This window comes from Enterobacter mori LMG 25706, assembly GCF_000211415.1.
GTDB lineage: Bacteria > Pseudomonadota > Gammaproteobacteria > Enterobacterales > Enterobacteriaceae > Enterobacter > Enterobacter mori.
Genome location: NZ_GL890780.1, coordinates 470664 through 527675, shown reverse-complemented (window position 1 = coordinate 527675; position 57012 = coordinate 470664). Strand labels below are relative to the sequence as shown.

Annotated in this window: 51 protein-coding genes and 1 riboswitch; of the genes, 29 read left to right on the top strand and 22 right to left on the bottom strand. The window is 56.2% G+C overall.

The window, feature by feature from the left end:
* Positions 1-217 precede the first annotated feature (217 nt).
* From ENTMO_RS0120695 to hldE, 3 genes are read left to right on the top strand one after another with little or no spacing between them, the layout of a single operon-like run.
* The gene (locus tag ENTMO_RS0120695; RefSeq protein ID WP_010435683.1) at positions 218-1519 is read left to right on the top strand and encodes a CYTH domain-containing protein; all 1302 of its coding nucleotides are present in this window, start codon (positions 218-220) and stop codon (positions 1517-1519) included.
* A gap of 21 nt (positions 1520-1540) precedes the next feature.
* Entirely contained in the window at positions 1541-4396 is a 2856-nt protein-coding gene (glnE, locus tag ENTMO_RS0120690) for a bifunctional [glutamate--ammonia ligase]-adenylyl-L-tyrosine phosphorylase/[glutamate--ammonia-ligase] adenylyltransferase (RefSeq protein ID WP_010435679.1), read from the top strand.
* Between the two features lie 40 nt (positions 4397-4436).
* Positions 4437-5867, top strand: coding sequence for a bifunctional D-glycero-beta-D-manno-heptose-7-phosphate kinase/D-glycero-beta-D-manno-heptose 1-phosphate adenylyltransferase HldE (hldE, locus tag ENTMO_RS0120685; RefSeq protein ID WP_010435676.1), 1431 nt, complete (start codon positions 4437-4439; stop codon positions 5865-5867).
* Positions 5868-5944: 77 nt separating this feature from the next.
* On the opposite strand, the gene ubiK is transcribed toward hldE, so the two are convergent.
* The gene (ubiK, locus tag ENTMO_RS0120680; protein ID WP_010435673.1) at positions 5945-6241 is read right to left on the bottom strand and encodes a ubiquinone biosynthesis accessory factor UbiK; all 297 of its coding nucleotides are present in this window, start codon (positions 6239-6241) and stop codon (positions 5945-5947) included.
* Between the two features lie 121 nt (positions 6242-6362).
* Positions 6363-6513: riboswitch (FMN riboswitch) on the top strand.
* Positions 6514-6619: 106 nt separating this feature from the next.
* On the opposite strand from ubiK, the gene ribB reads away from it, so the two are divergent.
* Positions 6620-7273, top strand: a complete 654-nt coding sequence (ribB, locus tag ENTMO_RS0120675) for a 3,4-dihydroxy-2-butanone-4-phosphate synthase (protein WP_010435670.1) — start codon at positions 6620-6622, stop codon at positions 7271-7273.
* A 57-nt stretch (positions 7274-7330) separates the two neighbouring features.
* Here ribB and ENTMO_RS0120670 read toward each other — a convergent pair whose 3' ends face one another.
* The 5 genes from ENTMO_RS0120670 to zupT form a co-directional block, all read right to left on the bottom strand.
* Positions 7331-8392, bottom strand: coding sequence for a fimbrial protein (locus ENTMO_RS0120670; protein WP_010435667.1), 1062 nt, complete (start codon positions 8390-8392; stop codon positions 7331-7333).
* Positions 8393-8394: 2 nt separating this feature from the next.
* Positions 8395-9129, bottom strand: a complete 735-nt coding sequence (locus tag ENTMO_RS0120665; protein ID WP_010435666.1) for a fimbrial biogenesis chaperone — start codon at positions 9127-9129, stop codon at positions 8395-8397.
* 14 nt (positions 9130-9143) lie between these two features.
* The gene (locus ENTMO_RS0120660) at positions 9144-11666 is read right to left on the bottom strand and encodes a fimbria/pilus outer membrane usher protein (protein WP_010435662.1); all 2523 of its coding nucleotides are present in this window, start codon (positions 11664-11666) and stop codon (positions 9144-9146) included.
* 78 nt (positions 11667-11744) lie between these two features.
* Positions 11745-12320, bottom strand: coding sequence for a fimbrial-like protein (locus tag ENTMO_RS0120655; RefSeq protein WP_010435659.1), 576 nt, complete (start codon positions 12318-12320; stop codon positions 11745-11747).
* Positions 12321-12744: 424 nt separating this feature from the next.
* Positions 12745-13518 (bottom strand): zinc transporter ZupT, encoded by a 774-nt coding sequence (gene zupT / locus ENTMO_RS0120650; RefSeq protein WP_010435656.1) that lies wholly within the window; start codon positions 13516-13518, stop codon positions 12745-12747.
* 131 nt (positions 13519-13649) lie between these two features.
* Between zupT and ygiD the strand changes: the two genes are divergently transcribed.
* On the top strand, positions 13650-14438 hold the full coding sequence (gene ygiD, locus ENTMO_RS0120645; protein ID WP_010435652.1) for a 4,5-DOPA-extradiol-dioxygenase: 789 nt from the start codon (positions 13650-13652) through the stop codon (positions 14436-14438).
* An 82-nt stretch (positions 14439-14520) separates the two neighbouring features.
* Here ygiD and ENTMO_RS0120640 read toward each other — a convergent pair whose 3' ends face one another.
* The 3 genes from ENTMO_RS0120640 to tolC form a co-directional block, all read right to left on the bottom strand.
* Positions 14521-15681: a glutathionylspermidine synthase family protein gene (locus ENTMO_RS0120640; RefSeq protein ID WP_010435650.1), complete on the bottom strand. Its 1161-nt coding sequence runs from the start codon at positions 15679-15681 to the stop codon at positions 14521-14523.
* Positions 15682-15683: 2 nt separating this feature from the next.
* On the bottom strand, positions 15684-16349 hold the full coding sequence (locus ENTMO_RS0120635) for a DUF1190 family protein (protein WP_010435649.1): 666 nt from the start codon (positions 16347-16349) through the stop codon (positions 15684-15686).
* A 190-nt stretch (positions 16350-16539) separates the two neighbouring features.
* Positions 16540-18006 carry an outer membrane channel protein TolC gene (tolC, locus tag ENTMO_RS0120630; RefSeq protein ID WP_010435647.1) on the bottom strand — a complete coding sequence of 489 codons (1467 nt, stop codon included), beginning with the start codon at positions 18004-18006 and terminating at the stop codon, positions 16540-16542.
* A gap of 203 nt (positions 18007-18209) precedes the next feature.
* On the opposite strand from tolC, the gene nudF reads away from it, so the two are divergent.
* From nudF to parE, 5 genes are read left to right on the top strand one after another with little or no spacing between them, the layout of a single operon-like run.
* Entirely contained in the window at positions 18210-18842 is a 633-nt protein-coding gene (gene nudF / locus ENTMO_RS0120625; protein WP_010435645.1) for an ADP-ribose diphosphatase, read from the top strand.
* Entirely contained in the window at positions 18839-19261 is a 423-nt protein-coding gene (locus ENTMO_RS0120620; RefSeq protein ID WP_003862516.1) for a DUF1249 family protein, read from the top strand. Before nudF ends, ENTMO_RS0120620 begins: the two co-directional genes overlap by 4 nt.
* A gap of 27 nt (positions 19262-19288) precedes the next feature.
* Positions 19289-20116, top strand: a complete 828-nt coding sequence (gene cpdA / locus ENTMO_RS0120615) for a 3',5'-cyclic-AMP phosphodiesterase (protein ID WP_010435639.1) — start codon at positions 19289-19291, stop codon at positions 20114-20116.
* Positions 20116-20697 carry an esterase YqiA gene (yqiA, locus tag ENTMO_RS0120610; RefSeq protein WP_010435638.1) on the top strand — a complete coding sequence of 194 codons (582 nt, stop codon included), beginning with the start codon at positions 20116-20118 and terminating at the stop codon, positions 20695-20697. Before cpdA ends, yqiA begins: the two co-directional genes overlap by 1 nt.
* Before the next feature lie 28 nt (positions 20698-20725).
* On the top strand, positions 20726-22618 hold the full coding sequence (gene parE, locus ENTMO_RS0120605) for a DNA topoisomerase IV subunit B (protein WP_010435636.1): 1893 nt from the start codon (positions 20726-20728) through the stop codon (positions 22616-22618).
* 83 nt (positions 22619-22701) lie between these two features.
* On the opposite strand, the gene ENTMO_RS0120600 is transcribed toward parE, so the two are convergent.
* A complete protein-coding gene (locus tag ENTMO_RS0120600) occupies positions 22702-24831 on the bottom strand; it encodes a TonB-dependent siderophore receptor (protein ID WP_010435634.1) in 2130 nt (709 codons plus the stop codon).
* Between the two features lie 383 nt (positions 24832-25214).
* On the opposite strand from ENTMO_RS0120600, the gene ENTMO_RS0120595 reads away from it, so the two are divergent.
* Genes ENTMO_RS0120595 through ENTMO_RS0120575 form a run of 5 tightly spaced genes read left to right on the top strand, consistent with a single transcriptional unit; the run spans position 25215 to position 29877 of the window.
* Positions 25215-26027, top strand: coding sequence for an ABC transporter ATP-binding protein (locus ENTMO_RS0120595; RefSeq protein WP_010435633.1), 813 nt, complete (start codon positions 25215-25217; stop codon positions 26025-26027).
* On the top strand, positions 26024-27007 hold the full coding sequence (locus ENTMO_RS0120590) for a FecCD family ABC transporter permease (protein WP_010435632.1): 984 nt from the start codon (positions 26024-26026) through the stop codon (positions 27005-27007). The genes ENTMO_RS0120595 and ENTMO_RS0120590 overlap by 4 nt, the downstream gene beginning before the upstream one ends.
* Complete coding sequence (locus ENTMO_RS0120585) at positions 27004-28044, top strand: FecCD family ABC transporter permease (RefSeq protein ID WP_010435630.1); 1041 nt, start codon at positions 27004-27006, stop codon at positions 28042-28044. Before ENTMO_RS0120590 ends, ENTMO_RS0120585 begins: the two co-directional genes overlap by 4 nt.
* A 10-nt stretch (positions 28045-28054) precedes the next feature.
* Positions 28055-29005 carry an iron-siderophore ABC transporter substrate-binding protein gene (locus ENTMO_RS0120580; RefSeq protein WP_010435627.1) on the top strand — a complete coding sequence of 317 codons (951 nt, stop codon included), beginning with the start codon at positions 28055-28057 and terminating at the stop codon, positions 29003-29005.
* Entirely contained in the window at positions 29002-29877 is an 876-nt protein-coding gene (locus ENTMO_RS0120575; RefSeq protein WP_010435624.1) for a MurR/RpiR family transcriptional regulator, read from the top strand. Before ENTMO_RS0120580 ends, ENTMO_RS0120575 begins: the two co-directional genes overlap by 4 nt.
* 29 nt (positions 29878-29906) lie before the next feature.
* Here the strand turns inward: ENTMO_RS0120575 and ENTMO_RS0120570 are convergent, their stop codons facing one another.
* Entirely contained in the window at positions 29907-30746 is an 840-nt protein-coding gene (locus ENTMO_RS0120570; RefSeq protein WP_010435622.1) for an AraC family transcriptional regulator, read from the bottom strand.
* 166 nt (positions 30747-30912) lie between these two features.
* On the opposite strand from ENTMO_RS0120570, the gene ENTMO_RS0120565 reads away from it, so the two are divergent.
* From ENTMO_RS0120565 to ENTMO_RS0120555, 3 genes are read left to right on the top strand one after another with little or no spacing between them, the layout of a single operon-like run.
* Positions 30913-32727: a DUF2264 domain-containing protein gene (locus tag ENTMO_RS0120565; RefSeq protein ID WP_010435619.1), complete on the top strand. Its 1815-nt coding sequence runs from the start codon at positions 30913-30915 to the stop codon at positions 32725-32727.
* A gap of 32 nt (positions 32728-32759) precedes the next feature.
* Positions 32760-34025 carry an oligosaccharide MFS transporter gene (locus tag ENTMO_RS0120560; RefSeq protein ID WP_010435618.1) on the top strand — a complete coding sequence of 422 codons (1266 nt, stop codon included), beginning with the start codon at positions 32760-32762 and terminating at the stop codon, positions 34023-34025.
* Between the two features lie 27 nt (positions 34026-34052).
* A complete protein-coding gene (locus tag ENTMO_RS0120555; RefSeq protein ID WP_010435616.1) occupies positions 34053-35240 on the top strand; it encodes a glycoside hydrolase family 88 protein in 1188 nt (395 codons plus the stop codon).
* A 32-nt stretch (positions 35241-35272) separates the two neighbouring features.
* Here ENTMO_RS0120555 and lysM read toward each other — a convergent pair whose 3' ends face one another.
* The 5 genes from lysM to qseB form a co-directional block, all read right to left on the bottom strand.
* Entirely contained in the window at positions 35273-35713 is a 441-nt protein-coding gene (gene lysM / locus ENTMO_RS0120550; protein ID WP_010435614.1) for a peptidoglycan-binding protein LysM, read from the bottom strand.
* 153 nt (positions 35714-35866) lie between these two features.
* Entirely contained in the window at positions 35867-36181 is a 315-nt protein-coding gene (locus tag ENTMO_RS0120545) for a putative quinol monooxygenase (protein ID WP_010435613.1), read from the bottom strand.
* A 30-nt stretch (positions 36182-36211) separates the two neighbouring features.
* On the bottom strand, positions 36212-36793 hold the full coding sequence (locus tag ENTMO_RS0120540; RefSeq protein ID WP_010435612.1) for an NAD(P)H-dependent oxidoreductase: 582 nt from the start codon (positions 36791-36793) through the stop codon (positions 36212-36214).
* Positions 36794-36897: 104 nt separating this feature from the next.
* The gene (gene qseC / locus ENTMO_RS0120535; protein ID WP_010435611.1) at positions 36898-38235 is read right to left on the bottom strand and encodes a quorum sensing histidine kinase QseC; all 1338 of its coding nucleotides are present in this window, start codon (positions 38233-38235) and stop codon (positions 36898-36900) included.
* Positions 38232-38891 (bottom strand): quorum sensing response regulator transcription factor QseB, encoded by a 660-nt coding sequence (gene qseB, locus ENTMO_RS0120530; protein ID WP_010435610.1) that lies wholly within the window; start codon positions 38889-38891, stop codon positions 38232-38234. The genes qseC and qseB overlap by 4 nt, the downstream gene beginning before the upstream one ends.
* A gap of 139 nt (positions 38892-39030) precedes the next feature.
* Here qseB and ENTMO_RS0120525 point away from each other — a divergent pair, with 139 nt between their 5' ends.
* From ENTMO_RS0120525 to ENTMO_RS0120505, 5 genes are all read left to right on the top strand, one after another.
* A complete protein-coding gene (locus ENTMO_RS0120525; RefSeq protein WP_029485199.1) occupies positions 39031-39432 on the top strand; it encodes a YgiW/YdeI family stress tolerance OB fold protein in 402 nt (133 codons plus the stop codon).
* A 118-nt stretch (positions 39433-39550) separates the two neighbouring features.
* On the top strand, positions 39551-41809 hold the full coding sequence (gene parC, locus ENTMO_RS0120520) for a DNA topoisomerase IV subunit A (protein WP_010435608.1): 2259 nt from the start codon (positions 39551-39553) through the stop codon (positions 41807-41809).
* Positions 41810-41973: 164 nt separating this feature from the next.
* Positions 41974-42711 carry a 1-acylglycerol-3-phosphate O-acyltransferase gene (gene plsC / locus ENTMO_RS0120515; RefSeq protein WP_010435607.1) on the top strand — a complete coding sequence of 246 codons (738 nt, stop codon included), beginning with the start codon at positions 41974-41976 and terminating at the stop codon, positions 42709-42711.
* Positions 42712-42770: 59 nt separating this feature from the next.
* Complete coding sequence (gene ftsP / locus ENTMO_RS0120510) at positions 42771-44183, top strand: cell division protein FtsP (protein ID WP_010435605.1); 1413 nt, start codon at positions 42771-42773, stop codon at positions 44181-44183.
* A 131-nt stretch (positions 44184-44314) separates the two neighbouring features.
* Positions 44315-46489 (top strand): YgiQ family radical SAM protein, encoded by a 2175-nt coding sequence (locus ENTMO_RS0120505; protein ID WP_010435603.1) that lies wholly within the window; start codon positions 44315-44317, stop codon positions 46487-46489.
* A 97-nt stretch (positions 46490-46586) separates the two neighbouring features.
* Here the strand turns inward: ENTMO_RS0120505 and dkgA are convergent, their stop codons facing one another.
* A complete protein-coding gene (gene dkgA, locus ENTMO_RS0120500) occupies positions 46587-47414 on the bottom strand; it encodes a 2,5-didehydrogluconate reductase DkgA (RefSeq protein ID WP_010435600.1) in 828 nt (275 codons plus the stop codon).
* A 105-nt stretch (positions 47415-47519) separates the two neighbouring features.
* Positions 47520-48683 carry an alcohol dehydrogenase gene (yqhD, locus tag ENTMO_RS0120495; RefSeq protein WP_010435598.1) on the bottom strand — a complete coding sequence of 388 codons (1164 nt, stop codon included), beginning with the start codon at positions 48681-48683 and terminating at the stop codon, positions 47520-47522.
* 195 nt (positions 48684-48878) lie between these two features.
* On the opposite strand from yqhD, the gene ENTMO_RS0120490 reads away from it, so the two are divergent.
* Complete coding sequence (locus ENTMO_RS0120490; RefSeq protein WP_010435596.1) at positions 48879-49778, top strand: AraC family transcriptional regulator; 900 nt, start codon at positions 48879-48881, stop codon at positions 49776-49778.
* 45 nt (positions 49779-49823) lie between these two features.
* Here ENTMO_RS0120490 and yghB read toward each other — a convergent pair whose 3' ends face one another.
* Positions 49824-50483: a DedA family general envelope maintenance protein YghB gene (yghB, locus tag ENTMO_RS0120485; protein WP_010435594.1), complete on the bottom strand. Its 660-nt coding sequence runs from the start codon at positions 50481-50483 to the stop codon at positions 49824-49826.
* 142 nt (positions 50484-50625) lie between these two features.
* Positions 50626-51813: a cystathionine beta-lyase gene (gene metC, locus ENTMO_RS0120480; protein WP_010435593.1), complete on the bottom strand. Its 1188-nt coding sequence runs from the start codon at positions 51811-51813 to the stop codon at positions 50626-50628.
* Positions 51814-52065: 252 nt separating this feature from the next.
* On the opposite strand from metC, the gene exbB reads away from it, so the two are divergent.
* The 3 genes from exbB (at position 52066) to ENTMO_RS0120460 (ending at position 54952) form a co-directional block, all read left to right on the top strand.
* On the top strand, positions 52066-52797 hold the full coding sequence (gene exbB / locus ENTMO_RS0120470) for a tol-pal system-associated acyl-CoA thioesterase (protein ID WP_010435591.1): 732 nt from the start codon (positions 52066-52068) through the stop codon (positions 52795-52797).
* A 4-nt stretch (positions 52798-52801) separates the two neighbouring features.
* Positions 52802-53227: a TonB system transport protein ExbD gene (gene exbD / locus ENTMO_RS0120465; RefSeq protein ID WP_010435590.1), complete on the top strand. Its 426-nt coding sequence runs from the start codon at positions 52802-52804 to the stop codon at positions 53225-53227.
* A 273-nt stretch (positions 53228-53500) separates the two neighbouring features.
* Positions 53501-54952: a methyl-accepting chemotaxis protein gene (locus tag ENTMO_RS0120460; RefSeq protein WP_010435589.1), complete on the top strand. Its 1452-nt coding sequence runs from the start codon at positions 53501-53503 to the stop codon at positions 54950-54952.
* Here the strand turns inward: ENTMO_RS0120460 and ENTMO_RS0120455 are convergent.
* The gene (locus ENTMO_RS0120455) at positions 54949-55416 is read right to left on the bottom strand and encodes a hypothetical protein (protein WP_041951451.1); all 468 of its coding nucleotides are present in this window, start codon (positions 55414-55416) and stop codon (positions 54949-54951) included. The genes ENTMO_RS0120460 and ENTMO_RS0120455 overlap by 4 nt on opposite strands.
* The gene (locus ENTMO_RS0120450; protein ID WP_010435585.1) at positions 55397-55801 is read right to left on the bottom strand and encodes a hypothetical protein; all 405 of its coding nucleotides are present in this window, start codon (positions 55799-55801) and stop codon (positions 55397-55399) included. The genes ENTMO_RS0120455 and ENTMO_RS0120450 overlap by 20 nt, the downstream gene beginning before the upstream one ends.
* Positions 55802-55905: 104 nt before the next feature.
* Here ENTMO_RS0120450 and ENTMO_RS0120445 point away from each other — a divergent pair, with 104 nt between their 5' ends.
* Together ENTMO_RS0120445 and ENTMO_RS0120440 are read left to right on the top strand one after the other, a co-directional pair.
* A complete protein-coding gene (locus tag ENTMO_RS0120445) occupies positions 55906-56409 on the top strand; it encodes an ESA_00282 family adhesion-associated protein (RefSeq protein WP_010435584.1) in 504 nt (167 codons plus the stop codon).
* An 81-nt stretch (positions 56410-56490) separates the two neighbouring features.
* Positions 56491-56979 (top strand): TIGR00645 family protein, encoded by a 489-nt coding sequence (locus ENTMO_RS0120440; RefSeq protein WP_010435582.1) that lies wholly within the window; start codon positions 56491-56493, stop codon positions 56977-56979.
* The last annotated feature ends 33 nt before the right edge of the window (positions 56980-57012 follow it).

The following is a 57012-nucleotide window of genomic DNA, read 5'->3' as shown; positions in this document are numbered from 1 at the left end:
ATAGTGGAACGATAGTAGTGGTATCAGTGTCTCTACGCAAAGGATTCGTCATCAATCGGAATCATCTGTGTCGTGATTTCCACCTCTTCAAACTTTTACGCCCGTCAAATTGCTCATTGCGTGGTAATTTGGCGCAAAATACTATGTACTGACAAACAAATGGCGAGGAAGTTCGCCTTCATCGACGCGTCTGTGACGCAGGCAAAAGTACAAGGCTATGGCACAAGAAATCGAATTAAAGTTTATCGTCGAAAAAGACAGCGTTGACGCACTCCGTCAGCATCTGCACACGCTTTCCGGCGAACACCATGAACCGGTACAACTGCTTAATATCTATTACGAAACGCCGGATAACTGGCTGCGTCGTCACGATATGGGCCTGCGCATCCGTGGCGCGAGCGGGCGCTACGAGATGACGATGAAAATTGCCGGTCGCGTGGTGGGCGGTTTGCACCAGCGCCCGGAATATAATATCGACATCAGTAAGCCAGAACTTGAGCTTGAACGTTTTCCGGCTGAGGTCTGGCCGGAAGGCAAACTCCCGGCAACCTTATCCGCAGAAGTACAGCCGCTGTTCAGCACCGATTTCTGGCGCGAGAAATGGCTGGTGACGGAAGGCAAAAGCCGCATTGAAATCGCCCTCGATCTGGGCGAGGTGAAGGCGGGGGCGTTCCAGGAACCGATTTGCGAACTGGAGCTTGAACTGCTGGAAGGTGACGCCAATGACGTGCTGAAGCTGGCGCGCAAGCTGGTGAACCAGTCTGGACTGCGTCAGGGAAGCCTGAGCAAAGCTGCGCGCGGCTACCACCTGGCGGCGGGGAATGCGCCGCGCGTGCTGAAAGAGACGACCATTTTGCACGTTGCGCCGAAAGCCAGCGTAGAACAGGGTCTGGAAGCCGCGCTGGAGCTGGCGCTTTCCCAGTGGCAGTACCACGAAGAGCTGTGGGTGCGTAATGTGAAAAACGCGAAATCCCACGTGCTGGCGGCTATTGCCCTGGTGCGTCATACCCTTGCGTTGTTCGGCGGTATCGTTCCTCGCAAAGCAAGTGCTCACTTACGCGATCTGCTGACGCAAACCGAAGCGCTGATGCTCTCGGACGTATCCGCGCAAACGGCGATCTACAGCCCGCAAACCGCCACGGCAAAACTGGCGCTGACCGAGTTTCTGGTGACGCGAGGCTGGCGTACTTTCCTGGATGCAAAAGCGCAAACCAAAATCGCGGAAAACTTCAAACGTTTCGCGGATATTCATCTTTCCCGCCATGCCGCTGAACTGAAGACCACGTTTGCCTATCCGCTGGGCGATCAGTATGGCGATCAGCTTCCCCGCCTTTCGCGTAATATCGACAGCATGGTGCTGCTGTCCGGTGCCTATGACGGCGTGAAGGCGCAGGCCTGGCTGGAAAACTGGCAGGGGCTGAAACACGCCATTGAAACCCGCCAGCATATTGAGATTGAGCATTTCCGTAACGAGGCCATTTCGCAGGAGCCGTTCTGGCTGCACAGCGGAAAACGTTAACTCTGGCAAGGAACCCCAATAATGCCGCTTTCTTCGCAATTACAGCAGCAGTGGCAGACCGTTTGCGAACGTCTGCCCGAGTCATTACCGGCCTCATCGTTAAGCGAGCAGGCAAAGAGCGTGCTCGCCTTCAGTGATTTTGTGCAGGAAAGTATCGCCGCCAACCCGGACTGGCTGGCAGAGCTTGAGAACGCACCGCCACAGGCGGACGAGTGGCGGCATTATGCTGGCTGGCTGCAAACCACACTCGAAGACGTAGCGGATGAAGCGACGCTGATGCGCGTGCTGCGCCAGTTCCGACGTCGGGTCATGGTGCGTATCGCCTGGGCGCAGTCGCTGGAGCTGGTAAGCGAAGAGAGCACCTTGCAGCAGCTAAGCGAGCTGGCGCAAACGCTGATTGTCGCCGCGCGCGACTGGCTCTACGCCGCCTGCTGTAAAGAGTGGGGTACGCCATGTAGCGAGGAAGGGGTTCCTCAGCCGCTGTTGATTTTGGGAATGGGCAAGCTCGGCGGCTGCGAGCTGAACTTCTCCTCCGACATCGACCTGATTTTTGCCTGGCCCGAGAATGGCTCCACGCGCGGCGGCCGTCGCGAACTGGACAACGCCCAGTTCTTTACCCGTCTCGGCCAGCGTCTGATTAAGGCGCTGGACCAGCCCACGCAGGACGGTTTTGTCTACCGCGTGGACATGCGTCTGCGTCCGTTTGGCGACAGCGGCCCGCTGGTGCTGAGCTTTGCCGCGCTGGAAGATTACTACCAGGAGCAGGGGCGCGACTGGGAGCGCTATGCGATGGTCAAAGCGCGGATCATGGGCGACAGCGACGACGCTTACGCCAACGAGCTGCGCGCCATGCTGCGCCCGTTCGTGTTCCGTCGCTATATCGACTTCAGCGTGATCCAGTCCCTGCGTAATATGAAAGGGATGATCGCCCGTGAGGTGCGCCGTCGCGGTCTGAAGGACAACATCAAGCTCGGCGCGGGTGGCATTCGCGAAATTGAATTTATCGTGCAGGTCTTCCAGCTTATTCGCGGCGGGCGCGAGCCATCGCTCCAGTCCCGCTCGCTGTTGCCGACGCTGAGCGCCATCGAGCAGCTGCACCTGCTGCCGGAAGGCGACGCGAAAACCCTGCGCGAGGCCTATCTGTTCCTGCGCCGTCTGGAAAATCTGCTGCAAAGCATCAACGACGAACAGACCCAGACTCTGCCGGGCGACGACCTGAACCGGGCGCGTCTGGCCTGGGGCATGCGCGTGGAAGACTGGTCGACGCTGACCGAACGGCTGGACGCCCATATGGCAGGCGTGCGCCGCATCTTTAACGACCTGATTGGTGATGACGAAAGTGAGTCGCAGGACGATGCGCTTTCCGAGCACTGGCGGGAGCTGTGGCAGGACGCGCTTCAGGAAGATGACACGACCCCCGTGCTGGCGCACCTGAGTGACGATGCCCGTCATCGCGTGGTGGCGCTAATCGCGGATTTCCGTCTTGAGCTGAACAAACGCGCCATTGGCCCGCGCGGTCGTCAGGTGCTGGATCACCTGATGCCGCACCTGCTGAGCGAGGTCTGCTCGCGGGCGGACGCGCCGGTGCCGCTGTCGCGCATGATGCCGCTGCTGAGCGGGATTATCACGCGTACCACCTATCTGGAGCTCCTGAGCGAGTTTCCGGGGGCGCTCAAGCATCTGATTTCCCTCTGTGCCGCGTCGCCGATGGTGGCGAACAAGCTGGCACGTTACCCGCTGCTGCTGGATGAACTGCTCGACCCGAACACGCTGTATCAGCCCACGGCGACGGATGCCTATCGCGACGAGCTGCGACAGTATCTGCTGCGCGTGCCGGAAGAAGATGAAGAGCAACAGCTTGAGGCGCTGCGCCAGTTTAAGCAGGCGCAGATGCTGCGCGTGGCGGCGGCGGATATCGCCGGAACGCTGCCGGTGATGAAAGTGAGCGATCACTTAACCTGGCTTGCGGAAGCGATAATCGACGCGGTGGTGCATCAGGCGTGGATGCAGATGGTGGCGCGCTACGGCCAGCCGAAACACCTGGCCGACCGTGAGGGTCGCGGCTTCGCGGTGGTGGGCTACGGTAAGCTTGGCGGCTGGGAGCTGGGATACAGTTCTGATCTCGATCTGATTTTCCTGCATGATTGCCCGGTTGACGTGATGACCGACGGCGAGCGTGAAATTGACGGGCGCCAGTTCTACCTGCGTCTGGCGCAGCGCATCATGCACCTGTTCAGCACCCGCACCTCGTCGGGCATTTTGTATGAAGTGGATGCCCGTCTGCGCCCGTCCGGCGCGGCGGGCATGCTGGTCACTTCGACGGAGTCCTTCGCCGATTACCAGAAGAATGAAGCCTGGACGTGGGAGCATCAGGCGCTGGTGCGCGCACGCGTGGTGTATGGCGATCCGCAGCTAAAAACGCAGTTTGACGTCATCCGCAAGGAGGTCATGACCACCCCGCGTGACGGCAGTACGTTGCAGACCGAAGTGCGCGAAATGCGCGAGAAAATGCGTGCGCACTTAGGCAATAAGCATCGCGATCGCTTTGATATTAAAGCCGATGAGGGCGGGATTACCGATATTGAGTTTATTACCCAGTATCTGGTGCTGCTGCACGCGCACGACAAGCCGAAGCTGACGCGCTGGTCGGATAACGTGCGCATTCTGGAACTATTGGCGCAAAACGACATTATGGACGAGCAGGAGGCGCAGGCCTTAACCCGCGCCTACACCACGCTGCGCGACGAGCTGCATCACCTGGCCTTGCAGGAGCAGCCGGGGCACGTGGCGCTGGACTGTTTCATCGCTGAACGCGCTCAGGTAACGGCCAGCTGGCAGAAGTGGCTGGTGGAACCGTGCGTAACAAATCAAGTGTGATATTATCGCGCGCAAATTGTGAATCTTTCTGGAGTCAGGAATGAAAGTAACACTGCCAGAGTTTGAACGTGCTGGGGTAATGGTTGTTGGGGATGTGATGCTGGATCGCTACTGGTACGGCCCGACCAGCCGCATCTCTCCGGAAGCACCGGTACCGGTGGTTAAGGTCGACACCATTGAAGAGCGTCCCGGCGGCGCGGCAAACGTGGCGATGAACATTGCCTCTTTGGGCGCGCATTCGCGTCTGGTGGGCCTGACCGGCATCGACGATGCGGCGCGCGCGCTGAGCAAGTCGCTGGCGGACGTGAACGTGAAGTGCGATTTCGTTTCTGTTCCGACCCACCCGACCATCACCAAGCTGCGCGTGCTGTCACGCAACCAGCAACTGATCCGCCTCGACTTTGAAGAAGGTTTTGAGGGCGTCGATCCTGAGCCGCTGCACGAGCGTATCAACCAGGCGCTGGACAATATTGGCGCGCTGGTGCTGTCCGACTATGCGAAAGGTGCGCTGGCAAGCGTACAGACGATGATTAAGCTGGCGCGTAAAGCCAACGTGCCGGTGCTGATCGACCCGAAAGGAACCGATTTTGAGCGTTATCGCGGCGCGACGCTGCTGACGCCAAACCTCTCCGAGTTTGAGGCGGTGGCGGGCAAGTGCAAAACCGAGGAAGAGCTGGTTGAGCGCGGCATGAAGATCATTGCAGATTTCGAGCTGTCCGCGCTGCTGGTGACCCGCTCCGAGCAGGGAATGACGCTGCTGCAGCCGGGCAAAGCGCCGCTGCATATGCCAACCCAGGCACAAGAAGTGTACGACGTAACCGGTGCCGGTGATACGGTGATTGGTGTCCTGGCGGCGACGCTGGCGGCGGGTAATTCCCTCGAAGAAGCGTGCTACTTTGCGAACGCGGCGGCGGGCGTGGTGGTCGGTAAGCTCGGGACGTCTACCGTTTCGCCTATCGAGCTGGAAAACGCCGTGCGCGGTCGTGCCGATACCGGTTTTGGCGTCATGAGTGAAGATGAGCTGAAGGTGGCCGTTGCCGCGGCGCGTAAGCGTGGTGAAAAAGTGGTGATGACCAACGGCGTGTTCGACATCCTGCACGCGGGCCACGTTTCGTATCTGGCGAATGCACGCAAGCTGGGCGATCGCCTGATTGTGGCGGTCAACAGCGATGCGTCGACGAAACGCCTGAAGGGTGAAACGCGTCCGGTGAACCCGCTGGAGCAGCGTATGATCGTGCTCGGCGCGCTGGAAGCCGTGGACTGGGTGGTGTCGTTTGAAGAGGACACGCCGCAGCGCCTGATTGCAGGTATTCTGCCAGATCTGCTGGTGAAAGGCGGGGATTACAAACCTGAGCAAATCGCGGGGAGCGAAGAGGTCTGGGCCAACGGCGGTGAAGTGATGGTGCTCAACTTTGAGGACGGGTGTTCAACCACCAACATCATTAAGAAGATCCAGAAAGACAGTCAGTAAAAAACGGGCCATTTGGCCCGTTTTTTTTTCACCCTCTCCCTGTGGGAGAGGGCTGGGGTGAGGGCATCAGGCCGCACTTACTCCTGGTCATCCACCGGCGGAATCGCCGGTGCCGGCTTCACTTCTTCCGGGATATTGCGGTTTTCCAGCTCGGTCAAACGCTGTTCCAGCAGCGCCAGCTTTTCGCGGGTGCGCAGCAGAACCTGCGTCTGCACGTCGAATTCTTCGCGGCTCACTAAATCAAGGCGAACTAACTGCGCCTGCAGCGTCTGGCGGATTTTCTTCTCAACATCATCACCAAATTCACGAATGCCTTTTGGCATGGACTCGTGAACCTGACGCGCAATTTGCTCAATTTTCTTCGGGTCAATCATAGTGGCTTCCCTTGATAAAACGGTGTTGATGAACATTGTAGCGCGTCATGCTCCAGGATAAAGCAGATTTGTTTGAAGCTTATGCATTGCCCAGGTTAATCAATAGCGTTATAGTTATCTCGCTTATTCTCAGGGCGGGGCGAAATTCCCCACCGGCGGTAAATCAGCTTAACGCTGAAAGCCCGCGAGCGCTTTGGGTAAATACTCAAAGGTCAGCAGATCCGGTGTAATTCCGGGGCCGACGGTTAGAGTCCGGATGGGAGAGAGTAACGATCCAGTCGGGCATGGGCCCGCTCACGTTATCTTTTTGCCGCTTATACGGCGCTCCTAAGACTGCCCTGATTCTGGTAACCATAATGTTAATGAGGTTTTTTTACCATGAATCAGACGCTACTTTCCTCTTTTGGCACTTCAACTCAACGTGTTGAACATGCACTGGATGCACTGCGCGAAGGCCGCGGTGTGATGGTGCTTGACGATGAAAACCGTGAAAACGAAGGCGACATGATTTTCGCCGCCGAAAACATGACCGTTGAACAGATGGCGCTGACCATCCGTCATGGCAGCGGCATCGTATGCCTGTGTATTACCGAAGATCGTCGTAAGCAGCTCGAGCTGCCGATGATGGTCGAAAACAACACCAGCGCCTTTGGTACCGGTTTTACCGTGACCATTGAAGCGGCGCATGGCGTGACCACCGGTGTGTCTGCGGCTGACCGTCTGACCACCGTACGTGCAGCGATTGCAGACGGTGCGAAGCCATCCGATCTGCATCGTCCAGGCCACGTCTTCCCACTGCGTGCGCAGGCGGGCGGCGTTTTGACCCGCGGCGGTCACACCGAAGCGACTATCGACCTGGTGACCCTGGCAGGCTTCAAACCTGCGGGTGTGCTGTGTGAACTGACCAACGATGATGGCACCATGGCGCGCGCGCCGGAGTGCATCACCTTTGCGCGTCTGCACAATATGCCGGTGGTGACGATTGAAGATCTGGTCGAGTATCGTCAGGCGCACGAGCGCAAAGCCAGCTGAGATTGCTGATGTGAAAAAGCCGGGGAAACCCGGCTTTTTTGTTTCTGGCTGGTGTGGCTACTGGTAGTTAACTTTTACAATAATGTCTTTGCTGAATGGCCCGACAGCAACGGCTTCCCCGGGTTTGCGAGTGAGTTCAGCCGTGTAGTCATGCGTGAGGGTGCTCTCCGTATCATCTGGGTGATAGGTTGCAAAAGGAAGATACTGATTGTAGGTCACATCGCCGTTGGTTTTATCAATGAGGCGCATGAGTAAACCATTTCCCATGTCCAGATGCGTATCATCATAGAGTGTATCGGTAGTATAAAAGCTGGTCGTTACGTCAAATTGTTCTGAGCAGCCTGCAGTCGCATCCCGGATTGTCGATATGCTAAACGGTGAAGTGAGCGCTCTGGTGCTAACCGCGCTCTCCGTAAACTGCCCAAAGTCCACGATCTGGTTTTCAGGGTAGATTCGAATATCTACACCGCAGTCCAGGAAATGAATATTTGAAAGCCCGGTAATATCGTAATGCAGGTTTTTTGCACTGGGCATGACATTTATCCCTCCGACACCATCAAAGGTAAGTACGGTAACCGAAGGAAAAGTGAAGTCAAACTGCTCTTTTGGTACCGCTTTTAACTTCACATAGAGTCGAAAACGCACGGTAAAAGTGACACATTTCTGAATGGTGGTGCCATTGCAGGCCGCTTCGCTATATTTGTGCCACTGGTCATCGCTCCGGTCAAGACAGGCGCCGGTATCAATTTTGATATCAGGAATATCATGGTCAACACCGTTATAGGTCACACCAAACGCCAGGTAAGGGTTGTTGGTCATCAGGCTATCGGTGTTATGAAAGCTGTCCAGGATATAGGCATAAATGTTTTCACTCCAGGGATCCTGGTCGACTGGTTTAGTGTGATCGCGCGTAGCGCTATCGCAATACACAGTCACGAGCAAATCGCCGCTTTCCCAGATTTTCTGCCCAGGCGGCGCATTGGCCGGTACGGTGAAAGCCGGAAGTGTTGTCGTGACCAGGCTTGCACCGCCAGAACTATCTTTATAGCAATTTAGTGCCCATGCAGAGGACGAAAACATACAACAAATCACGATCATGGCGAGGTAGATATTTTTCATTATTATCCCTTTTTCACCGGCTTGCTTTGGCAGGTGGTTTGCACTGTGTTGCAGCTCACCTTAAACATTTCCAGGCCACCATAATCGCCGATATAGCCAATTTGGAAATCAGCGGGCAGATTAGCCAACGGTTGGCTGGCCTGACCGAACGGCTCTATCATGACGCTCTCCGCACCCGGCAATAAGGTTTTCCCATTCAGGCCGATATAGCCGACGGTAATGTAATACGGGCTGCTGTTTTTGAACTGCAGGGTGCCGGAGACGCGGGATATGACCACCTTATCCAGTGGCACAAACTGCCCCTCTTTCAGCTCAATGGCTTTTGGTCGCCAGAACAACTTAAGGCGGCTTTGCATGGCGATTTGCATCACGTTCTTCTGCTCGGCTTTGGGAGGTATTTCCCGCATGTTGTAATAAAACAGCGACTCACGATCGGCCGGAAGCTGGCTGAGCTTTTGCTGTGCCATCAGGCGCACCTGCGCCTGTTCGTCAGGCTCAATACGCAACAGGGGCGGAATAGGGGAGATAAACTCGCGTGTTTTCTTTCCCGCTTTATCCTCTATCCACGACTGAGCCAGATAGGGGGCGGTTTTACTCTGGTTCGTCAACCTGACCGATACGCTTTTCGCGGAGGCGTTGAAAATGATGCGCGTTCTGTCTGGGGATACGGTGGCGTATGCAGAACTGCACGCGCCCAGAAGACAGAAAAGTCCTTTTGAAATTAACGGTATGTTCATTGTTTCATCCTGAATTAATGCACTGTTTTACAAGGTAATAAGATGGCCTCGCCGCTGAGGTTACTTTGATTTGGTGGCGTGATTTCGCATGTTTTTTCAGACCAGTTCAGGCGTAAGAGACTGTCTTCCTGAATTCCACTGAGATACACGAACCCCTCTTCCGCGACCAGCCCGACTTCTTTGCCCGAGGCGCTGTCGATGACGCTGACACCCAAAGGCGGAAACTGTCCGTTTTCCTGACGAATGATGCCGACAATTTGGTAGCCGCTGGTGGCGTTGAGCTTGCTATAGCCTATGGCGCCTTCTGTCAGCGTGGTTCGTATGACGGAGTTTTCTATATCCACACCATCAGGCAATGTATTGCTGTTTACACGCACCGTTGAAGTGGTGTAGTTGGTGAGCGAGGGCACAACGGCAATACCAAATGCGTTAGTGCGCGTGCGCGTACTGTTGACCTCAATCCCTGAAACACCATCAGCATCAATCATCATCCGGGCATTATCTGCCGGGCTGTAATCATGCAGGGCGACGCCATGTCGCGTAGCCGTGATCGAACCATTCCAGCCAGCGCTGATTGAACGATAGTGATTAGGTTGAACGCTCCCTGACAGATTGAGACGTCCGTAAGGAGAATAGTGCTGATATCCGCCACGCAATGACGGTTCGCCTTCGCGTAAATCCTCTTCTGTCGTAGAGGCAGAGAGATTCCACGTATTATTGCGATCGGATGAATCATAATAGGAAGCCATATGAGACGCACTGTCGCCACCTGAGCGCTGATAGCTGTACATAATGCTACGGCTCTGCTCCAGCGGGAGGGTGAAGGAAAAATAGATCTGATTTTCGTCACTGTCATCCCAGCGCACGCGGCTCAGCGCCAGCGAAGCGGATAGCCCTCTGAAATCGCCAATATCAAAATTGCGGCTCAGTGAAAAGGAGTAGTTCGTATTACTGCTGTTATCCCAGTAAGTATTACGAGTGACGTTGAGATAAGTATTTAATGCCAGAGAGTCAAGGTACTGGTTGAAGGAGATGACATAACTCTCTTTTTCGTTTGTCGTTGAGGTATCACCGTCGCGGGAGGCAAGATACTCGCTCATTGAGACATATTCTTTATCCGAGAATCGATAACCGGCAAAGGTAATCTGGCTACCGGTTGCTTCGAAGCGCTTAGCGTAGTTTACGCGGTAGCTGAAACCTCGCTGTTTATCATTGTTTTCCTGATGCAACGTAGCCTCGGCGCCAGTCACATCAAAGGATAACGAACCGAGCTCATCCAGGTTGAAGCCGATACCGGTAGTCATGGCCTGATAGTCATCTGCCGTCAGCATGGTGCCACCATACAGCGACACATTGCTCAGCCAACCCCAGGAGAGTTCACCTGTCCAGAAAAGGGGGTTATTGATGTCGTTATGTCCCGTTGCGGTGGGTTTACCGACGGAGGTTTTATAACGCACCTGGCCTTTTCGGGTCAGGAAGGGGATGGAGGAAGAACCGACCTGGAAGGTAGTTTTGCGCCCATCTTCCTCTTCAACTGTCACGTCCAACTGCCCCTGGTAGGTTTCCCCCAGGTCGGAAATCGTGAAAGGACCCGGCGCGACGGTTGTTTGATAAAGGACGCGGCCAGACTGGGTGACGGTCACTTTGGCATTGGTCTGCGCAATACCGGTAATTTGCGGTGCATAGCCTTGTAAATCGGGTGGCAGCATGCTTTCGTCACTTTCCAACGACGCACCGGTAAAGTGGAAGGTATCAAATATATCTGAGCTTAAATCATATTGCCCGAGCGTCATTTTTGATGACAGCGAAGGAATAGGACGGTACAGATAAGTCCGTGCCAGACTGCTGTCGCTGCCGGTCGACTCACCCTTACGGAAGTTTTGATTGTATTGATAATCTGAACGCAGACGCCATGCGCCGAGGTTAAACCCAAGCGTGCCGTAAGCGCTAACATTTTGGCTGTCGTCGCCCCCGTGCGGATCGTACTGGCTGGCATAGAGATTATAATCGAGTAACACGCCCGCAATGCCGTCATCCCAGAATTCAGGCGGCGTCCAGTTTTGCGCCTGATACGTCATCCATGCCTGAGGAACGGTGACGGACAGCACCATCGTGCCCTTATTGAGTGAAAAAACCAGTTCTGGAACACCCGAAAGATCAAGGCAACGTCCGCCCTGAGAAAAATGGCGTGTTGAAATAAAGTCGGCGCTCAATCCGAAAGCGGATAATTGCTCTGCGTTGAGACAAATTTGCGAGCCGCTGTCGTTATCCGTTGCGATCCATTCCATTGTCGCGGGTTGCGGTAACGTGTTTTTATTGACCTGAATGCGAACGAGATAGTTACCCGGCACGATGTGGCCTTTTTTCTCAAACTGGGAAATATCAATATTGCTTCGATCTTCAACGTCAATCATATCCGTGTTGAATTCAACTGCGGATACCGGCAATACGAATAATGCTGAGTAAAACGTGGCGCTCAGCGAATGCTTTATGAAAGCAGTGAGGCGAGGAGGTTGATGCGGTGAGTGTTTTAGCATAAATCCGTTTCGCTTTTAAAAGGAATACACAAAAGCCGATGAGTCCTTCATCGGCTACGTTTTCAGAGGCTATCTAGATTACTTGTAGGCAAGAATATAGTTCGCCTGAGCCTGCACGTTACCTGGTGTAGCGGTGCTGCCAGATACCGGTTCCATGCGGGCTTTAAAGTTCAGCTCCTGATAGGCGTTAGTGGTCGGGAAGGACACTTCAATCGGCGTGCCCAGCGTGACTTTATTGCTGCCGCTATCCAGTAAGCGAATGCCTACACCTGTTGCACCGCCGATGTTTCCATCCAGCGTGTTTTTCATCAGGCTGGTGTCGGTTGCATCGGTGCTTGCGGAAGTAAAGGTCACTTTTACTTTGTCGATGGTGGTGGTGGTTTGCCCAGTTGTCGTTGAGAGAATGCAGTCCTGCAGGTGGATATTGACGTCAACCGGCAGCGAGTTTTTACCGCTATTCAGCACGCTATCCGCGACTTCGCCTAATTCAATGGTCTGATTTTCATCTCCCGGGGTGATAGAGCAAGGCGCACTGATCACTTCGCCAGTGAACGTGATCTTCCCTGAGCCCTGGTTATCTGCTGCTACAGCAGTAAATGACAGGCCAGAAAGCAGTGCAGTTGTCGCAACGGCCAGGATAGTCTTGTTAAACATGAAGATATAATCCTTTATCTAAGATTGGAAATCGCAATACGGTTCATGAATTAATATTGCAACACGTTTATTGCATTAAAACGGGTGAAATATATCAGTCACAATATGAGTGATCTCGTGAGTATTTCTTAATTAGGGGGTTAGATTTTATTAATATATTTTTTGGGGTTATAGGTGAAATAGGTGCTGTGAATAAAAAGCCAGGGCGCTTGGTTTAAAGAGTGACTAACATCAACCTTTTGACGTTCATGTAATACACTAAACGCTAATTATTTTACGGGAAATAGTTATAAATAATATTTCTTGAGTGAATTCTATAGCAGCGAGAAAGTATGGTGCCGGACTTAATATCATTGATAATGATGGTTGGCACTTGCTGACATTTCAAAAAATTGCGCTCCCGCAAAAAAGGGAGCGCAACCGCTCAGCCTATACCTGCCGATTGTAACAAGACCAGGCTAAACCCCATCACCGACATGCCGCACAACACGCCATAACTCGGGTTGTTGTTCGGGTCTATCTCTTTTGCCAGTGGCATCAGTTCATCTACTGAAAGTGCGACCATAATCCCAGCCACCGCGGCCATAATGGCTGCCATCACCACAGGTGAAACCAGGCTGCCAAGAATCAGCCATGCCAGTACGCCACCCAGAATCTCGGCGATACCTGAAATACCGGCCCAGAAAACAGCAGTACGCTTTGAGCCGGTGGCTGCATACACCGGTCCCGCAACGGCAAGTCCTTCAGGAATATTGTGTAAGGCGACCGCCAGCGCGATGCCAAAGCCCATTTCCAGATTGCTGCTGGCCGTCACATAGGTGGCGACGCCCTCCGGGAAGTTATGCAGGCTGATGCCCAGCGTCAACAGGATCGCCGTGCGCTTGATATTACGCGGCGAGGGGGTGACATTTTCCTGCATTAAATCTTGCGGATGCGCATGAGGGAGCATGCGATCGAGAGCGAAATACCCGAGCAGACCAAAGACAAACATGCCGTAGCCCAGAAGTGGGGACATGCCCTCTGTGCCAAGGGCGGCGGGCAGCATCTCCATCAGGGAGATAAGCAGCATAATGCCGGCAGCAAAACCGAGTGAAAAAGCCAGCACACGGTTAGAGGGTTTCTGGCCGAGTACGCCCAGGATCGCGCCAATGAAGGTAGCTGCACCCGCCAGGACGGTCAACATCAGAGGTACTGACATTCATCTCTCCTTTATCTGTCCCTTATATTCAAATTTCCTGAAGATGTTCTTCATGCTTATCAGCGTTCATCTTTACCGGATTGCGCGTAATGTAGCCCAATCAAATTGACACCGTCTGTAAGGATATCATCATGTCTTCTTCTCGTATGCCAGCACTGTTTTTAGGCCACGGTAGCCCAATGAACGTCCTGGAGGATAACGTCTATACCCGAGCCTGGCGTCAGCTGGGTGAGACGTTGCCGCGCCCGAAAGCCATTGTGGTGGTATCTGCGCACTGGTTTACGCGAGGTACCGGCGTTACGGCGATGGAAGCACCGAAAACCATTCATGATTTCGGCGGTTTCCCGCAGGCGCTGTATGACACGCATTACCCCGCCCCTGGCTCACCAGCGCTGGCTCAGCAGCTGGTGGAGCTGCTGGCGCCTGTTCCGGTTGCACTGGATAAAGAAGCCTGGGGTTTTGACCACGGCTCCTGGGGCGTGCTGATTAAGATGTACCCGGATGCCGATATCCCAATGGTGCAGTTGAGCATCGACAGCACCAAACCCGCCGCCTGGCATCTGGAAATGGGCCGCAAGCTGGCAACCCTGCGTGATGAAGGCATCATGTTGGTGGCGAGTGGTAACGTGGTGCATAACCTGCGTACGGCGCGCTGGCACGGTGAGAACACGCCGTACCCATGGGCGACCTCGTTTAACGACTACGTCAAAACAAACCTGACGTGGCAAGGCCCGAGTGAGGCGCATCCGCTGGTGAACTATCTGGATCACGAAGGCGGTTCGCTCTCTAACCCGGCCCCGGAGCACTTCCTGCCGCTGCTGTATGTGCTTGGCGCGTGGGATGGTCAGGAACCGGTGACGATCCCGGTCGACGGTATTGAGATGGGGAGTTTGAGTATGCTGTCGGTGCAGATTGGGTAAAAACATGCCGGGTGGCGGCTTCGCCTTACCCGGCCTACGTGTCGCGCGTAGGCCCGGTAAGCGTAGTGCCACCGGGCAAGTCTTACTCAATAAAAATATGCGGATAAAAGCGTGACAGATCCTGAGTGATCAGCGCGCGATCTTCGCGAATGCCAATCCCGGCAGGCTGATCGTTGATGAGCCAACTGCCAATCAGGGTATAGCTGTCGCCAAACCTCGGCAGTTGATAGAACTCCTGGACGATCATCCCTTCTTCGCCGTAAGGTCCTTCAACCGCTTCCAGCGTTTTGCCGTTTTCGATGATGGAGACGTTTGCGCCTTCGCGGGAGAAGATCGGCTTCACGACGTATTTTTCCATTTGCGGGTGATCGTCTTCCGCAAAGTACGCCGCCAGCAGGTTAGGGTGGTTCGGGAACATCTCCCACAGCATCGGCAGCAGGGCTTTATTCGAAATAATGCTCTTCCACGCTGGCTCCAGCCAGCGCACGCCAGCGTCTTCCAGCTTGGTGGAGAACATCTCGCGCAGCATGTATTCCCAAGGATAGAGTTTGAACAGGTTACTGATCACCTGATCCTGCATATCCGTAAACTGACCTTTTTCACCCAGACCAATATCCTCGATATAGAGGAACTCGGTGGCGACGTCCGCTTCGGCGGCGCAGTCCTGTAAGTATTGAACCGTACCGCGGTCTTCTTCCGTGTCGCGGCAGCAGGCGAGGTGCAGCAGATTGAAGCCGTGCTGTTCGCGCAGTTCGGCGAAACGCTCAATCAGCTTTTCCTGCAGGCTGTTGAACTGGTCGCTCCCTTCCGGCAGGTTTCCAGCATTGATTTGATCTTCCAGCCAAATCCACTGGAAGAACGCCGCTTCATACAGGGAGGTTGGCGTATCGGCGTTATTTTCCAGGAGCTTAGGTTCACCCACGCCATCCCAGGCGAGATCGAGGCGAGAGTAAAGTGAAGGTTGGTTCGTTTTCCAGGACTGGCGTACAAAGCTCCAGGTGTGCTTCGGAATGCGGAATTTGGTCATCAGCTCATCGCTGTCGATAACCTTTTCCACGACCTTCAGGCACATCTGGTGCAGCTCAGCGGTGACCTCTTCCAGCTTTTCAACCTGGGCCAGCGTGAGCTTGTAGTAAGCATCCTCACACCAGTACGGCTCGCCGTACATGGTGTGGAAGTTAAAACCATAATCAGTGGCTTTTTCGCGCCAGTCCGGGCGCTCGACAATACTGACTCGTTCCATAATCAGCCGCCCATTGAGCGAGTCGAAGACCCGGTCGCGCTGCGCTGCATGGTGGTTTGTTTCGCCACAGATTCACCAAAGCCACCGCGGGTGATGGTGCTGGTGGTTGCTGGCTTAGGCGCCATCGCCGTTTTAGGCACGGTCGTGGTACGGCCAGGCGTTGCTGCACCGTAGTTTTTACCGGTGGCGTCGGTGTATTTACCGTATGCCGGGCTGTTTGGGTTTTTAGAGCTAAACAGCGGCTGCTGCTGGTAGCCCGCGCCGCCGCTCATCATGCGGCCCATCATGTAGCCCGCCATCAGCGGCATCCAGAAGCTGCCGCTGGACTGCGCCTGCGCCTGGTTTTCCGGTGCCATACCTGCCTGAGCAGGCGCCTGCTGGCACTGGCCTTCGCCGAATTCCGCCACGCAGTCTTCGCGCGAAGCATATTTCGGTGCGGTACGTTCCGCTTCTTTCAGCGCGCTGTTATAAGCCGTCGTACATTCCGCGGCTTTACCGGTTGCGGCCGAGCAGTCGTCTGCGTTTTGATACATCGAGACCGTTTCGTCGCTTTGCTCACAGCCTGCCAGCATAAAGACGGCGGTGACCGCCAGTGCAACAGGGGTGAGGTGACGTGCGTTCCAGCTTTTGCGGAACGACGCGTGATTCATCGTTTTTGTCCGTTTCATGTTTGTCTTCCAGGACCCAGTGGTAATAACGCTCAGGATAGAGGATGAGTGGTTGAAAATGAAGCGAAGAGGGGCGGAATGAGGGGGATCTTTACGTTGGCTTACGTTCGAGTGTGATTCAGATGCTCCCTCTCCCTGTGGGAGAGGGCCGGGGTGAGGGCATCAGGCCGCAGTGGGCCTGATGACACTCTTAGTTACGGAACGGATTGCTGCCGGTGTTGGTACGTGCTGCCGTTGGCTGTGCAGCAGGGGTATTGCTATCACCGTTGAAGTTATCCACCGCGGCAACCTGCTGCGGGTTCTCCGGTGCAACGCTTTCCGGTGAGGTCGACACTGGTTTGCCCAGCGTGCTGTTCAGCATCTGCAGATCCTGTTCGTTCAGCGTACCCAGCGCCTGCTTGATGTTCAGCTGGTTAATCAGGTACTGGTAACGTGCGCTGGAGAGCTGCTGTTTCGCGTTGTACAGCGTGGTGGTCGCGTCGAGTACGTCAACGATGGTACGCGTACCGACCGAGTAGCCCGCTTCCATTGCATCCAGGGAGCTTTGTGCAGACACAACGGCTTGTTTGTATGCGTTGATGCTGCTGATAGAGGCGTTCACGTTGTTGAAGGAAGAACGCACGGTCTGCACCACGTTACGGTGCGCGCTTTCCAGCTGCTCGCTTGCGCCAACAAAGTTGTACTGCGCCTGTTTCACCTGGGAGTTCACCATGCCGCCCTGGTACAGCGGCAGGGAGAAGCTCAGACCCACTTTGTTCTGACCCTGGTTGCTGTCGTCGTACTGGGCTGAGTTGGTTTTAGAACCGCTGTAGGTCGTATCAGAGACACCGGTAGAGGCGCTCAGGCTCAGGGTTGGCAGATGGCCATCCTGCGCCTGGCGAATCTGCTCGCGGGCCAGATCCTGGCTCAGACGCGCCTGCAATAACGCCAGGTTACGGTTTTCCGCTTCTTTCAGCAGGGCATTAACGGCCTGCGGCTTATCGGTTTTGAAGCTGTCCACGTTCAGGGAGGCCAGCTCAGGGTAGTAGTTACCGGTCACCTGACGAAGTGATTCCAGCGCGTTATCAAGGTTGTTACGCGCGGTGACTTCGTTGGCCAGTACGCTGTCGTACTGTGAACGGGCGTTCTGCACGTCGGTGATCGCCACCAGGCCCACGTTGAATCGCTGGGTGGTTTGATCCAACTGACGGTAAATCGCCTGTTTCTGCGCTTCGGTGTAGGAGAGCGAGTCAATCGCGCTCAGCACGTTGAAGTAAGCGGTGGCGGTATTGAGGATCAGCGTCTGCTGATCGGTCTGATACGTCACATCCTGAATACCCGCGCTCTTTTCCTGCAGGGTCAGGGCGCGCCATTTGGACATGTCAAACAGCGTCTGGGTTAACTGCAGTGATGCGCTGGTGGCATTGGAGTTAACGCCGTTAGCGTCGCGGAAACCGTTGCTGTAGGTATAATCTGCACCTAAACCTAACTGTGGCAGCAGCGGGCTACGCGCTTCGTTAATCTTTTCAAACGCAGCATCACGATCGGCCGCTGATTTACGTAAATCAGGGTTGCCCAGACGTGCCTGCTGGTAGACCTGTAACAGGTTTTCCGCCTGGCTCATTGCACTGAAGCCCGTCAGGCTCAGGCCGATAAGGATGGGGAGCAATTTCTTCATTTGCATTCCTTGTTGTGAAGCAGTATTAGCGCTGATCTAATTAAAAATAATTGCCGATTCTAACAGAATCATCCACACCAAAAGGTTGGCGTTACGTGCCATCTGGCGGTAATTTGCACCAATCTATCATATAGCCTTACAAACGGCAGCCAAACAGCCTTGAAATTCATCATTTCATCACCATTGCTACCAGGACATGACTTATGCAAAAAACAGAGAAGTTGCCCGTCACATTCGCCAAAAACGATGTAGAAATTATTGCACGAGAAACGCTTTATAGCGGTTTTTTTTCAATGGATCTTTACCGTTTCAGGCATCGCCTGTTTAACGGCGAGATGAGCGGCGAAATCAAACGCGAAATTTTTGAGCGCGGGCATGCTGCAGTCTTGCTACCCTTTGACCCAGTGCGCGATGAAGTGGTGCTGGTTGAGCAGATCCGCATCGCCGCTTATGACGTCAGCGAAAGCCCATGGCTGCTGGAGATGGTGGCCGGGATGATTGAAGAGGGCGAATCGGTCGAGGACGTTGCACGGCGCGAAGCGCTGGAAGAGGCAGGTCTGGTTGTTGGAAGAACAAAACCCGTGCTCAGCTATCTGGCAAGCCCGGGTGGCACAAGTGAACGGTTATCCATTATGGTGGGCGAAGTGGACGCCACGACCGCGGAAGGGATCCACGGTCTGGCAGATGAAAACGAAGATATTCGGGTTCATGTGGTGAGCCGGGAACAGGCTTACCAGTGGGTAGAAGAGGGTTCAATCGACAACGCAGCGTCTGTCATCGCCCTGCAATGGCTGCAACTGCATTATCAGACATTACGAAACGAGTGGAAAAAATGAAGCGCTATACACCTGACTTCCCAGAAATGATGCGCCTGTGCGAAACCAATTTCGCACAGCTGCGCCGCCTGCTGCCGCGAAACGACGCACCCGGCGAAACGGTAAGCTATCAGGTGAGCAACGCGCAGTATCGGTTAACGATAACAGAATCAACGCGCTACACTACGCTGGTAGAGATTGAGCAAACGGCCCCCAGCATTAGCTACTGGAGCTTGCCGTCGATGACGGTGCGTCTCTATCACGACGCGATGGTCGCTGAAGTGTGTTCGAGCCAGCAGATCTTTCGCTTCAAAGCGCGGTATGATTACCCGAATAAAAAGTTGCATCAACGCGACGAAAAGCATCAAATTAACCAGTTTTTAGCCGACTGGCTAAGATATTGTTTAGCACATGGAGCAATGGCGATTCCGGTTTGTTAGCGTCATAAACCTACCTAAGGACACCGTTTGGAAAGCCTGTTGAGCCTGACTGTTGCTGGTGGGGCGCCAGTCAGGATATTACAAATCACCGATACCCACCTGTTTGCCGAAAAGCATGAAACTCTGCTGGGCGTGAATACCTGGGAGAGCTATCAGGCTGTACTCAACGCGATTCACGCCGAAGATCGCGCCTGCGATCTGATTGTCGCAACGGGCGATCTGGCGCAGGATCAGTCCTCCGCGGCCTACCAGCATTTTGCTGAAGGCATCGCGAGCTTCAGTGTGCCTTGCGTATGGCTGCCCGGCAACCATGATTTCCAGCCTGCCATGTACAGCTCGCTCCTGGAGTCGGGCATCTCCCCGGCGAAGTGTGTTTTTGCAGGGGACCACTGGCAAATTTTACTGCTCGACAGCCAGGTCTTTGGCGTCCCGCACGGTGAGTTAAGTGAGTTTCAGCTTGACTGGCTCGAAACCAAACTGGCTGCCGAACCGGCACGCAATACGCTGCTGTTGCTTCATCATCATCCGCTGCCAGCGGGCTGCAGCTGGCTCGATCAACACAGCCTGCGTAACTCAGCTGCGCTGGACAGCGTGCTGGTGAACTTCCCTCGCGTGAAAAATCTGCTGTGCGGACATATTCATCAGGAACAGGATCTCGACTGGAATGGCCGCAGAATGCTCGCCACGCCGTCCACTTGCGTGCAATTTAAGCCGCATTGCGCCAACTTCACCCTGGACACCATCGCCCCAGGCTGGCGCTGGCTGGAACTGCATGCCGATGGCAACCTGACGACAGAAGTGTGCCGTTTGTCAGGCGCAAAATTCCGCCCCGATACCGCTTCAGAAGGCTATTGATGTCTACGCTTCTCTATCTTCACGGGTTCAACAGCTCGCCGCGCTCCGCGAAAGCGACGCAGTTTCGCCACTGGCTGAGCGAGAATCATCCGCACGTTGAGATGATTGTCCCGCAACTGCCGCCATACCCGGCGGAAGCGGCGGAGATGCTGGAATCGATCGTCCTCGAACACGGTGGCGAATCCTTTGGCGTGGTCGGTTCATCGCTGGGAGGATATTACGCCACCTGGCTGTCGCAATGCTTTATGCTGCCCGCAGTGGTGGTTAACCCAGCGGTACGGCCATTTGAGCTACTGAGGGACTTTCTTGGCGAAAACGAGAACCCCTACACCGGCCAACAATATGTGCTAGAGTCACGCCATATTTACGATCTCAAAGTTATGCAGGTCGACCCGCTTGAAGCGCCGGATCTCATCTGGCTGCTGCAGCAGACGGGTGATGAAGTGCTGGATTACCGCCAGGCAGTGGCGTATTACGCATCCTGCCGCCAGACTATAGAAGAGGGCGGAAACCATGCTTTCACGGGCTTTGAGGATCATTTCACCCAGATTGTCGATTTTCTTGGACTGCACAGCCACTGACAATCAATGCGAATTGCTAGCTTAAATCATGACGCAAACCTATAACGCTGATGCCATTGAGGTACTCACCGGGCTTGAGCCGGTTCGCCGCCGCCCGGGGATGTACACCGATACGACGCGCCCAAACCGCCTGGGCCAGGAAGTTATTGATAACAGTGTGGACGAAGCGCTGGCAGGCCATGCCAAACGCGTTGACGTTATCCTGCACGCCGATCAGTCGCTGGAAGTTATCGACGACGGGCGCGGCATGCCGGTGGATATCCACCCGGAAGAGGGCGTGCCTGCCGTTGAGCTGATCCTCTGTCGTCTGCATGCTGGAGGTAAGTTCTCCAACAAAAACTACCAGTTCTCCGGTGGTTTGCACGGCGTGGGCATTTCCGTCGTGAACGCCCTGTCCAAACGCGTGGAAGTGAACGTTCGTCGCGACGGCCAGGTCTATAACATCGCCTTTGAAAACGGCGATAAGGTGCAGGATCTGCAGGTTGTCGGCACGTGCGGCAAACGCAACACCGGCACCAGCGTCCACTTCTGGCCTGACGAAAGCTTCTTCGACAGCCCGCGTTTTTCTGTTTCTCGCCTGACGCACCTGCTGAAAGCCAAAGCGGTGCTGTGTCCGGGCGTGGAAATTACTTTTACAGACCACGTTAACAATACCGCACAAACCTGGTGCTACGCCGATGGTCTGAACGACTACCTGTGCGAAGCGGTAAACGGCCTGCCAACGCTGCCGGAAAAACCGTTTGTCGGTAACTTTAGCGGCGATACAGAAGCCGTGGACTGGGCGCTGCTGTGGCTGCCGGAAGGCGGCGAGCTGCTGACCGAAAGCTACGTTAACCTGATCCCGACCATGCTGGGCGGTACGCACGTCAACGGCCTGCGTCAGGGGCTGCTGGACGCGATGCGCGAATTCTGCGAATACCGCAACATCCTGCCGCGCGGCGTGAAGCTGTCTGCGGAAGATATCTGGGATCGCTGCGCCTACGTGCTCTCCGTGAAGATGCAGGATCCGCAGTTTGCCGGTCAGACCAAGGAGCGCCTGTCGTCACGTCAGTGCGCGGCGTTCGTTTCCGGCGTGGTGAAAGATGCATTTACCCTGTGGCTGAACCAGAACGTTCAGGCAGCAGAAATGCTGGCTGAAATGGCGATCTCCAGCGCCCAGCGTCGTCTGCGTGCCGCGAAGAAAGTGGTGCGTAAAAAGCTGACCAGCGGCCCCGCGCTGCCGGGCAAGCTGGCGGATTGTACCGCGCAGGATCTCAACCGTACCGAGCTGTTCCTCGTGGAAGGGGACTCGGCGGGCGGATCGGCCAAGCAGGCGCGCGATCGTGAATATCAGGCGATCATGCCGCTCAAGGGTAAGATCCTGAATACCTGGGAGGTCTCTTCTGATGAAGTGCTGGCCTCGCAGGAAGTTCACGATATCTCGGTGGCGATCGGCATCGATCCGGACAGTGACGATTTGAGCCAGCTGCGCTACGGCAAAATCTGTATCCTCGCGGATGCGGACTCCGATGGTCTGCACATCGCCACGCTGCTGTGCGCGCTGTTCGTGAAGCACTTCAAAACGCTGGTGAAAAACGGCCACGTTCACGTGGCGCTGCCGCCGCTCTACCGTATCGATCTCGGTAAAGAGGTTTACTACGCGCTGACGGAAGAGGAAAAAGCGGGCGTGCTGGAACAGCTGAAGCGCAAGAAGGGCAAACCGAACGTGCAGCGCTTTAAAGGGCTGGGCGAGATGAACCCGATGCAGCTTCGCGAAACGACGTTGGATCCGAACACGCGCCGTCTGGTACAGCTAACGATCAGCGACGAAGACGAACAGCAAACCAACGCCATGATGGATATGCTCCTTGCCAAGAAACGTTCGGAAGACCGACGTAACTGGCTGCAGGAGAAAGGCGATATGGCTGATATTGAGGCCTGATGCCCTCACCCTAACCCTCTCCCACAGGGAGAGGGAATGGATCGTAGGCCCGATAAGCGTTAGCGCCATCGGGCTTTTTTACGTCAAAACTCCATCTTCACCGTAAACTGCACTTCGCGCGGATCGCCAATCTGGTTGCCCAGGTTGTTGGTCGCAATGGACGACGTGTAGTAGGTCTTATCAAACAGGTTTTTCACGTTCACCTGCAGCGTCACCGGATACTGTAGCTTCATCTTATACGCCGCAAACGCATCCGCCACGAAATAGCCCGGCAGATAGTAATCCGCACCGTTGGTTGCGGAACGACGGCTTACGCCGTGCCCGCCGCCGCCCAGCGTCAGCGTATTCCCGGCAAACGCATTGTGAATATCGTAGGTCAGGAACAGGGAGCCGGTATGGCGCGGCACGTTCGGCAGCGGTTTGCCCGCATAGTCCGGGTCTTCCAGCACCTTCGCGTCGGTATAGCCGTAGCTGGCAATAATGTTGGTGTTCTCAGTCAGCGACCCCGCAAGATCCACTTCTACGCCCTGAGAGCGCACGCGGCCTGCGGTTTTGGCGATGGTTTCATCACCCACGCTTTCAGTGTACAGCACGTTGCGCTTGTGGATATCAAACAGCGCAATGTTGGCGGTAATGCCGTCGAAAAGGTCAAACTTAGCACCAATTTCATACGCATTCGACGTTTCCGGCGGTAGGTCGCCGATGTAGCTCGCAATGGACGACTGCGGCATAAACGTCTGGGAATAGTTGGCAAATAGCGAGACTGCCGGGGTGAGTTTGTACACCAGCCCCAGCTTAGGCGTCCATTGGTCGTCGCGGCTGTCGGTATTCACGTTAAACGGACGGCCTTTCCCCGCGTACTGGGTGTAATACTGGTAGCGCAGTCCGGCGACAGCGATCCATTTATCGGTCAGGTACAGCGCGTCCTGCGCGTAGGCGGAGTAGCTCTCCTGCTTGATGGTCTGGTCGCTGTCGGACGCCGAGACGGTGGTGCACTTGTCGAGATTCCCATACGTCGGATTGTAGATATTGAAACCTTTGACGTTCTTACAGCGCATCATATCCGTGCGCAGCAGATCGTAATTCTCATACGACACGCCGGTCAGGATCTCATTGTAAAAGCCCGCGATGTCCACGTTCCCCTGCAGATCCGCCCGCGTCGTATGCATCCGCTGGGTGGAGCCCTGAGTGGCATCCACGCGGCGGGTCAGGTTGCCGGTTTTTGAATCGTAGGCCATCACGCGCGCCTGGTTATCGCTGTACTTATCCTGGCTGTAGCTGTAGTCGAACTTCGCAGTCCACTGGCTGTTAAGACGATATTCCGCGTTGAGCTGCGCGAGATCGGACTGCCCGTCGGTAACGTTAAACGATTCGTCAAAGCGGGTTTTGCGATCGACGTCGACAGCTTTTTTGGTGTTGAGATCGAAGATCGTTCCGCGATCGAACGGCGTTTTATAGTCGCGATGCGAATAGAGCACGGTCACGGTGGCGTCATCGCCAAACCAGGTGAGCGACGGGGCGATAAAGGTGCTGCGTTCGCTGCCGAAATTGCGCCAGTAGTCTTCGTCCTGATATTCCCCCGTCAGGCGATACGCCAGGCGCGTGCCGTCAATCGGGCCGGTGACGTCAAACTGTCCGGTACCGCCGCCAAAGCTAGTCGAGGTGGCAGAAATCGAGCCGCCGAAGGTTTTCTCCGGGCGTTTGGTGACGACGTTAATCAGGCCACCGGGGTCGAGAATACCGTACAGGGTTGAGGCCGGGCCTTTCAGCACCTCCACGCGTTCGGTTGAGGCGTTAAAGCTGCGCGGCAGCACGGTGCGCAGGCCGTTGGTCATGATCGAGCCGTCGCGGTTCGCGCCAAAACCACGGCGCACAAAGGCATCCTGCGTGCCGCCCAGGGTGTTGGTCTGCACCACGTTGCTGACGTTATACAGCGCCTCGTCGAGCGTGGTCGCGTTTTGGTCTTCCAGCACGTTATTGCTGACGGTATTGACCACCTGCGGGATGTCCAGCATCGGCATGTTGGTCAGCGTGGCGGTGGAGGTGTTCAGGGGCTGATAGCCGCTGGTGGCGTCGAGAGTCGCATTCGGATCGGCGGTAACGGTCAGGGTCTCGCCGTCGTTTGCCGCTGCGTGTACCAAAGGTGCCATAAACAACAGAGAAAAGAGCGCGCGCCCTTTTACCCCAGAGAATGAAGGTGTGAACTTAGCCATTACATCTGTTTTCCCAGAATATCCGGCGAAACCATCTTCGCGGAAAAATGTGTGAGTCATTGCCCTTACGGTCTGTTCGTTAGCCTGAATGGCATCGAACTTGTAATTGAGAATCATTCAATCATGCGGGATTGTAGTAGTAAATGGAAAAAGTAAAAAAATGACTACAGTGATTTCCGTATCGTTAAAATCAAAGTGATTAGCATTTAACCTATTAAAATTAATCGGTTTTTACTGATTTTACTTTGCGTGACCTGTTGCGATCACCCCTGGTTTATCCAGGGCTTTTATTCACTTGACTACTACATGGCGCAGCGGCAAACTTCTCAAAAGAGAATGAGTTTTATTTTTATTTATTGGTTTTTCATTACGTTGGCATTCACGTGGCGCATAACACGACAAAACCGGGACTGGTTCTGGAGAATCTCTCTGCGGGTTATCACAAAAAAATCATCGTTGATGATATCTCCCTCGCGATCCCGCAACGGAAGATGACCGTTCTGGTGGGGGCGAACGGCTGTGGCAAATCCACGCTGTTGAGCACCCTCGCGCGTCTGCTACAGCCGCTTGGCGGCAGCGTCGTGCTGGATGGCAAAGCCATTCATGAACAGCCGACCAAAGCGGTCGCCCGTCAGCTTGGCATTTTGCCGCAGTCTCCGCTGTTGCCGGAGGGGTTAACCGTTTTTGAACTGGTTTCGCGCGGGCGCTTTCCCTGGCAGAACTTTATGCGTCAGTGGAGTGATGAAGACGAGCTGGCGGTGGAGGAGGCATTACGCCTGACCGGAACGGCAGAGTTTGCTCATCTGCCGGTTGAAAGCCTGTCCGGCGGTCAGCGTCAACGCTGCTGGATCGCCATGGCGCTGGCGCAGCAAACGCCGTATATCCTGCTGGATGAGCCCACGACGTATCTCGACCTTCGCTATCAGGTGGAGATCCTGGAGCTGCTGCACACCCTGACCCGCCAGCACGGGCGCACCGTGGTGGTGGTGCTGCACGATCTCAACTTTGCCGTGAACTACGGCGATTCGCTGGTCTTTTTACGCCAGGGCAAAGTCGAGGGGGTATTACATGAAGGCGACACCTGCACGCCGTCGCTGATCAAAACGGTGTTTGACGTTGACGTACATATGTCCGTTAACCCAATGACCGGAAAGCCGTTTTTTATGCCGTTTCGAAAGGTCGCAGAACAACCATGATGCGCGCCTCTCTGGCATTCCTTGTATTCACATTGCTGCTGGCGATGGGCGCGATTGCACATTTGGGCATCGGCGCGCGCTTTATCGCTCCCCGGACGGTAGTGGATGCATTCTTCCATTTCGATCCGCGCAATTTCGACCATAACGTGATTATCAGGCTCCGGCTGCTGCGTCTCTGCGCCGCAATGGTGACTGGCGCCGCGCTCGGCGTGGCGGGCGTGCTGCTGCAGTCGGTGATCCGTAACCCGCTCGGCGAGCCGCATATTCTGGGGCTGAATGCAGGGGCGGCGCTGGCGGTGGTGATCGTCAGCGCGCTTGGGCTGTCGCTGCCGTTTGGTCGCCCGCTCGTTGCCGCCGTCGGTGCCGCGGCGCTGTTTCTGCTGGTGCTGATGTTCTCCTCGTCTGGTCGCACCGGGCTGACGCCGATGAAAGTCATGCTGTGCGGCGTGGCGATGTCGGCATTTGCTTCATCGGTGACTGCCGCGATATTAATCCTTGATGAACAGACGCTGCTCGCCATGCGCACCTGGCTGGCTGGAGATTTAGCGGGGCTCAGCGCCGGGACGATAGGGAGCGCGGCAGGGGTTGCTGCCGCTGGCTTTGCGCTGGCGCTGTGGCTCTCGCCCTCGCTCAACATGCTGGCGCTGGGCGACAGAATGGCGCAGGGGCTTGGCGTCTCATTGCTGAAAACGCGCCTGTTCGCGCTGCTGGCGATTGCACTGCTCTGCGGCGCGGCGGTCTCCATCGCCGGGCCGATTGGTTTTATCGGCCTTGTGGTACCACAGCTGATCCGCCGCCTGGTGACGGTGGACATCCGCGCAATGGTGCCGCTTTCGGCCCTGTGTGGGGCGCTGGTTCTCCTGCTGGCGGATGTTGCCGCCCGCACGCTGTTTACGCCGTATGAGCTGGCAACCGGCGTTATGACCGCGCTGGTCGGTGCGCCCGTCTTTATCTTCCTGGCGTCGAGGATGTTCAAATGAGCCGGGCGGGACTGCGTGCGGTACGCGTCGGCCCCCTTTCGGCGCTGGTTCGTCCAAAAGCGCTGGCATGCCTGGCATTTTTATCGCTGGCTGCCTTCTTGCTGCTCAGTTTTGGTCTGACCCACGGCTCGCTGCCCATTCCAGCCTCCGCCGTCGGGCGCGCGCTGTTTTATCCGCAGACGCTGGAAGCAGAGATGCATTACATCGTGATGGATATCCGTCTGCCGCGCCTGCTGATGGCGTTGCTGTGCGGCGCGATGCTCGGTATGGCGGGGGCGGCGATGCAGTCCATCACCCGCAATGGCCTTGCCGACCCCGGGCTTATCGGCGTGAAAGAGGGCTGTAGCGCGGCGGTGCTGTTGCTGATTTTTCAGTTCCCGGCGCTTAGCCTGTACTGGCGACCGCTGGTCGGCATGGCCGGTGGGCTGCTGACCGCGCTGCTGGTGGTGGCGCTGGCACGCGATATTTCCCGTCCGCGATTCATCCTGAAGGGTATCGGCGTGTCATGGGCGTTTGCCGCCGCAATGGGTGTTTTTATGACTACCGCGGACGTGCGCGACGTGCAGACCGCGATGCTGTGGCTGGCGGGAAGCCTGCATGCGGCAAACTGGATGCTGGTCAGTATTGCTGCCGCCTGGGCGCTTCCCGCGTTCGCGCTGCTGCTCTTTACCGCACGCGCCGCCGACGTGGCGTTGCTGGGTAACCACACCGCGACCGGGCTTGGCGTGCGCACTTCACGACTTGCCTTGCTGCGCGTGCTTGCACCGGTCGTGCTCACCGCGGCCTGCGTCTCCTGTGTGGGGGGGATGGGTTTCGTGGGGCTGATTGCACCGCATATGGCGCGCCTGCTGCTGCGCGGTGGGCAAACAGCATTGCTGACGGGAAGCGCCGTGCTGGGCGCGCTGCTGGTGCTGCTGGCGGATAACGTCGGGCGTCTGGCATTTTTGCCGCTACAGCTGCCGGCGGGGATTGTGATTTCACTGATTGGCGGGCCGTTTTTCCTGCTACTGCTCTGGCAGCGTCGGGACCGATTTTAGAGGGGGTGTGATGCGCGTACTTTTGACAATGCTGTTGCTGGTAGGGTTTGTGGCGAGTGCGGCGGAACCGACGCAGACGTTTACAGATGATCTGAACCGCAACGTGGTAGTGCCGGTCCATCCGAAGCGGATCGTCTCGTTGCACGATTTGGATATCACCATCCCGCTGATTGAGCTTGGGGTACCCCCGGTTGCCAGCCATGGCCGCACCCGACCGGACGGCAGCCATTTTCTGCGTTCCAGCGGCATGTTAACCGGCGTCGATTTTGATAATTCCGACATCAAATTCATCGGCACTGCGGATATCGACATTGAAGCCATCGCCGCCGCGAAGCCGGACCTGATCATCACCGAGCCGACCCGTAACACGCCGGTAGAACAGCTGGAAAAAATTGCCCCGACGGTGAGCATCGATCACCTCGACGGCGGTGCGCCCGAAATCTACCGCAAGCTGGCGCAGCTCACCGGTACGCAGGCGCGGCTGAAGGTTCTGGAACGTCGCTATCAGGAGCAAATCAAGGCCCTGAAAGCGACTATCGACACCCGCACGTTAACCGTGTCGGTGATTCAGGCCAATCAGGGAAAAATCAACGCCATGCACAGCTACCACTCGCTTGGACGCGTGCTGCGCGACGCAGGATTCACGTTTCCACCGCTGATTGAGAGCATCCCGGACGGTGGGCGTATCGACGTCAGCGCCGAGCGCCTGCCGGAGCTGGATGCCGATTTCATCTTCGCCACCTGGCGCGGCGATACCGGCGGCAAGCCGCAGGACGAGCTGGCGGCGATGGACGCGGTGATGCCAGGCTGGTGCCAGTTCCTCAACGCCTGCCGCACCGGGCATTACGTGCTCATCTCACGCGAGGAGGCCATCTCGAACTCGTTCGCCTCGTTAGGCCTGATGGTCGCGCAGGTGCAGTCGCAGATTGCGGGACGTCCGCTGCCGGAGGCATCACAGTGATCCGCAAAGTCGATGTGTACGGTGACCGCTTCCGTTCGCGGGCGAACCAGCTCACGCCACGGCTGCTGCTGGTGGCGCGCTATATCAATGAAAATCGTGAAGCGGTCATGGAGCAGACGGCGATGGAGATCGCGACACTGCTTAACACCTCAGATGCCACTGTCGTTCGCGCTATCCAGGCGCTCGGTTTTGCCGGATTGCGCGATCTGAAGCAGACGCTCGAGCAGTGGTTCGGCCCGGTGGTGACTTCCAGCGAGAAAATGTCTTCCACGGTGAATACGCTGACCAGCGATGTGAATACGAGCATAGATTTCGTGCTGGAGGGGCATCGACACACCTGCGAGGTGCTGTCTGAACCCCACAACCGCTATGCGATGGCGCAGGCCGTGTCGCTGCTGGCACAGGCGAGGCAGGTCGCTATTTTTGGCATTGGCGCATCCGGTATTCTGGCCGATTACACTGCCAGGTTGTTCAGCCGTATGGGACTTCCTGCGATCCCGCTCAACCGCACCGGGATAGGGCTTGCCGAACAGCTTATTGCGCTTCAGCGCGGCGACGTGCTGATGATGATGGCGCAGAAATCCGCGCACCGGGAAGGGCAGACCACGCTGCGCGAGGCGAAACGTCTGGGCATTCCCACCATTTTGCTGACTAACGCGACTGACTCGCGATTCAGTAAAGAGGCCAGCGTGGTGATCCACGTTCCGCGCGGCGGCGAGAAGGGCAAAATTCCGCTCCACGGCACGGTGCTGCTGTGCCTTGAAATGATTATTTTGTCCGTCGCCTCCACCGAGCCGCAGCGCACCATTAAGTCGATGAAGCGCATCAACGAGTTACATCGTGGATTAAAGCCGGGGAAGAAGAGTGGTTGATTTTCCTCCTCTCCCTGTGGGAGAGGGCGTCAAACCGCACGATGGTTCTTCCTGTACTGCAGCGGCGTCTCGCCAATCCCTTTTTTAAACGCGCTGATGAACCACGTCACGTCGGAGAACCCCGTCTGCGCCGCGATGTCTCGCACGCTCGAATCCGTGTGAAGTAAACACTCGCAGGCCTTACGCAGCCGTAACGTGTTGAGATAGTCGTGGATCTTCTCGCCCGTCTCCGCATGGAATTTTCGCGACACGTAGCTGCGCGATTTGCCCAGCTCTGCGGCCAGCGCGTCCAGGCGGAACTTCTCCTGATAGTGCTCATCCAGCCAGAACATCACCTGGCTGGCGATCCCCTGGCTGCTGCCCGGCGTGCCGTCGCGATCGTCGGGCAGCATGGCAAACAGGCCGATCAGCAGCCCGGCAATGGCCTCGCTGTTCATGGGCGACTGATAACAGCCCAACAGATGATCGACATGGTGATGGCAATGTGCCAGGTCAGCGACCCACGCCTCACCGCCGCGGCGTGAAAGCCGCTCCAGCCGCTGCCGGGTTTGCGGGAAATCACGCAGGTTTTTCAGCACGGCGTGATGATCGAGATGAATGATGGTGCGCCGGTAAATGGCCTCCGCCTGCGCGTCCACCATCACCTTGTGCAGGGTAAAGGGTGGGAAGAAAAACAGCCGGCCGGGGCGCATGGTGTAATGCCGGTTGTCGACAATCGCGACGCCAAACCCTTCTTCCACATAGAGAATTTCCAGACACTGATGCCAGTGGTGGTAACGCACGGTATTGGCGAACAGGCGGCTGAACGACACCACGGTGTCGTTTAGGGTAATCAGCTCCAGATGATCGGACGTTGGCGTGTCGCGCATAGTGCAATAGAACTCAACTTTTTCCCGTCAGATGCTATTTATAAACCACCTTTTTAAATTTTCTTAACTGTAGGTTTATTCATCGTTCTCACCTGTGACGCGGCTAACATTTCTGCCCCTTGCGGATTCACTATGCTTTGCCGCAGTTGATGACGAGGGCAAACCTATGTGGGCGGCAAACAAAGAAAAATCAAATCCGTTGTCTTCACGCCGGGACGTGGTGGCGTATTTAAACGGGATGCTGGGCGCGCTGGATAAGCAGTTTCCGCCGGGCAGTTCACGTTTTTCACTGGGCGAGACCTGCGCGCACTACGCGACGGATATCGCGCAGATGGAAGGGCTTTCCCGCGCGCTGTGGGGGCTGTTTCCGCTGATGGCGGGCGGCGAGGGCGAGTCGTGGAGTGAGAAATATCTGGACGCCATCAAACTGGGCACCGATCCGCAAAGTGCGGGCTACTGGGGTGAAACCGGCCCCTACGATCAGCGTCTGGTGGAGATGGCGGCCTACGGTCTGGGGCTGTCCCTGCTGGGTGACAAACTCCTCGAGCGTTTCACCGAGCGCGAAGTGATGAACCTCCACGCCTGGCTCAGCCAGATTACCGACGCGCAGATGCCGGACAGCAACTGGAACTACTTCGCCATCATGGTCCAGCTTGGATTCAAGCGCGCGGGGCTGCCGTATGATCAGCGCGCCATCGACCATCGCTTTGCGCTGATGGACGCGTACTATCTGGGCGACGGCTGGTATTCCGACGGTCCGGGGCGTCCGAAAGATTATTACATTTCAATGGCCTTCCACTTCTACGGGCTGATCTACGCCGCCCTGAGCGGCGACGAGGCGAGGGCGGACGTGCTGCGCGAGCGCTCGCGTCTGTTCGCGCAAGACTTTATCTACTGGTCCGCTGCCGACGGTGCCTCGGTGCCGTTTGGCCGCAGCCTGACTTACCGTTTTGCCATGGTCGCGTTCTGGAGCGCGGTGGCTTTTTCCGGGCTGGAGGTGTTCACGCCGGGCATCGTGAAGGGCATTATTCTGCGCCATCTGCGCTGGTGGCAGCAGCAGCCGATTACCGATCGCGACGGCATTTTGACCCTCGGCTTTGCCTATCCGAACCTCGCGATGTGCGAGGACTATAACTCGCCCGGTTCGCCGTACTGGGCGCTGAAAACCTGGCTCATTCTGGCGCTGCCGGAGACGCACCCGTTCTGGCTGGCCGATGAGGAGCCGCTGCCCGCGCTGGCGGAAAAGCACGTGATTCCGCATGCCCGGCAGATCCTTATCCATGCGGAAAAGTCGCAGCACGTCACCATGCTCACCGCCGGACAGCTTGAGCTGAATAACTACGTCAATACCGACGCCAAATACACTAAATTTGCCTACTCCAGCCGCTTTGGTTTCACCATTGAGCGCGGGCGCTTTGGCCTGAAGCATGCGGCCTGTGATTCCATGCTGCTGCTGGCGGACGGAGACGATTACTACCGCGGTCGCCGCGAATGCGAAGCGGTGCGGGTGGATGAAAATTACCTCTACTCGCGCTGGTCGCCGTGGCACGACGTGCATATCGACACCTGGCAAGTGCCGTTCGGGGAATGGCATCTGCGCCTGCACCGCATCAACAGCGCACGCGCGCTGCAAACGGCCGAGGGTGGGTTTGCGGTGATGAAAACCGAACACCAGATCCGCGAGCGCGGCTGTTATCTGGCAGCCGAGAACGGCAGCAGCGTGATTGTCGATCTGTCGCCCGCCATCACGCGCCTGCCGGACAGCATCGTTACGCCGCCGAACAGCAGCATCATGTTCCCGGAGTGCGCCACCATTCCGCTGTTAAAAACCGATATCCCTCAAGGCGAAAGCTGGCTCTGCTGCGCCGTCTTTGCCAGCGAAAAGCAAAATAGTGCGGCCAGGCCGCACCTGAATATCACTCAAAACCAGGTCGAGATCCGCGAACCTGGAGGCGAACGTCAACTGTCGTTCACATTATAAAAATTCTGATCCTACACCTCGGCGAGGATGGTATGAAAAATACATCGATAACCAACAGAACCGAATATAACAAAATCAGCAGTTTTATTTTTCTCTATTTCTTTACCTGGTCCGCCAGTATTGGTCTGCTGGCTATCTGGCTCGGTCAAAAAGCGAATCTCAGCGGGGCGGTGATCGGAACCGTATTCGCGGTGAACGGTATTTTCTCCGTTATTCTCAAACCCATCTACGGCTATATTCTCGATAAAATCGGCATGAGCAAATACCTGCTCTATTTTGTGGTCGCCATGTCGGCCCTGATGGCGCCGTTCTTTATTTACGTCTATCAGCCGCTGTTAATCTCCAACGCCATGTTGGGGATAATTATCGGCGCGCTCTATTTGAGCTTTGCCTGGTATGCGGGCGTGGCGGCGTGTGAATCCTATTCTGACCGCTTCAGCCGCCTGAACGGCATGGAGTTCGGGCAGATCCGCATGTGGGGCTCGCTCGGCTGGGCGGTGGCGTCGTCCTTCTCCGGCCTGCTGTTTAACCTCTCGCCTGCGTATAACTTTATTATGGGCAGCGTGACCTCTGTGGTGATGCTGATTGTCCTGCTCAGCCTGAAAGTGAACACTAACTCCGTTCACGCCGGTGAGGTGCTGACCAAAGAGAAAATCGCCCCTTCGGACGTGTACGCTCTGCTGCGCAGCCGTAAATTCTGGGCGTTCTGCCTGTACGTGGCGGGCGTGGCGTGGATGATGTTTATCGCCGAACAGCAGTTCTCGCGCTATTTCGTCACCTTCTTTGACGATATTCACCAGGGCAACGCGGTGTTTGGCTATTTAGGCACCGTGCAGTCCGGCATGGAGTTCGTCATGTATATGGTGATCCCGCTGTTCGTCAACTTTATTGGCGCCAAGCGCGGGCTGTTAATTGTCGGTCTGGTGGTGGGAGCGCGTCTGATTATTTCCGGCATGTGCGATTCACACCTGTTAATTTCCGTGCTTAAACCCCTGTACGGCCTGGAAATCTGTCTGCTGCTGGTCTCGGTGTTTAAATATATCGCTGAGCATTTCGATAAGCGCGTGAACGCCACCATGTATTTACTGGGCTATCAGGCAATGCTGTACGTCGGTAACGTGGTCATCTCTTCGCCTGCGGGATATATGTACGATCGCATCGGCTTTGAACAGACCTATATCATCATGGGCGCCACGGCGCTGACCTTTACCCTTATTTCTGCCTTCACGTTATCCGCCTGTCAGAGCAAATGGCGCGGGCCCCGCACGCTGAACGTAGCAGAAACCTCTACCCGATAATTACGCCGTCAAAGAAGGAACCGAAATATGTTAAGTCGTATCAAAGAGGAGCGCCTGCCCGCGATTGCCGCGCCCGTTGACCCACGCGCATTTAGCGATGAACTCAGCTCGGCACGCGGCCATGTCCTCGACCTGATTAGCCGTCATTTAACCGAATTCGGCGAGCAGTTCCCGGCAGAAACCTGTAAGGACGGTTTTTACCCGCTGACCGATAACGTGGAGTGGACCACCAGCTTCTGGACCGGCCAGCTCTGGCTGGCGTGGGAGATGAGCGGCGAGGCAAAATTCCGCGCGATGGCGGAAAAGCACGTGCGCTCGTTCGGCCTGCGCATCGCCGGACGCAATGACACCAACACCCACGACCTGGGCTTCCTGTACACGCTCTCCTGCGTGGCGGCCTGGCGGCTGACCGGGAATCGCGAGGCGCGCGGGTTCTCCCTGCTGGCGGCGGAAGCCTTGCTGGAGCGCTTCCATGAGAAGGCGAAGATCATTCAGGCGTGGGGCGATCTGGCCGATCCGGAACAGGCCGGACGCATGATCATCGACTGCAACATGAACCTGCCGCTGCTCTACTGGGCGACGGAACAAACCGGCGATCCGCGCTTTGCCGAGGCTGCAAAAGCGCACGTGATGCAGGCGGCGACGTATCTCATCCGTGAGGATGCCTCGACGTTCCACACCTACTATATGGATGTGAACACCGGTGCGCCGCGCTACGGCAATACCCAGCAGGGCTACGCCGACGATTCGTGCTGGTCACGCGGGCAGGCGTGGGGCATTTACGGCTTCCTGCTGAGCTATATCTATACCGGTGACGGGACGATGATCGCCCTGTCGAAGCGGCTGGCGAACTATTTCCTCAACCGACTGCCGGAGGATTCTGTCTGCCACTGGGATCTGGCGCTGGTGGGCACCGACGCGCTGCGCGATTCGTCCTCGGCGGCCATCGCGGTATGCGGGCTGCTGGAACTGGTGAAGCATCTGCCGGTTACGGATCCGGATCGCGAGCGCTATCTGGAGTGGGCGAAAGGGATCATGTCGTCGCTGACGAAGCACTATCTGATGGGCAAAGACGAGAAGGGCAATGGACTGCTGAAGCACTCGGTGTATCACCTGGCGAGCAATAAAGGGGTGGATGAGTGCGCAAGCTGGGGAGATTACTTCTACGTTGAGGCGCTGGTGCGCTTTACGCAAAGCTGGAAATCGTACTGGTAAAACAGTCGGGGGAGATCCCCCCGACTCTGCGGTTACGCTTTCGGGATGCGCAGCGTCTGGCCTGGATAAATTTTATCCGGGCTGGAGAGCATCGGGCGGTTCGCCTCGAAAATCTTGTTGTACTGGTTGGCATTGCCATACACCGTTTTGGAGATGGCGCTCAGGGTGTCACCTGATTTAACCGTGTAGTAGGTCGCTTCATCTTCGGCATCGGTGGCGGTGATGTTGTTCTCCACCTCGCTCACCCCTGCGATGTTCCCCACGGCAACCTGAATTTTCTCTTTCTGCTCTTGCGTCAGCCCGTCGCCCGTCACGCTGGCTTTGCCGTCGGTAACGGTGACCTGGACTTTATCCGCGCCAGGAATATTCAGCTTTTTGAGGTGCTCGCTGACTTTGTCGCTCTGACCTTTATGATCGGTCAGGTTATCCCATAACTTTTCGCCTGCTTCTTTCACGAAGTTAAAAAGACCCATTCCATCCTCCTGTTAACAATGAAGTCAGAATAAGCATAGCAGTTGGGCTTTAAGGTGATACAAAAAGCCCGGTGGCGCTAGCGCTTACCGGGCCTACGGGTCAGGTTTTGTAGGCCGGGTAAACGCAGTGCCACCCGGCAAATTCCACGAACCTTAAACCCCTTGCTCCAGAATACGGATATGGGTATCCAGCACGTCACCTTTTACCGCCTCACTCCACGCTTTCATGTGCGGAGTTTGCAGGTGCGCTTCAAGGTGCGCCACGGTTTCCCACAGTTCAACCATCATGATTGAATCCGGCGCGGTCGCCTGGAAGCTAGCATCAGTGGCTGCATCCACCAGCGGCGCATAGCCGTGGCAGCCTTCTTCTTCAAGTACGGTCGGGATAATCTTCGCGAACTGATCCAGCACCGCCTGGCGGTGATGTTGACCTGGACGAGTACGAATTTCAGCAATTACGGTAAGCATGGTTAACTCCTTCTAATTCCAGGTTACCAGTTAAGCAAAAATTTCCGCGAGATGCTTGCGATATTCTGCGATATAGCTCGGGACATCAGGCATTTTAATGACGTCGTTAACGATAAACGTCGGCAGCGGATCCATGCCCAGGAACTGGTTCGCCTTGTGGAACGGCAGATACGCACCGTCTACGCCCACGCCTTCGAAGAACTGATCTTTCTCGGTGAAGGCTTCCATCGGGGCGTTCCAGGTCAGGGAGAGCATATATTTTTTGCCCTGAATCAGGCCGCCGGAACCGTATTTTTTGGAGGCGTCTGAACGGGTACGACCGTCGCTGGCATACAGCGAACCGTGGCCTTCAGTGAACACGTCATCCATGTATTTTTTCACGGTCCACGGCGCGCCCATCCACCAGCCCGGCATCTGCCAGATCACCACGTCGGCCCACAGGAAGTTCTGCACTTCGGCTTTCACGTCATAATTGCTGTCCGCGCGCACGACCTTAACATCATGCCCGGCGTCGCGCAGGAAACCGTCCGCGACCTCGGTCAGGGGGTCATTCAACTGGCCTTTAGAGTGCGCGAACTCTTTCGCGCCGTTGATAATCAAAATGTTGCTCATTAGTTGTCCTCGGTGTTGAGAGTATGTAGGGGATTCTACGCGCGAGGACGGAGCGGAAAAATAAGCAAAATGTGCAAAGTCTTTTGCACACAGCGCAATAATGCCTACCAGCTGACGTTGACCTCAACGCCCCCTTCAGGCGCATTAGCCAGCGAGACGCGCATACCGTGGAGGGTGGCGATGCGTTTAACAATCGATAACCCCAGCCCGCTTCCGGTGGCATCTTGCCCCGGTGGACGATAAAAGCGCTCGCCAATACGTGCCAGCGCGTCGGGGGAAATCCCGGGGCCGTTGTCACGCACGGTGAAGCGGTGACCGTCCAGCGTCACGTCCACCACGCTACCGCGCGGGCTGTAACGTACTGCATTATCCAGCAGATTACGTACCAGCAGGCTCAGGAGCAGCTGTTGACCCGCGCGTTTCACCTCTGGCGCATGGATATTCAGGCGCACATCAATGCCCGCCTGCTGCGCCGGATGATAAATATCCATCACTGCGGACTGCAGGAAATCGGCCATGACAATCGGCTCGACACCGTCCAGGTTATCCAGCGAATCCAGGCGCGACAGCGTAAGGAGCTGATCCACCAGCCGGGAGGCGCGGTCGATACCCGCATGAAGCTGCGAAAGGGCTTTGGACTGCGCCTCGGGATCGTCCTGATACAGCTGCGCCACGTCGGTTTGCACCTTCAGGGCGGCTAACGGGCTGCGCAGCTCGTGGGCGGCATCGGAGGTAAAGCGGCGCTCGCGGCTCATCATCTCTTGCGTGCGCATAAAGAGGTGATTCAGCGCGTCGAGGAGCGGACGCACCTCAGTGGGGACACCTTCCGTTGGGAGTTTATCGGTGGCATCCGGCGTGCGGGAGCGCAGGGTCTGCGCCAGCTTTTTCAGCGGCTTCAGCTCGCGGCTCAACAGCAGGATCAGCAACAGCAGCATGACGGGCAGCGCCACCAGCCACGGCGTAAGCTGCGAGCTCACCACGTCCAGCGCCATGTCCTGGCGGTACTCCCACTCCTGGCCGACCACCACGCGGTATTTACCGTCTGGCGACGTCAGCCATAAAAAGCGCCATTCGTCGTTGTCATCCTGAAGCCGCCCGTCAGCAAATCCGTCGCGGCGGTAGTGATACGGAATATCGTGCCCGTTTTCACCGTCGTTGAGGATCATGCTGCCGTCGGCGCTGAAAATGGCAAAGGCCAGCGCGTCATCGTCCAGATGCCCGTGTTTGGCTTTTTTGGGCACCTCGCGCATGCGCTCCGGCGCGCGGATCTCGTCCAGGTCCATCGTCAGCAGACGTTTGGCAAACAGCATCTGCTGGGTATCAAAGAGCTTGTCGAGCTTATGCGTCGTTTGCTGCCACGCGACAAGACTGGCGGCAAACCAGGCCGTCAGGGAGAGCAGCAGGAAGAGCAGCGTCAGGCGGAGTTTCAGGCTCAGTTTCATGCGTCACCCAGGGTGTAGCCGATGCCGTGCACGGTGCGGATAAACGCGCTGCCGAGCTTGCGGCGAAGATGATGGACGTGGACCTCTACGGCGTTACTGGAGACATCGTCATCCCAGTTATAGAGCTTTTCTTCAATTGCTTTGCGGGGGAGCACGCGGCCCGCATTGCGCATCAGCAGCTCCAGCAGGGCGAACTCTTTTGGTTTGAGGGTCAGCGTTTCGCCCTCCAGCGTGGCGACAAGGCTCGTCGGGTCGAGCGTGACCTTACCATGACGCAGCTCGCTGCGGGTCTGACCGTGGCTGCGCCGCACCAGCGCTTCAAGGCGCGCGGCCACTTCGATCAGGGCAAACGGCTTGCAAAGGTAATCGTCCGCGCCCAGGCGCAACCCCTCGACGCGCTGGTTCAGCGCATCCCGCGCCGTCAGAATCAGTACCGGCTCGCTGCGCCCGCTTTCGCGCCAGGCGCGCAGGATCGCCAGCCCGTCGATCTCCGGCAGCGTCAGATCCAGCACTACGGCATCATAGGGCGCGCTATACAGCGCGGCCTGACCGGTTTTCCCGTCGGTAAACCAGTCCAAGTTAAACCCCATTTTGCTCAGGCCCGCTTTGATGCCGTCGCCGATGAGCCTGTCGTCTTCTACCAGTAAAATGCGCATGTTCCCTCCTTGATGCCGTCAGTAAACCCTCTGAATCAACATGCTGTACAGTAAAAATAAATAAATTTCCCCCTTAAGAAGTTGTTAAGGATTACCCTGTTTAATGGACTGCGAAACCACATTAAAGGGAGAGATTAAGATGAAAAAATTCGCTGCACTTGCTGCCATCATGATGATGACCACTGCCCCTGTTTTTGCCGCGCAGGGCGGATTTAACGGCCCGTCCGCAACCGCGACCCAGACGCAAACCCAGCAGGGCGGTTTTGTGGATAACAACGCCAACCTGACGACGGCGGCAAAAGTGAAGGATCTGAAGGACGATGCCTGGGTGAAGCTGCGCGGGAACATCACCGAGCGCCTGTCCGATGACCGCTACACCTTCCGCGATGAAACCGGCACGGTGGTGGTTGAGATTGACCACAAGCGCTGGAACGGCGTGACCGTCAGCCCGCAGGATAAGGTCGAACTCCAGGGTAAAGTCGATAAAGACTGGAACGAGTTTGAAATCGACGTGAAGCAGGTCATCAAGCTGAACAAATAACCCGAAAAGGGCCGCCTGTGCGGCCCTTTTTCTTTGTGACTCAATTCGTCAGATGAGGTAGTATCTGCGGCAATATTGCCTGAAACCCTTCGGTTTCTGAGTTGAGGAATCACACGTAATGAGCGATATGGCAGAGCGCCTCGCGCTACATGAATTCACGGAAAACGCCTACCTGAACTACTCCATGTACGTCATCATGGACAGGGCGTTGCCGTTTATCGGGGATGGCCTGAAGCCCGTTCAGCGCCGCATCGTCTATGCGATGTCCGAACTGGGCCTGAGCGCCAGCGCCAAGTTCAAGAAATCCGCCCGTACCGTCGGTGACGTACTGGGTAAATACCATCCGCACGGCGACAGCGCCTGTTATGAAGCGATGGTGCTGATGGCGCAGCCGTTCTCTTACCGCTACCCGCTGGTGGACGGGCAGGGGAACTGGGGTGCGCCGGACGATCCGAAATCCTTCGCGGCGATGCGTTATACCGAATCCCGCCTGTCTAAATACGCCGAAGTGCTGCTGGGCGAGCTGGGTCAGGGAACCGTTGACTGGGTGCCAAACTTCGACGGTACGATGCAGGAGCCGAAAATGCTGCCTGCGCGTCTGCCGAACATCCTGCTGAACGGCACCACCGGTATCGCGGTCGGTATGGCGACGGACATTCCGCCGCACAACCTGCGCGAAGTGGCGAAAGCCGCCATCACTCTGATTGAACAGCCGAAAACCTCGCTGGACGAGCTGCTGGATATCGTGCAGGGGCCGGATTACCCGACCGAAGCCGAGATCATCACCTCGCGCGCGGAAATCCGCAAAATCTACCAGAACGGTCGCGGCTCCGTACGCATGCGCGCGGTGTGGAATAAAGAAGACGGTGCTGTGGTGATCACCGCGCTGCCGCATCAGGTCTCCGGCGCGAAAGTGCTGGAGCAGATCGCCTCCCAGATGCGCAATAAAAAGCTGCCGATGGTGGACGACCTGCGCGACGAATCGGATCACGAAAACCCGACCCGTCTGGTGATCGTCCCGCGTTCTAACCGCGTGGACATGGAACAGGTGATGAACCACCTGTTCGCCACCACCGATCTGGAAAAAAGCTACCGCATTAACCTGAACATGATTGGCCTTGACGGTCGCCCGGCGGTGAAAAACCTGCTGGAGATCCTCACCGAATGGCTGACGTTCCGCCGCGATACGGTGCGCCGTCGTCTGAACCACCGTCTGGAAAAAGTGCTTAAGCGCCTGCATATCCTCGAAGGTTTGCTGGTGGCGTTCCTGAATATCGACGAAGTGATTGAGATCATCCGTACCGAGGACGAGCCGAAGCCCGCGCTGATGTCGCGCTTTGGCATCAGCGAAACCCAGGCCGAAGCCATCCTCGAACTGAAGCTGCGTCATCTCGCTAAACTGGAAGAGATGAAGATCCGCGGCGAGCAGAACGAGCTGGAAAAAGAGCGCGATCAGCTGCAGGCGATTCTGGCGTCCGAGCGCAAGATGAATACCCTGCTGAAGAAAGAGCTGCAGGCGGATGCCGAAGCCTTTGGCGATGACCGTCGTTCTCCGCTGCACGAGCGCGAAGAAGCGAAGGCGATGAACGAGCACGACATGCAGCCGTCCGAGCCGGTGACCATTGTGCTGTCGCAGAGCGGCTGGGTGCGTAGCGCCAAAGGCCACGATATCGACGCGCCGGGCCTGAGCTATAAAGCGGGCGACAGCTTCAAAGCGGCGGTGAAAGGCAAGAGCAACCAGCCAGTGGCGTTTATCGATTCCACCGGTCGCAGCTACGCCATCGACCCGATCACGCTGCCTTCCGCGCGCGGGCAGGGTGAACCGCTGACCGGCAAGCTGACGCTGCCGCCGGGCGCGACGGTTGACCATATGCTGATGGAAGCGGATGACCAAAAACTGCTGATGGCCTCCGATGCGGGCTACGGCTTTATCTGTACCTTTAACGATCTCGTGTCGCGTAACCGCGCCGGTAAAGCGCTGATTAGCCTGCCGGCCAACGCCCACGTGATGACGCCGCTGGTGATTGAGAACGAGAGCGACATGCTGCTGGCGATCACCTCTGCCGGACGTATGCTGATGTTCCCGGTCAGCGACCTGCCGGAGCTGTCGAAAGGTAAAGGCAACAAGATCATCAACATCCCGTCAGTGGAAGCGGCGAAAGGCGAGGATGGCCTGGCGCACCTCTTCATTCTGCCGCCGCAGAGCACGCTGACGATTCATGTCGGCAAGCGTAAAATCAAACTGCGTCCGGAAGAGCTGCAGAAGGTTGTTGGCGAGCGCGGTCGTCGTGGCTCGCTGATGCGTGGCCTGCAGCGTATCGACCGCGTGGAGATTGACTCTCCTGCGCGCAGCACCGCGGGCGACAGCGAAGAGTAACGTAACGCCTCCCCCCTCCGTTCCGGAGGGGGCATTTCACGAAAATTTCCCGTAAAATCGTTGTTAATTCGTGCGTTGCGATTAACAATACGCGCTCGTAATAAAGTCCTTACCTGGCCACAGGTGAAGTATAATTGTCAGCTGTCAGGGCTGCAGAGGTCGCTATGCTATACATTGTTCGTCTCATTCTTACCGTTATCTACTGCATTCTGGTCTGTGTTTTCGGCTGCATCTATTGCCTGTTCAGTCCGCGTAATCCTAAGCATGTCGCCACCTTTGGCCATATGTTTGGCCGCCTTGCGCCGCTGTTTGGTCTGAAGGTGGAAAAACGCCTGCCGGAAGGCGCGGAGCAGTTCGGCAACGCCATCTATATCGCTAACCATCAGAACAACTACGATATGGTGACCGCCGCAAACATCGTACTGCCGCCAACCGTGACGGTGGGGAAAAAGAGTCTGTTGTGGATCCCGTTTTTCGGTCAGCTCTACTGGCTGACGGGTAACTTGTTGATTGACCGTAATAATCGAGCCAAAGCGCATGGCACTATTGCGGAAGTGGTGAATCACTTTAAGAAACGCAAAATCTCAATCTGGATGTTCCCGGAAGGGACGCGTAGCCGCGGTCGTGGCCTGCTGCCGTTTAAAACCGGTGCGTTTCATGCCGCAATTGCGGCAGGGGTTCCAATTATTCCTGTGTGTGTTTCCAATACTTCTAATAAGATTAATCTTAACCGCCTGAATAACGGGTTGGTCATTGTCGAAATGCTGCCGCCGGTGGATACCAGTAAATATGGCAAAGATCAGGTGCGCGAACTGGCAGCTCATTGCCGTGAGCTGATGGCTCAGCATATTGCGTTGCTCGACAAAGAAGTCGCAGAGAGAGAAGCCGCCGGTAAGATTTAATCCGGCGTTATAAGGGAAAACGAATTCCCGCGTTGTTAGTCGTTTCAGATGGAGCTTATATGTCATTCAGTCGGCGTCAGTTTATTCAGGCTTCGGGGATCGCCCTTTGTGCAGGTGCGATACCGCGGACAGCCAGCGCCGCCGGGCAGCAACAGCCGCTGCCTATTCCGCCGTTGATTGAATCCCGTCGCGGGCAGCCGCTTTTCCTCACGCTACAGCGTAGCCACTGGTCCTTTACTCAGGGAACGCGCGCGCAGATTTGGGGAATCAATGGGCGCTACCTTGGCCCAACCATTCGCGTGTGGAACGGCGATGACGTTAAGCTGATTTACAGTAACCGGACGACTGAAAATGTCGCGATGACCGTCAGCGGGCTGCAGGTGCCGGGGCCGCTGATCGGCGGCGCGGCGCGCATGATGTCGCCAAACGCCGACTGGGCGCCCGTCCTCCCTATCCGCCAGAGCGCGACCACGCTGTGGTACCACGCCAATACGCCGAACCGCACCGCCCAGCAGGTCTACAACGGCCTGGCCGGTATGTGGCTGATTGAGGATGAGGTGAGTAAATCGCTGCCGATCCCGAATCACTACGGCGTGGATGATTTCCCGGTCATTATTCAGGATAAACGCCTCGATAATTTCGGTACGCCGGAATACAGCGAGCCGGGCAGCGGTGGTTTTGTTGGCGATACGCTGTTGGTTAACGGCGCGCAAAGCCCCTATGTTGAAGTCTCGCGTGGCTGGGTGCGCCTGCGTCTGCTGAACGCCTCCAACTCGCGCCGCTACCAGCTGCAGATGAGCGACGGCCGCGCGCTGCACGTGATTTCAGGCGATCAGGGTTTTTTACCCGCACCGGTTTCCGTTAAACAGCTGGCGCTCTCGCCGGGTGAACGTCGTGAAATCCTGGTGGATATGACTAACGGGGATGAAGTCTCCGTCACCTGTGGTGAAGCGGCGAGCATTGTTGACCGCATTCGCGGGTTCTTTGAGCCGTCGAGCATTCTGGTCTCTACGCTGGTATTAACCCTGCGCCCAACCGGTCTGCTGCCGCTGGTGACCGATAGCCTGCCAATGCGCCTGCTGCCGCAGGAGATCATGAGCGGTTCGCCGGTGCGCAGCCGAGATATCAGCCTGGGCGACGATCCGGGCATCAACGGCGCGCTGTGGGATGTGAACCGTATCGACATTACCGCGCAGCAGGGGACCTGGGAGCGCTGGACGGTTCGTTCGGATATGCCGCAGTCGTTCCATATTGAAGGGGTGTCATTCCTGATCCGCAACGTCAATGGCGCCATGCCGTTCCCGGAAGATCGCGGCTGGAAAGACACCGTCTGGGTGGATGGTCAGGTTGAACTGCTCGTCTACTATGGTCAGCCTTCATGGCCGCACTTCCCGTTCCTGTTCCATAGCCAGACGCTGGAGATGATGGACAGGGGATCAGTGGGGCAGATGCTGATCAATCCGGCACCGTAAATTGTTTTTCTCCCTCTCCCGGTGGGAGAGGGTTGGGGTGAGGGCAACAGCCCGCATAATACCCCTTCATTTCCCACATTGTTCCAGCGTATAATCCCCGCCCTTTTGTCTATTTTTTCTTCGGAAGCATTATGAGCGCAATTTCCCTGATCCAGCCGGATCGTGACCTCTTCTCCTGGCCCCAGTACTGGGCGGCCTGCTTTGGACCGGCGCCGTTCCTGCCGATGTCCCGGGAAGAGATGGACCAACTGGGCTGGGATAGCTGCGACATCATTCTGGTCACGGGCGATGCCTACGTTGACCACCCGAGCTTTGGTATGGCGATTTGTGGCCGTATGCTCGAAGCGCAGGGCTTCCGCGTGGGGATCATCTCCCAGCCTGACTGGAACAGCAAAGACGACTTTATGCGTCTGGGTAAACCGAACCTGTTCTTCGGCGTGACCGCAGGCAACATGGACTCGATGATCAACCGCTACACCGCCGACCGTAAGCTGCGCCATGACGATGCCTACACGCCGGATAACGTGGCGGGCAAACGTCCGGACCGCGCTACCCTGGTCTATACCCAGCGCTGCAAAGAAGCCTGGAAAGACGTCCCGGTGATCCTGGGCGGAATCGAGGCGAGCCTGCGCCGCACCGCGCACTACGACTACTGGTCAGATACCGTTCGCCGCTCGGTGCTGGTGGATTCCAAAGCCGACATGCTGATTTACGGTAACGGCGAGCGTCCGCTGGTGGAAGTGGCGCACCGTCTGTCGCAGGGTGAACCGGTGAGCAGCATCCGCGACGTGCGCAATACCGCGCTCATGGTGAAAGAGGCGCTGCCGGGCTGGAGCGGGGTGGATTCCCGTATCATTGATATGCCGGGCAAAATCGACCCGATCCCGCACCCGTACGGCGAAGATCTGCCGTGTGCCGATAACAAACCGGTTGAGCCGAAAAAAGCGGAAGGGAAGGCTATTGTTGTGCAGCCGCCGCGCCCGAAACCGTGGGAAAAGACCTACGTGCTGCTGCCGTCCTACGAGAAGGTGAAAGCCGACAAGGTGCTCTACGCGCACGCGTCCCGTATTCTGCACCATGAAACCAACCCGGGCTGCGCCCGCGCGTTGATGCAGAAGCACGGTGAGCGCTTTATCTGGATCAACCCACCGGCGATCCCGCTTTCCACCGAAGAGATGGACAGCGTCTTTGCGCTGCCGTACAAGCGCGTGCCGCACCCGGCGTACGGCAATGCCCGTATCCCGGCGTATGAGATGATCCGCTTCTCGATCAACATCATGCGCGGCTGCTTCGGCGGCTGTTCCTTCTGCTCCATTACCGAACACGAAGGCCGTATTATCCAGAGCCGCTCTGAAGATTCGATCATCAATGAGATCGAAGCGATTCGCGACTCGGTGCCGGGCTTTACCGGCGTGATCTCCGATCTCGGTGGCCCAACCGCGAACATGTACATGCTGCGCTGTAAGTCGCCGCGCGCGGAACAAACCTGTCGTCGCCTCTCCTGCGTCTATCCGAGCATTTGTGAGCATATGGATACCAACCACGAGCCGACGATCAACCTCTATCGCCGCGCGCGTGACCTGAAGGGCATCAAGAAGATCCTGATCGCTTCCGGGGTACGTTACGACATCGCGGTGGAAGATCCTCGCTACATCAAAGAGCTGGCGACGCACCACGTCGGCGGCTATCTGAAAATTGCCCCGGAGCACACTGAAGAAGGCCCGCTGTCGAAAATGATGAAGCCGGGCATGGGCAGCTACGATCGCTTTAAAGAGCTGTTCGACACCTATTCGAAGCAGGCGGGTAAAGAGCAGTATCTGATCCCGTACTTCATCTCCGCCCACCCGGGCACGCGCGATGAGGACATGGTCAACCTGGCGCTGTGGCTGAAGCAGCGTCGCTTCCGTCTGGATCAGGTGCAGAACTTCTATCCGTCACCGCTCGCCAACTCGACGACCATGTATTACACCGGCAAGAACCCGCTGAGTAAGATTGGCTACAAGAGTGAAGAGGTGGTGGTGCCGAAAGGGGATAAACAGCGTCGTCTGCATAAAGCGCTGCTGCGTTACCACGATCCGAAAAACTGGCCGCTGATCCGTCAGGCGCTGGAAGATATGGGTAAAAAACACCTGATCGGCTCGCGACGCGACTGCCTGGTACCGGCCCCGACGCTGGATGAGATGCGCGAAGCGCGTCGCCAGAACCGCAATACGCGTCCGGCGCTGACCAAGCACACGCCGATTGTGCATCAGCGTTCGAACGGTGGGGCGGGAACGAAGAAGAACGTAAAACGTAAGACGGGTTAAACCTGTAACAATGCCCGGTGGCGCTGTCGCTTACCGGGCCTACAGGTCAGCGCGTAGGCCGGGTAAGGCGAAGCCGCCACCCGGCTTTTTTACGCACTTAACCGCCAAACTGATCCGGATCCGGGCCTAAACGTTTACCTTTATCCAGCTTCGCAATCTCACCCAGCTCATCTTTATCCAGCCGGAAATCCCAGACGTCGAAGTTCTCGGCGATGCGCGACGGCGTGACCGATTTCGGGATCACCACCAGTCCATTATCCAGATGCCAGCGAATGACGATTTGCGCCGGGCTTTTGCCGTATTTATCCGCCAGCTCACGGATAATTTTCTGATCGAATACCCCTTCGCCGCCCTGCGCCAGCGGGCTCCAGGATTCGGTCTGGATCTTATGCGTGGCGTTCCAGGCATGAAGCTGGCGCTGTTGCAGCAGCGGGTGCAGCTCAATCTGGTTGATGACAGGCGCAACGCCGGTTTCATCAATCAGACGCTGCAGGTGATGCACCTGGAAGTTACAGACGCCGATGCTTTTCACCAGCCCCTCTTTTTGCAGGTCAATCATCCCTTTCCAGGCATCAACATAGTGATCGATAGCCGGAACCGGCCAGTGCATCAGCCAGAGATCGACGAAATCGAGCTGGAGCTTTTCCAGGCTCTCCTGCAGGGCTTCGCGAGGGCGTTTTTGATCGTCGTTCCACAGTTTAGTCGTGATGAATAACTCATCGCGGGGGACGCCAGCGCTGGCCAGTGCGGTCCCCACGCCGTCCTCGTTTTTGTACGCGGCGGCGGTATCAATCGACCGATAGCCGACTTCCAGGGCTTTATGAATGGCGGAGACGACCTCGTCGTTACCGGCTTTCCATACACCTAGCCCCAACTGGGGCATCACGTTGCCGTCCTGCAGCTTGATTACGGTTTGGTTTGCCATTTTTCCTCCTTCAGGTGCGCATCGTCGGAGGGGGACTCCGACGATGGGGTGTGCATTAAGTCTGGACGAAATGTCAAAAAACGAAAGTCGGGAGGGCAAAAACGCTTAGCGCGCCGCTTCGTAAATGCGACGGCTGACGTCCAGCGTAATGTCGCCGTGCTCACCCAGTTGGGTCATGCCGTGCTCTTCAAGTTTTGCCAGCAGAGCAGGGATGGAGCTGCCGTCCAGACCGTAGCCAGACAGACGCGTTGGCACGCCCAGACCTTCAAAGAAGCTGCGGGTCGCTTCGATGGCGGCATCAATACGCGCATCGTCAGAACCCTCGGTGATGTTCCACACGCGCTCGGCGTACTGCAGCAGCTTGGCACGCTTGGTGTCGCGTTTTTCATTCCACAGGGCAGGCAGAACGACCGCCAGCGTCTGGGCGTGATCCAGACCGTGCATCGCCGTCAGCTCGTGGCCCAGCATGTGGGTCGCCCAGTCCTGCGGCACGCCAGCGCCGATCAGGCCGTTCAGCGCCTGGGTTGCCGCCCACATCACGTTGGCACGCACGTCGTAGTTTTCCGGTTCTTTAAGCGCTTTCGGGCCGTCTTCGACCAGCGTCAGCAGAATGCCTTCCGCGAAGCGATCCTGGATTTTGGCATCGACCGGATACGTGACGTACTGCTCAACGGTATGAACAAAGGCATCGACCACGCCGTTCGCCACCTGACGCGCAGGCAGGGTGTAGGTATACACCGGGTCCAGAATGGCAAACACAGGCTGAACGTGTTCGTTCATAAAGGCCTGTTTGTCACCGGTCGTTTTACGGGAGATCACCGCGCCCTTGTTGGATTCAGAGCCGGTCGCTGGCAGGGTCAGCACGGAGCCCATCGGGATGGCGCTTTTAATATCGCTGCCGCGGGTTTCCAGAATGTGCCACGGATCGATGCCGTTAGCGTAGTGCGCTGCCGCCGCGATGAATTTGGTGCCGTCCAGCACGGAGCCGCCGCCGACCGCCAGCAGGAAGGTGATGTTGTCTTCGCGGGCGATTTTCACCGCGTTCATCAGCGTTTCGTAAGACGGGTTTGGCTCAATGCCGCCGAACTCACGCACGTCCATTCCGTCCAGGGCGCTGTAAACCTGATCCAGCACGCCGGTTTTTTTCACGCTGCCGCCACCGTAGGTGATCAGCACGCGGGCGTCAGCGGGGATTTGCGCGCGCAGGTCGGCGATGGCGTCTTTACCAAACAGAATGCGGGTTGGGGTGTGAAGATTAAAGTTGTTCATTGCTCGTTCCCTTTAGTGGGTGAAAAACCGTGGTGGCGCAGAGGGCTACCTGATGCTGCACATTGTGGCCGCCCGGGGCTATCCTCTCAATGCACATTCCTGCCGATGTCTTGCCCATTTCTACAGAGCGCTGGAGAAAGCGCGGAAAACGACGCACACTGTCATCGTCGGAAACCGTGCCCGGAGTAACGTAATATGAACCGTGAAGCGATCTGCCATCAGCTCACTACGCAGATTAAAAGACTGATAGATAACGAAAAGGGTGTCAGTAACCTGCTTCCTGACATTCGCCTGCTCTACGGCACGCAGCCCGGGACGCGCACGCCGGTGATGTACCAGCCGGGCATCGTTTTTCTCTTCTCGGGCCATAAAATTGGCTATATCAACGAGCGCGTGTTCCGCTACGACACCAATGAATACCTGCTTCTGACAGTACCTTTACCCTTCGAATGTGAAACCTTCGCGACAGAGGCGGTTCCACTGGCCGGTATTCGCGTCAACGTCGATATTCTTCAGCTGCAGGAGCTGCTGATGGAGATTGGTGAAGACGAGTTTTTCCAGCCTTCGATGGCGGCAAGCGGGATTAACTCAGCGACGCTGTCGGAGGAGATCCTCTGCGCCATTGAACGTCTGCTGGACGTGATGGAAAGGCCGCTGGACGCGCGTATTCTCGGCAAGCAGATTATCCGTGAAATTATTTACCATGTGCTGCTGGGGCCGGGAGGCGGTGCGTTACTGGCGCTGGTGAGCCGACAGACCCACTTCAGCCTGATCAGCCGCGTGCTTAAGCGTATCGAAAGCCAGTACACGGAAAACCTCAGCGTCGACCAGCTGGCCGCGGAAGCGAACATGAGCGTCTCGGCGTTTCACCATAACTTCAAATCGGTGACCAGCACCTCGCCGCTGCAGTACCTCAAAACCTACCGTTTGCACAAGGCGCGGATGCTGATGATCCACGACGGCATGAAGGCCAGCGCGGCGGCGATGCGGGTGGGTTATGAAAGCGCGTCGCAGTTCAGTCGGGAGTTTAAGCGCTATTTCGGCGTCACGCCGGGAGAAGATGCGTCGCGCATCCGAACCATGCAGGGAGCCTGAGGGGAAACGTAGGCCGGGTAAGCGATAGCGCCACCCGGCTTTTGTTTATGCACTGCAGTACTTTTTCTTAATCACCACCGCAATCGTCCCTACCAGCCCCGCCACCAACAGGAACATCGGCAGCACCATCAGGAAGGTCATCACCTGGTCTTCATGCTGTTTCACAAACGGGATCATGTTCAGCGCGTAGCCGAGTGTGGTGACTACACCAACCCACAGCAGGGCGCTCAGCCAATTGAAGAACTGGAAACGGCGGTTCGACAGGCCGGAAATGCCCGCCATGGTGGGGAGAAGCGGGCGAAGAAATGCCAGGAAACGCCCGGCGAGCAGCGCCAGCAGGCCGTGCCGGTCAAACATGCAGGTCGCGCGCTGGTGATATTTATGCGGCAACTGCGCCAGCCAGCCTTTTACGACGCGCGTATTCCCAAGCCAGCGGCCCTGTAAATAGCTCAGCCAGCAGCCCAGGCTGGCGGCTGACGTGAGGATCACCATCGTCGGCGTGAAGTCCATCACTCCCTTACCGATTAACGCGCCTGCGAGCAGAAGCAGGCTGTCACCGGGGAGAAACGAAGCTGGCAGTAATCCATTTTCCAGAAACAGCGTCGCGAACATCACGAAGTAAACAATCCCCACGACGTGCGGATCCGCCAGCGCGGCAAAATCGTGTTGCCAGAGCGCCGCAATAATATCTTGAATAACAGCCATGGACTTTCCTGTGGAACAGCAGATATAACGCTATTGTACTCCCGAATTGGCCCGCTGGGGTTGATCGCGGACGCAACTCATGCAGACTTTTCTGCTTGCAGTGTTCACAAAAACGTCCAGGAGTACATTTTCAGCCTGCACTCTACACGATACGTTCAAACCCTGCTGACAAATCCGCAATTAAATCGTCCACATTTTCTAAACCAATATGCAATCGAATCAGTGTGCCGCTGAAGTCCACTTCGCCGCCGGGGCGCAAGGCCGCAATGTGTTCCGGCTGGTTAGGCAGGATCAGGGATTCAAAGCCGCCCCAGGAGTAGGCCATGCTGAAGAGGGTAAAATTATCCAGATAGCTTGCCAGCTCGTCGTTGTTCAGGCGCTTTTTCAGCACGAAGGAGAACAGGCCGCTGCTGCCCGTAAAGTCACGTTGCCAGAATTCGTGACCTTTACTGCCCGGCAGCGCAGGGTGATTCACGCGCTCCACCTGCGGATGCTGCGCCAGCCACTCGGCAACTCTCAGGCTGCTTTCATGGTGCTGACGCAGACGAACCCCCAGCGTGCGGATGCCCCGGCTGGTCATGTAGGCCGTGTCTGCGTCCACCATTTGCCCCATCAGATAGGCGTTTTCACGCAGCTGATCCCAGCAGCGCGCGTTGGAGACCGCCGTGCCGATCATGCCGTCTGAGTGCCCAATCAGGTATTTTGTCGCCGCCTGAATCGAAATATCAATATCGAATTCCAGCGCCTTAAACAGCACGCCTGCCGCCCAGGTGTTGTCGATCATGATAATCGCATCCGGCGCTTTGCTGCGCACGGCCTTCACGATGGCAGGCACGTCGTGCACTTCCATGGTGATTGAGCCGGGAGATTCCAGGAACACAATGCGCGTGTTTGGCTGAATAAGTTCGGCAATGCCTTCCCCGATCAGCGGGTCAAACCAGCCAGTGGTCACGCCGAGCTTGCTGAGGATTTTGGTGCAGAAATCCTGGCTTGGCTCGTAGGCGGTGTTGGTCATCAGGATATGATCGCCCTGTTCCACAAACGCCAGAATGGTGTTGGCAACCGCCGCCGCGCCGCAGGGGAACAGTGCACAGCCCACGCCGCCTTCCAGCTCGCACATGGCTTCCTGTAGAGAAAAATGGGTTAGCGTGCCGCGACGACCATAAAACAGCCCGCCTTTCGCGCGATTGCGCGTGGCGATTTTTTTCTCCTCAACCGTATCAAACACCAGCGAGGAAGCGCGTTGAATCACGCTGTTTACCGATCCCTGGGTGTATTTCTTGCTGCGTCCTGCCTGCACCAGCGTGGTATCAAGATGCTTCTTTGTCATGTTCGCTAACCCTGTTTTTTATACGTCTGGACGTCCAGACTACCACGATTGTAAAAATGTGCACCCGGATGCTTATCGAATAAGCAGAAAATATTATGAAAAATACGCATAAGAAATTTTTACTGCGTAAGCGCAAGGAATGTGAGCGAAAATTACGGCACTATGTAAATACTAATGAGAACTACTATCAATTCGACGACGTTTTGATATTATTACGCTCAGATTTTGTGATTTGCGTCCTGGAGATACAGAGTGGGTAATAATTTGATGCAGACGGATCTCTCCGTTTGGGGCATGTATCATCATGCTGACATCGTGGTTAAGATTGTGATGATCGGCCTGATTCTGGCGTCCGTTGTCACCTGGGCTATTTTCTTCAGCAAGAGCGCCGAGCTGCTTTCTCAGAAGCGCCGCCTTAAGCGCGAACAGCAGCAGCTGGCCGAAGCCCGTTCTCTGGATCAGGCTTCTGATATGACCTCATCCTTCCATGCGAAAAGCCTGACCAGCATGTTAGTTAATGAAGCACAGAACGAGCTGGAACTCTCCGCAGGCAGTGAAGATAACGAAGGCATTAAAGAACGTACCGGCTTCCGTCTGGAACGCCGCGTAGCCGCCGTCGGTCGTCATATGGGCCGCGGTAATGGTTATCTGGCGACCATCGGGGCGATTTCTCCTTTCGTCGGCCTGTTCGGTACCGTCTGGGGCATCATGAACAGCTTCATCGGCATCGCGCAGACTCAAACGACTAACCTGGCGGTGGTTGCACCAGGCATCGCAGAAGCGCTGCTGGCAACGGCCATTGGTCTGGTTGCCGCGATCCCTGCGGTCGTAATCTATAACATCTTCGCGCGTATGATTGGCAGCTACAAAGCCACGCTCGGTGACGTTGCTGCACAGGTTCTGCTGCTGCAAAGCCGTGACCTGGACCTCAACGCCAGCTCCGTTAAACCGGTGCATGCGGCCTCTAAACTGCGCGTAGGTTGATCGTATGGCAATGCGTCTAAACGAAAATCTGGACGATAACGGTGAAATGCATGAGATCAACGTGACGCCGTTTATCGACGTCATGCTGGTTCTGCTGATTATCTTTATGGTGGCAGCGCCGCTGGCGACGGTCGACGTGAAGGTGAATCTCCCGGCCTCGTCCAGCCAGCCGCAGCCGCGCCCGGAAAAGCCTATCTATCTGTCGGTGAAAGCGGATAAATCTATGTTCCTGGGTAACGACCCGGTAACGGATGCGTCAGTCATTCCGGCGCTGGATCAGCTGACCGGCGGCAAGAAAGACACCACCGTCTTCTTCCGTGCAGATAAGACCGTCGACTATGAAACCATGATGAGGGTGATGGACACGCTACATCAGGCGGGGTACCTGAAGATTGGTCTGGTCGGCGAAGAAAAAGCGGCCGCGAAGTGATAAGGAAGCTGGCGAAAGCCAGCTTTTTTGTTTGTTACTATGTTAAATCGTTATTATTTTCTGCTGCATATCCCCATTCTTCATATTTATTTATTAATAAAGCCATAATTAATAATCTATTGATAGTTAAGTAAATATCAGTATTCTGCTACGCCGTTAAAATATATCGTTTGCTGAAATGGCGTCGTGGAATATCCCCACTACGCTTAACAAAGATAATAAAAACAATCCTTCTTCGAAGGATCTTTTCACCTGCACAGCAAGAGACTCCCTATGGCTACGATGACATGGCTGTATCCACACGCGCCTCAAAACGACCAGTTTGCGCTTCCTGCAATTCGACGACGCGCCGACAGGCTAATTCTGGTGCTTATCTGGTCGCTGTGGGGTATCTCGCTGGGTGTCGGTTATTTGAACGAGAATGTTGTGCAGGGGGTCATTGTCGGCACCTCTCTGGCCTGTTTATCGACGCTGCTGACGCTGTTGTTTCCCGGCGCGCTGCTGCTCCGCCTGAGCTCTGCTTTTGTGCTAATGGCCTTTTCCGCGCTGCTCATTCATCTGGGCGAGGGGGAAACCGAATACCATTTCTCGGTTTTCGTCCTGCTTTCCGCGCTGCTTGCCTGGCGAGACTGGCGGCCCCTGGTGATGGGGGCCGCGGTCATTGCGTTACATCATCTGGTGTTTAACTATCTGCAGGAGAATGACCTTTACGGCGTGGTGGTGTTCATGCACACCGGCTTTCATATGGTGGTTTTTCATGGCTTGTTTGTCGTGGTCCAGACCGCGATCCTGGTCCTGCTGGCGATACGAATGGAGCAGGACGCCCGCTCTGCGAGTGAGGTGGCAGGGCTCGCGGGCGTGATCAACCGCGAGCCAGGATACCTCACGCTTGCCGTCGATGCGGAGCCTGCAGAGTCTCCTTTTGCCCGCACGTTTAGCCTGACGCTTGGCACCATGCGCGCCACGCTTGAGCAGGTCAGCGCCAATATTGGACAACTGCTGGAGGCATCCCGTGCGTTAGGACAACGCAACAGCGCGCTGTCAGAACGCACCGATCATCAGGCCAGTTCACTGGCAACGGCGGCCAGTGCGATGGAACAGTTAAGTGCTGTCGCTACCCTGACCAGTGAAAAAGCCAGCCAGGTCAGGGAAGTGGCTATAAGCACCAGTAACGTGGCGGAGCAGGGGGGCCATAATGTACGGCAGGCGATTGCGGCGATGGAGCACATTCGCGAGGAGTCGCAGCGTATTTACGCCATTCTGGAGATGATCGACGGGATCGCGTTCCAGACAAGTATTCTGTCACTCAACGCCTCGGTGGAGGCTGCAAGAGCAGGCGAACATGGCAAAGGCTTCGCTGTGGTTGCCTCAGAAGTGCGTGTATTGGCCCAGCGCAGCGAGGGGGCGGCAAAAGATATCCGCCAGCTTCTGACCGCATCGCAGGCGACCACGCTGCAGGGCGTCGAACAGGTTGAGCACGCGGGTATGACAATGAAGTCGATCATTGAGAGTATCGAAGGGCTTCGCTCTCTGCTGGAAGAGCTGTCGCAGATGAGCGAGCAGCAGCGGGCAAGCATTGCGCAGATGAACGACAGCATTGCCAGCATCGATGCCAGCGTACAGGAGAATGTGCGTCACGTTGCGCAAACATTGCAGGTGGCCGACGCGCAGCGGCAGCAGACGGGTCAGTTAAAAGAGGCGATTGCCGTATTCAAATTTAACTAGCTTTGCGGTTCGGAGGGGGAGCGGGTGCCAGTCACCAGCGCGTCTTCATTGAGCGCGACGTGGGTGACGTTTGAGGTGTGATAATCCCCCTCAGACAGTTTACGGGTCAGGCGCAGCGTCGCGGTCTCTCTCGCCAGCAGATACTGATAATTGGCCTCCAGACGTCCCAGAAGCTTCTCTTTCAGCTCCGGGCGCTGCTCGATGATGGCATTCATCACGGCACCGTAGATCTCTTCTTTCACCTGTAACGGGTATATTTCGCGGCGGTTCTGCCATTTTAGGCGCACGAGCGTGGCCGGGATCGATACCAGATCCTGGGTAATACGCGTCATCTCTTCATTTTTACTCTTTTTTAATGCTTCGAGATTTTGCTTTAAGATAAATTCATCGCTTTTTTTATCATCTAAAGTCAAATAGACATTATTATCATTAACTGGTTTCACGTTAATCTTCCCCGAAGTCATAAAAAATGGGGGCGTTTTTTTCTCGAGTAATTAAATTAAGCCAAATTTCATTACCCATTTCGTTTATTTCTTTGGTCTTTTCAGCCATTATTTGACTGAGCTGCTGGGCATCTATTTCACCTTCGGCTTGCAGATCATTCAGCAGGTGCGCCAAGGCTTCAATTTTCACAGCGCGAAATAAACGGTCTTTAATATGGCGGTCATGCTCCTCCAACACCATATTACGGGATTTGCCCGTTCGGGAAACACCAATTAATATGTCAGACTCGAAATCGGAGAGCTTTCTTTTTCCCTGAGTAAAATTAGCCTCTTTTTCTTCTTTCGTCGGTTGCTGTTCCACAGGCGCAATGTGGTACTTAGCCGGGACGAGACTGTCGGGCAGCATTTTTTAATTTCCTTTAATTTCAACAGGGTGGGGTTGGTAAAGGCGTGAGATTCGTTGACAATAACATGAGGCAATTTTAAAATCAAAAAAAATGGAGCCTACCCATGAACAGCATTTTCTTTACGGTCATCACATTACTATTACTGACCGCTGGTGTGCTTTTATTGATGCAAGAGTTCAATAAAACGAAAGTGCCGAAAGGCGCCAGTGAACCGCCGCAACCAGAGTTGATGACAAAAGAGGAAGGAGAAGATCATTTCTCTGTATTGATGAACTCGGTGACACCGGTTTGGTACTGGCGGGTGAACCATGAATATATCGACTTTTTGCACGCGACAATTAAGCGGATGAAAATGTCAGAAATTAATGACACGCCGGGGTTGTTTGAAGCGCAGCGTCGCTGCAGCGACCTGAATTCCGCTGTCTATAAATATTATGACAATATCAAAAAGCGCTGTCTTAATGGCGAGAAAGTCTCGTATTCCGACCTGGACGTATTAAACCTGCGTCAGTGTTTTCGCGAGTTCAGTCTGGAAGCCTACCCGGAGCTGGTGGTATTGGTCTGGCCGGAGTACGCGCGACCGGAGGTTAACCCGGAAGAGGTGTAGGCGTGGTGTTGGTTAGTTGTTGCAAACAGTGAGCGTCGTTGAGATATACTGCCCGCTGGTTTCGATTGCAGACAGGACTCTATGGAACGCTTTTTTGAAAACGCAATGTACGCCTCTCGCTGGCTGCTGGCACCCGTCTATTTTGGCCTTTCCCTGGCACTGGTCGCGCTGAGCATAAAGTTCTTCCAGGAAATTTTTCACGTCTTGCCAGACATCTTCTCGATCGCCGAAGCGGACCTGATTCTGGTGCTGCTGTCGCTGGTGGACATGACGCTGGTGGGCGGATTGCTGGTGATGGTGATGTTCTCTGGCTATGAGAACTTCGTTTCCCAGCTTGATATCGCCGAGCACAAAGAGAAGCTCAACTGGCTGGGTAAAATGGATGCCTCGTCGCTGAAGAACAAAGTGGCTGCGTCGATTGTGGCGATCTCCTCTATTCATCTGTTACGCGTGTTTATGGACGCGAAAAACGTCCCGGATAACAAACTGATGTGGTATGTGATCATCCACCTGACGTTTGTGCTGTCTGCGTTTGTGATGGGGTATCTGGATAAGATCAGTAAGAAATAATTTCCCCCTCACCCTAACCCTCTCCCACAGGGA

Bases quoted from the DNA above. Each gene is read 5' to 3' on its own strand.
- ENTMO_RS0120695 (WP_010435683.1), top strand. From the start codon at position 218: ATGGCACAAGAAATCGAATTAAAGTTTATCGTCGAAAAAGACAGCGTT.
- glnE (WP_010435679.1), top strand. From the start codon at position 1,541: ATGCCGCTTTCTTCGCAATTACAGCAGCAGTGGCAGACCGTTTGCGAA.
- hldE (WP_010435676.1), top strand. From the start codon at position 4,437: ATGAAAGTAACACTGCCAGAGTTTGAACGTGCTGGGGTAATGGTTGTT.
- ubiK (WP_010435673.1), bottom strand. From the start codon at position 6,241: ATGATTGACCCGAAGAAAATTGAGCAAATTGCGCGTCAGGTTCACGAG.
- ribB (WP_010435670.1), top strand. From the start codon at position 6,620: ATGAATCAGACGCTACTTTCCTCTTTTGGCACTTCAACTCAACGTGTT.
- ENTMO_RS0120670 (WP_010435667.1), bottom strand. From the start codon at position 8,392: ATGAAAAATATCTACCTCGCCATGATCGTGATTTGTTGTATGTTTTCG.
- ENTMO_RS0120665 (WP_010435666.1), bottom strand. From the start codon at position 9,129: ATGAACATACCGTTAATTTCAAAAGGACTTTTCTGTCTTCTGGGCGCG.
- ENTMO_RS0120660 (WP_010435662.1), bottom strand. From the start codon at position 11,666: ATGCTAAAACACTCACCGCATCAACCTCCTCGCCTCACTGCTTTCATA.
- ENTMO_RS0120655 (WP_010435659.1), bottom strand. From the start codon at position 12,320: ATGTTTAACAAGACTATCCTGGCCGTTGCGACAACTGCACTGCTTTCT.
- zupT (WP_010435656.1), bottom strand. From the start codon at position 13,518: ATGTCAGTACCTCTGATGTTGACCGTCCTGGCGGGTGCAGCTACCTTC.
- ygiD (WP_010435652.1), top strand. From the start codon at position 13,650: ATGTCTTCTTCTCGTATGCCAGCACTGTTTTTAGGCCACGGTAGCCCA.
- ENTMO_RS0120640 (WP_010435650.1), bottom strand. From the start codon at position 15,681: ATGGAACGAGTCAGTATTGTCGAGCGCCCGGACTGGCGCGAAAAAGCC.
- ENTMO_RS0120635 (WP_010435649.1), bottom strand. From the start codon at position 16,349: ATGAAACGGACAAAAACGATGAATCACGCGTCGTTCCGCAAAAGCTGG.
- tolC (WP_010435647.1), bottom strand. From the start codon at position 18,006: ATGAAGAAATTGCTCCCCATCCTTATCGGCCTGAGCCTGACGGGCTTC.
- nudF (WP_010435645.1), top strand. From the start codon at position 18,210: ATGCAAAAAACAGAGAAGTTGCCCGTCACATTCGCCAAAAACGATGTA.
- ENTMO_RS0120620 (WP_003862516.1), top strand. From the start codon at position 18,839: ATGAAGCGCTATACACCTGACTTCCCAGAAATGATGCGCCTGTGCGAA.
- yqiA (WP_010435638.1), top strand. From the start codon at position 20,116: ATGTCTACGCTTCTCTATCTTCACGGGTTCAACAGCTCGCCGCGCTCC.
- parE (WP_010435636.1), top strand. From the start codon at position 20,726: ATGACGCAAACCTATAACGCTGATGCCATTGAGGTACTCACCGGGCTT.
- ENTMO_RS0120600 (WP_010435634.1), bottom strand. From the start codon at position 24,831: ATGGCTAAGTTCACACCTTCATTCTCTGGGGTAAAAGGGCGCGCGCTC.
- ENTMO_RS0120590 (WP_010435632.1), top strand. From the start codon at position 26,024: ATGATGCGCGCCTCTCTGGCATTCCTTGTATTCACATTGCTGCTGGCG.
- ENTMO_RS0120585 (WP_010435630.1), top strand. From the start codon at position 27,004: ATGAGCCGGGCGGGACTGCGTGCGGTACGCGTCGGCCCCCTTTCGGCG.
- ENTMO_RS0120580 (WP_010435627.1), top strand. From the start codon at position 28,055: ATGCGCGTACTTTTGACAATGCTGTTGCTGGTAGGGTTTGTGGCGAGT.
- ENTMO_RS0120570 (WP_010435622.1), bottom strand. From the start codon at position 30,746: ATGCGCGACACGCCAACGTCCGATCATCTGGAGCTGATTACCCTAAAC.
- ENTMO_RS0120565 (WP_010435619.1), top strand. From the start codon at position 30,913: ATGTGGGCGGCAAACAAAGAAAAATCAAATCCGTTGTCTTCACGCCGG.
- ENTMO_RS0120560 (WP_010435618.1), top strand. From the start codon at position 32,760: ATGAAAAATACATCGATAACCAACAGAACCGAATATAACAAAATCAGC.
- ENTMO_RS0120555 (WP_010435616.1), top strand. From the start codon at position 34,053: ATGTTAAGTCGTATCAAAGAGGAGCGCCTGCCCGCGATTGCCGCGCCC.
- lysM (WP_010435614.1), bottom strand. From the start codon at position 35,713: ATGGGTCTTTTTAACTTCGTGAAAGAAGCAGGCGAAAAGTTATGGGAT.
- ENTMO_RS0120545 (WP_010435613.1), bottom strand. From the start codon at position 36,181: ATGCTTACCGTAATTGCTGAAATTCGTACTCGTCCAGGTCAACATCAC.
- ENTMO_RS0120540 (WP_010435612.1), bottom strand. From the start codon at position 36,793: ATGAGCAACATTTTGATTATCAACGGCGCGAAAGAGTTCGCGCACTCT.
- qseC (WP_010435611.1), bottom strand. From the start codon at position 38,235: ATGAAACTGAGCCTGAAACTCCGCCTGACGCTGCTCTTCCTGCTGCTC.
- qseB (WP_010435610.1), bottom strand. From the start codon at position 38,891: ATGCGCATTTTACTGGTAGAAGACGACAGGCTCATCGGCGACGGCATC.
- ENTMO_RS0120525 (WP_029485199.1), top strand. From the start codon at position 39,031: ATGAAAAAATTCGCTGCACTTGCTGCCATCATGATGATGACCACTGCC.
- parC (WP_010435608.1), top strand. From the start codon at position 39,551: ATGAGCGATATGGCAGAGCGCCTCGCGCTACATGAATTCACGGAAAAC.
- plsC (WP_010435607.1), top strand. From the start codon at position 41,974: ATGCTATACATTGTTCGTCTCATTCTTACCGTTATCTACTGCATTCTG.
- ftsP (WP_010435605.1), top strand. From the start codon at position 42,771: ATGTCATTCAGTCGGCGTCAGTTTATTCAGGCTTCGGGGATCGCCCTT.
- ENTMO_RS0120505 (WP_010435603.1), top strand. From the start codon at position 44,315: ATGAGCGCAATTTCCCTGATCCAGCCGGATCGTGACCTCTTCTCCTGG.
- dkgA (WP_010435600.1), bottom strand. From the start codon at position 47,414: ATGGCAAACCAAACCGTAATCAAGCTGCAGGACGGCAACGTGATGCCC.
- yqhD (WP_010435598.1), bottom strand. From the start codon at position 48,683: ATGAACAACTTTAATCTTCACACCCCAACCCGCATTCTGTTTGGTAAA.
- ENTMO_RS0120490 (WP_010435596.1), top strand. From the start codon at position 48,879: ATGAACCGTGAAGCGATCTGCCATCAGCTCACTACGCAGATTAAAAGA.
- yghB (WP_010435594.1), bottom strand. From the start codon at position 50,483: ATGGCTGTTATTCAAGATATTATTGCGGCGCTCTGGCAACACGATTTT.
- metC (WP_010435593.1), bottom strand. From the start codon at position 51,813: ATGACAAAGAAGCATCTTGATACCACGCTGGTGCAGGCAGGACGCAGC.
- exbD (WP_010435590.1), top strand. From the start codon at position 52,802: ATGGCAATGCGTCTAAACGAAAATCTGGACGATAACGGTGAAATGCAT.
- ENTMO_RS0120460 (WP_010435589.1), top strand. From the start codon at position 53,501: ATGGCTACGATGACATGGCTGTATCCACACGCGCCTCAAAACGACCAG.
- ENTMO_RS0120455 (WP_041951451.1), bottom strand. From the start codon at position 55,416: ATGACTTCGGGGAAGATTAACGTGAAACCAGTTAATGATAATAATGTC.
- ENTMO_RS0120450 (WP_010435585.1), bottom strand. From the start codon at position 55,801: ATGCTGCCCGACAGTCTCGTCCCGGCTAAGTACCACATTGCGCCTGTG.
- ENTMO_RS0120445 (WP_010435584.1), top strand. From the start codon at position 55,906: ATGAACAGCATTTTCTTTACGGTCATCACATTACTATTACTGACCGCT.
- ENTMO_RS0120440 (WP_010435582.1), top strand. From the start codon at position 56,491: ATGGAACGCTTTTTTGAAAACGCAATGTACGCCTCTCGCTGGCTGCTG.